General features: G+C 52.9%; 53 protein-coding genes, 2 pseudogenes and 1 riboswitch (2 of these 56 cut by a window edge). Of the genes and pseudogenes, 30 read left to right on the forward strand and 25 right to left on the reverse strand.

All coding sequences use genetic code 11. The annotated features are described in order from the left end of the window. Nucleotides 1-239 carry the end of a urocanate hydratase gene (gene hutU, locus ACH0VJ_RS16690; RefSeq protein ID WP_001115223.1) on the forward strand. Its footprint begins 1,447 nt before the window's first position, so 239 of the gene's 1,686 nt are visible here — the last part of the coding sequence; its start codon lies beyond the left edge, outside the window; the stop codon is at nt 237-239. 1 nt (nt 240) lies between these two features. Next, nucleotides 241-1,761, forward strand: coding sequence for a histidine ammonia-lyase (hutH, locus tag ACH0VJ_RS16695; protein WP_001095246.1), 1,521 nt, complete (start codon nt 241-243; stop codon nt 1,759-1,761). Nucleotides 1,762-1,845: 84 nt separating this feature from the next. Here hutH and ACH0VJ_RS16700 read toward each other — a convergent pair whose 3' ends face one another. Together ACH0VJ_RS16700 and bioA are read right to left on the reverse strand one after the other, a co-directional pair. After that, complete coding sequence (locus ACH0VJ_RS16700; protein ID WP_000767404.1) at nt 1,846-2,322, reverse strand: kinase inhibitor; 477 nt, start codon at nt 2,320-2,322, stop codon at nt 1,846-1,848. A 57-nt stretch (nt 2,323-2,379) separates the two neighbouring features. Beyond that, the gene (gene bioA, locus ACH0VJ_RS16705) at nt 2,380-3,669 is read right to left on the reverse strand and encodes an adenosylmethionine--8-amino-7-oxononanoate transaminase (RefSeq protein WP_000205514.1); all 1,290 of its coding nucleotides are present in this window, start codon (nt 3,667-3,669) and stop codon (nt 2,380-2,382) included. Nucleotides 3,670-3,755: 86 nt separating this feature from the next. Here bioA and bioB point away from each other — a divergent pair, with 86 nt between their 5' ends. The 7 genes from bioB (at nt 3,756) to slrP (ending at nt 12,827) form a co-directional block, all read left to right on the forward strand. Beyond that, nucleotides 3,756-4,796 (forward strand): biotin synthase BioB, encoded by a 1,041-nt coding sequence (gene bioB, locus ACH0VJ_RS16710; RefSeq protein WP_000090727.1) that lies wholly within the window; start codon nt 3,756-3,758, stop codon nt 4,794-4,796. Then, nucleotides 4,793-5,950, forward strand: coding sequence for an 8-amino-7-oxononanoate synthase (gene bioF / locus ACH0VJ_RS16715; protein ID WP_000118941.1), 1,158 nt, complete (start codon nt 4,793-4,795; stop codon nt 5,948-5,950). Before bioB ends, bioF begins: the two co-directional genes overlap by 4 nt. Beyond that, nucleotides 5,934-6,689, forward strand: a complete 756-nt coding sequence (gene bioC, locus ACH0VJ_RS16720) for a malonyl-ACP O-methyltransferase BioC (RefSeq protein WP_000079912.1) — start codon at nt 5,934-5,936, stop codon at nt 6,687-6,689. Before bioF ends, bioC begins: the two co-directional genes overlap by 17 nt. Continuing rightward, nucleotides 6,682-7,368: a dethiobiotin synthase gene (gene bioD / locus ACH0VJ_RS16725; protein WP_000167222.1), complete on the forward strand. Its 687-nt coding sequence runs from the start codon at nt 6,682-6,684 to the stop codon at nt 7,366-7,368. Before bioC ends, bioD begins: the two co-directional genes overlap by 8 nt. Nucleotides 7,369-8,018: 650 nt before the next feature. Continuing rightward, complete coding sequence (gene uvrB, locus ACH0VJ_RS16730) at nt 8,019-10,040, forward strand: excinuclease ABC subunit UvrB (RefSeq protein WP_000042502.1); 2,022 nt, start codon at nt 8,019-8,021, stop codon at nt 10,038-10,040. 308 nt (nt 10,041-10,348) lie between these two features. Then, on the forward strand, nt 10,349-10,522 hold the full coding sequence (locus ACH0VJ_RS16735; RefSeq protein WP_001616936.1) for a hypothetical protein: 174 nt from the start codon (nt 10,349-10,351) through the stop codon (nt 10,520-10,522). A 7-nt stretch (nt 10,523-10,529) separates the two neighbouring features. Further along, entirely contained in the window at nt 10,530-12,827 is a 2,298-nt protein-coding gene (gene slrP / locus ACH0VJ_RS16740) for an SPI-1 type III secretion system effector E3 ubiquitin transferase SlrP (protein ID WP_000482000.1), read from the forward strand. Between the two features lie 91 nt (nt 12,828-12,918). Here the strand turns inward: slrP and yvcK are convergent, their stop codons facing one another. Continuing rightward, a complete protein-coding gene (gene yvcK / locus ACH0VJ_RS16745) occupies nt 12,919-13,827 on the reverse strand; it encodes a uridine diphosphate-N-acetylglucosamine-binding protein YvcK (protein WP_001246033.1) in 909 nt (302 codons plus the stop codon). 264 nt (nt 13,828-14,091) lie between these two features. Next, nucleotides 14,092-14,236: riboswitch (molybdenum cofactor riboswitch) on the forward strand. Between yvcK and moaA the strand changes: the two genes are divergently transcribed. From moaA to ACH0VJ_RS16790, 9 genes are all read left to right on the forward strand, one after another. Continuing rightward, nucleotides 14,224-15,213, forward strand: a complete 990-nt coding sequence (gene moaA / locus ACH0VJ_RS16750) for a GTP 3',8-cyclase MoaA (RefSeq protein WP_000168180.1) — start codon at nt 14,224-14,226, stop codon at nt 15,211-15,213. (Overlaps the previous riboswitch by 13 nt.) Nucleotides 15,214-15,234: 21 nt before the next feature. Beyond that, a complete protein-coding gene (gene moaB, locus ACH0VJ_RS16755; RefSeq protein ID WP_000084604.1) occupies nt 15,235-15,747 on the forward strand; it encodes a molybdenum cofactor biosynthesis protein B in 513 nt (170 codons plus the stop codon). A gap of 2 nt (nt 15,748-15,749) precedes the next feature. After that, on the forward strand, nt 15,750-16,235 hold the full coding sequence (gene moaC, locus ACH0VJ_RS16760; RefSeq protein ID WP_000080894.1) for a cyclic pyranopterin monophosphate synthase MoaC: 486 nt from the start codon (nt 15,750-15,752) through the stop codon (nt 16,233-16,235). Continuing rightward, a complete protein-coding gene (gene moaD, locus ACH0VJ_RS16765; RefSeq protein ID WP_000598596.1) occupies nt 16,228-16,473 on the forward strand; it encodes a molybdopterin synthase sulfur carrier subunit in 246 nt (81 codons plus the stop codon). Before moaC ends, moaD begins: the two co-directional genes overlap by 8 nt. Nucleotide 16,474: 1 nt before the next feature. Beyond that, nucleotides 16,475-16,927, forward strand: coding sequence for a molybdopterin synthase catalytic subunit MoaE (gene moaE / locus ACH0VJ_RS16770; protein WP_001209384.1), 453 nt, complete (start codon nt 16,475-16,477; stop codon nt 16,925-16,927). A gap of 47 nt (nt 16,928-16,974) precedes the next feature. Next, nucleotides 16,975-17,679, forward strand: a complete 705-nt coding sequence (locus ACH0VJ_RS16775) for a Bax inhibitor-1/YccA family protein (protein ID WP_000373611.1) — start codon at nt 16,975-16,977, stop codon at nt 17,677-17,679. Nucleotides 17,680-17,824: 145 nt separating this feature from the next. After that, the gene (locus ACH0VJ_RS16780; protein WP_000529056.1) at nt 17,825-18,532 is read left to right on the forward strand and encodes a Bax inhibitor-1 family protein; all 708 of its coding nucleotides are present in this window, start codon (nt 17,825-17,827) and stop codon (nt 18,530-18,532) included. Nucleotides 18,533-18,555: 23 nt separating this feature from the next. Continuing rightward, nucleotides 18,556-19,164 carry a membrane protein gene (locus ACH0VJ_RS16785; protein ID WP_010988984.1) on the forward strand — a complete coding sequence of 203 codons (609 nt, stop codon included), beginning with the start codon at nt 18,556-18,558 and terminating at the stop codon, nt 19,162-19,164. Between the two features lie 7 nt (nt 19,165-19,171). Next, nucleotides 19,172-19,732 (forward strand): hypothetical protein, encoded by a 561-nt coding sequence (locus tag ACH0VJ_RS16790; protein ID WP_001052196.1) that lies wholly within the window; start codon nt 19,172-19,174, stop codon nt 19,730-19,732. A 2-nt stretch (nt 19,733-19,734) separates the two neighbouring features. Here ACH0VJ_RS16790 and ACH0VJ_RS16795 read toward each other — a convergent pair whose 3' ends face one another. Genes ACH0VJ_RS16795 through ACH0VJ_RS16805 form a run of 3 tightly spaced genes read right to left on the reverse strand, consistent with a single transcriptional unit; the run spans nt 19,735 to nt 22,693 of the window. Beyond that, complete coding sequence (locus ACH0VJ_RS16795; RefSeq protein WP_079833549.1) at nt 19,735-20,697, reverse strand: YbhN family protein; 963 nt, start codon at nt 20,695-20,697, stop codon at nt 19,735-19,737. Then, nucleotides 20,697-21,938, reverse strand: a complete 1,242-nt coding sequence (clsB, locus tag ACH0VJ_RS16800) for a cardiolipin synthase ClsB (protein WP_000649643.1) — start codon at nt 21,936-21,938, stop codon at nt 20,697-20,699. The genes ACH0VJ_RS16795 and clsB overlap by 1 nt, the downstream gene beginning before the upstream one ends. After that, nucleotides 21,935-22,693, reverse strand: coding sequence for an endonuclease/exonuclease/phosphatase family protein (locus ACH0VJ_RS16805; protein WP_000192039.1), 759 nt, complete (start codon nt 22,691-22,693; stop codon nt 21,935-21,937). Before ACH0VJ_RS16805 ends, clsB begins: the two co-directional genes overlap by 4 nt. A gap of 132 nt (nt 22,694-22,825) precedes the next feature. Here ACH0VJ_RS16805 and ACH0VJ_RS16810 point away from each other — a divergent pair, with 132 nt between their 5' ends. Next, complete coding sequence (locus ACH0VJ_RS16810) at nt 22,826-23,236, forward strand: YbhQ family protein (RefSeq protein WP_000871970.1); 411 nt, start codon at nt 22,826-22,828, stop codon at nt 23,234-23,236. Here ACH0VJ_RS16810 and ACH0VJ_RS16815 read toward each other — a convergent pair. The 5 genes from ACH0VJ_RS16815 to cecR all read right to left on the reverse strand — a co-directional run bounded on the left by ACH0VJ_RS16815 (nt 23,198) and on the right by cecR (nt 28,925). After that, entirely contained in the window at nt 23,198-24,304 is a 1,107-nt protein-coding gene (locus ACH0VJ_RS16815; protein WP_000469050.1) for an ABC transporter permease, read from the reverse strand. The two genes, ACH0VJ_RS16810 and ACH0VJ_RS16815, sit on opposite strands and share 39 nt — an antisense overlap. A gap of 99 nt (nt 24,305-24,403) precedes the next feature. Next, entirely contained in the window at nt 24,404-25,534 is a 1,131-nt protein-coding gene (locus ACH0VJ_RS16820) for an ABC transporter permease (RefSeq protein ID WP_000045765.1), read from the reverse strand. Beyond that, complete coding sequence (locus tag ACH0VJ_RS16825) at nt 25,527-27,263, reverse strand: ATP-binding cassette domain-containing protein (protein ID WP_001287616.1); 1,737 nt, start codon at nt 27,261-27,263, stop codon at nt 25,527-25,529. Before ACH0VJ_RS16825 ends, ACH0VJ_RS16820 begins: the two co-directional genes overlap by 8 nt. After that, nucleotides 27,256-28,251: a secretion protein HlyD gene (gene hlyD, locus ACH0VJ_RS16830; protein ID WP_000743431.1), complete on the reverse strand. Its 996-nt coding sequence runs from the start codon at nt 28,249-28,251 to the stop codon at nt 27,256-27,258. Before hlyD ends, ACH0VJ_RS16825 begins: the two co-directional genes overlap by 8 nt. Then, on the reverse strand, nt 28,251-28,925 hold the full coding sequence (gene cecR / locus ACH0VJ_RS16835) for a transcriptional regulator CecR (RefSeq protein ID WP_001025254.1): 675 nt from the start codon (nt 28,923-28,925) through the stop codon (nt 28,251-28,253). Before cecR ends, hlyD begins: the two co-directional genes overlap by 1 nt. A 229-nt stretch (nt 28,926-29,154) precedes the next feature. Here cecR and rhlE point away from each other — a divergent pair, with 229 nt between their 5' ends. From rhlE to ybiB, 3 genes are all read left to right on the forward strand, one after another. Then, complete coding sequence (gene rhlE / locus ACH0VJ_RS16840; protein ID WP_000007059.1) at nt 29,155-30,519, forward strand: ATP-dependent RNA helicase RhlE; 1,365 nt, start codon at nt 29,155-29,157, stop codon at nt 30,517-30,519. A gap of 207 nt (nt 30,520-30,726) precedes the next feature. Further along, nucleotides 30,727-32,871 carry an ATP-dependent DNA helicase DinG gene (dinG, locus tag ACH0VJ_RS16845; protein ID WP_001218630.1) on the forward strand — a complete coding sequence of 715 codons (2,145 nt, stop codon included), beginning with the start codon at nt 30,727-30,729 and terminating at the stop codon, nt 32,869-32,871. Nucleotides 32,872-32,900: 29 nt separating this feature from the next. Next, nucleotides 32,901-33,875 carry a DNA-binding protein YbiB gene (ybiB, locus tag ACH0VJ_RS16850; protein WP_000386494.1) on the forward strand — a complete coding sequence of 325 codons (975 nt, stop codon included), beginning with the start codon at nt 32,901-32,903 and terminating at the stop codon, nt 33,873-33,875. Between the two features lie 155 nt (nt 33,876-34,030). Here ybiB and ybiJ read toward each other — a convergent pair whose 3' ends face one another. Continuing rightward, complete coding sequence (ybiJ, locus tag ACH0VJ_RS16855; protein WP_000849089.1) at nt 34,031-34,291, reverse strand: DUF1471 family protein YbiJ; 261 nt, start codon at nt 34,289-34,291, stop codon at nt 34,031-34,033. A 284-nt stretch (nt 34,292-34,575) separates the two neighbouring features. Continuing rightward, nucleotides 34,576-34,842 carry a DksA/TraR family C4-type zinc finger protein gene (locus ACH0VJ_RS16860; RefSeq protein ID WP_000135445.1) on the reverse strand — a complete coding sequence of 89 codons (267 nt, stop codon included), beginning with the start codon at nt 34,840-34,842 and terminating at the stop codon, nt 34,576-34,578. 204 nt (nt 34,843-35,046) lie between these two features. On the opposite strand from ACH0VJ_RS16860, the gene rlmF reads away from it, so the two are divergent. Beyond that, on the forward strand, nt 35,047-35,973 hold the full coding sequence (gene rlmF, locus ACH0VJ_RS16865; RefSeq protein WP_001275962.1) for a 23S rRNA (adenine(1618)-N(6))-methyltransferase RlmF: 927 nt from the start codon (nt 35,047-35,049) through the stop codon (nt 35,971-35,973). On the opposite strand, the gene ybiO is transcribed toward rlmF, so the two are convergent. From ybiO to rhtA, 6 genes are all read right to left on the reverse strand, one after another. Further along, nucleotides 35,970-38,192, reverse strand: coding sequence for a mechanosensitive channel protein (gene ybiO / locus ACH0VJ_RS16870; RefSeq protein ID WP_001267705.1), 2,223 nt, complete (start codon nt 38,190-38,192; stop codon nt 35,970-35,972). The genes rlmF and ybiO overlap by 4 nt on opposite strands. 118 nt (nt 38,193-38,310) lie before the next feature. Continuing rightward, on the reverse strand, nt 38,311-39,033 hold the full coding sequence (gene glnQ, locus ACH0VJ_RS16875; RefSeq protein ID WP_000569093.1) for a glutamine ABC transporter ATP-binding protein GlnQ: 723 nt from the start codon (nt 39,031-39,033) through the stop codon (nt 38,311-38,313). Then, on the reverse strand, nt 39,030-39,689 hold the full coding sequence (glnP, locus tag ACH0VJ_RS16880) for a glutamine ABC transporter permease GlnP (RefSeq protein ID WP_001159076.1): 660 nt from the start codon (nt 39,687-39,689) through the stop codon (nt 39,030-39,032). Before glnP ends, glnQ begins: the two co-directional genes overlap by 4 nt. Before the next feature lie 145 nt (nt 39,690-39,834). Continuing rightward, nucleotides 39,835-40,581, reverse strand: coding sequence for a glutamine ABC transporter substrate-binding protein GlnH (gene glnH, locus ACH0VJ_RS16885; protein ID WP_000838671.1), 747 nt, complete (start codon nt 40,579-40,581; stop codon nt 39,835-39,837). Between the two features lie 476 nt (nt 40,582-41,057). Next, nucleotides 41,058-41,561: a DNA starvation/stationary phase protection protein Dps gene (gene dps, locus ACH0VJ_RS16890; protein WP_000100805.1), complete on the reverse strand. Its 504-nt coding sequence runs from the start codon at nt 41,559-41,561 to the stop codon at nt 41,058-41,060. 302 nt (nt 41,562-41,863) lie between these two features. Further along, nucleotides 41,864-42,751 carry a threonine/homoserine exporter RhtA gene (gene rhtA, locus ACH0VJ_RS16895; protein ID WP_001119551.1) on the reverse strand — a complete coding sequence of 296 codons (888 nt, stop codon included), beginning with the start codon at nt 42,749-42,751 and terminating at the stop codon, nt 41,864-41,866. Between the two features lie 353 nt (nt 42,752-43,104). Here rhtA and ompX point away from each other — a divergent pair, with 353 nt between their 5' ends. Beyond that, nucleotides 43,105-43,620, forward strand: coding sequence for an outer membrane protein OmpX (gene ompX, locus ACH0VJ_RS16900; RefSeq protein WP_000716763.1), 516 nt, complete (start codon nt 43,105-43,107; stop codon nt 43,618-43,620). 62 nt (nt 43,621-43,682) lie between these two features. Here the strand turns inward: ompX and ACH0VJ_RS16905 are convergent, their stop codons facing one another. Then, nucleotides 43,683-45,263 (reverse strand): phosphoethanolamine transferase, encoded by a 1,581-nt coding sequence (locus ACH0VJ_RS16905; protein WP_001089323.1) that lies wholly within the window; start codon nt 45,261-45,263, stop codon nt 43,683-43,685. Between the two features lie 264 nt (nt 45,264-45,527). Then, nucleotides 45,528-45,656, reverse strand: a complete 129-nt coding sequence (gene mntS / locus ACH0VJ_RS16910) for a manganase accumulation protein MntS (RefSeq protein ID WP_001001755.1) — start codon at nt 45,654-45,656, stop codon at nt 45,528-45,530. Between the two features lie 185 nt (nt 45,657-45,841). Between mntS and mntR the strand changes: the two genes are divergently transcribed. Then, nucleotides 45,842-46,315, forward strand: coding sequence for a manganese-binding transcriptional regulator MntR (mntR, locus tag ACH0VJ_RS16915; RefSeq protein WP_000533542.1), 474 nt, complete (start codon nt 45,842-45,844; stop codon nt 46,313-46,315). Further along, on the forward strand, nt 46,312-47,424 hold the full coding sequence (locus ACH0VJ_RS16920; protein ID WP_001046521.1) for an anion transporter: 1,113 nt from the start codon (nt 46,312-46,314) through the stop codon (nt 47,422-47,424). Before mntR ends, ACH0VJ_RS16920 begins: the two co-directional genes overlap by 4 nt. Nucleotides 47,425-47,467: 43 nt before the next feature. On the opposite strand, the gene ldtB is transcribed toward ACH0VJ_RS16920, so the two are convergent. Further along, a complete protein-coding gene (gene ldtB, locus ACH0VJ_RS16925) occupies nt 47,468-48,388 on the reverse strand; it encodes a L,D-transpeptidase (RefSeq protein ID WP_001056404.1) in 921 nt (306 codons plus the stop codon). 218 nt (nt 48,389-48,606) lie between these two features. Between ldtB and ACH0VJ_RS16930 the strand changes: the two genes are divergently transcribed. Next, a complete protein-coding gene (locus ACH0VJ_RS16930) occupies nt 48,607-50,199 on the forward strand; it encodes an ABC-F family ATPase (RefSeq protein WP_000961481.1) in 1,593 nt (530 codons plus the stop codon). Between the two features lie 547 nt (nt 50,200-50,746). Beyond that, nucleotides 50,747-51,490, forward strand: a complete 744-nt coding sequence (locus ACH0VJ_RS16935; RefSeq protein WP_077907598.1) for a DUF4261 domain-containing protein — start codon at nt 50,747-50,749, stop codon at nt 51,488-51,490. A 28-nt stretch (nt 51,491-51,518) separates the two neighbouring features. On the opposite strand, the pseudogene ACH0VJ_RS16940 reads toward ACH0VJ_RS16935, so the two are convergent. Next, a pseudogene (locus ACH0VJ_RS16940) lies at nt 51,519-52,250 on the reverse strand (Cof-type HAD-IIB family hydrolase); the annotation flags it as partial. Here ACH0VJ_RS16940 and ACH0VJ_RS16945 point away from each other — a divergent pair. Next, nucleotides 52,241-52,324 (forward strand): annotated as a pseudogene (locus ACH0VJ_RS16945) (hypothetical protein); the annotation flags it as partial. The pseudogenes ACH0VJ_RS16940 and ACH0VJ_RS16945 overlap by 10 nt on opposite strands. Before the next feature lie 121 nt (nt 52,325-52,445). Here the strand turns inward: ACH0VJ_RS16945 and ACH0VJ_RS16950 are convergent. Beyond that, nucleotides 52,446-53,711 (reverse strand): DUF1479 domain-containing protein, encoded by a 1,266-nt coding sequence (locus ACH0VJ_RS16950; RefSeq protein WP_000210955.1) that lies wholly within the window; start codon nt 53,709-53,711, stop codon nt 52,446-52,448. A gap of 261 nt (nt 53,712-53,972) precedes the next feature. Here ACH0VJ_RS16950 and ACH0VJ_RS16955 point away from each other — a divergent pair, with 261 nt between their 5' ends. Then, nucleotides 53,973-54,782: a Cof-type HAD-IIB family hydrolase gene (locus ACH0VJ_RS16955; RefSeq protein WP_000217910.1), complete on the forward strand. Its 810-nt coding sequence runs from the start codon at nt 53,973-53,975 to the stop codon at nt 54,780-54,782. 77 nt (nt 54,783-54,859) lie between these two features. Here ACH0VJ_RS16955 and ACH0VJ_RS16960 read toward each other — a convergent pair whose 3' ends face one another. Then, nucleotides 54,860-57,285: the 3' portion of a glycyl radical protein gene (locus ACH0VJ_RS16960; protein ID WP_000192661.1), read on the reverse strand. The gene runs 7 nt beyond the window's last position; 2,426 of the gene's 2,433 nt are visible here — the last part of the coding sequence; its start codon lies beyond the right edge, outside the window — the gene reads right to left on this strand; it ends in the stop codon at nt 54,860-54,862.

The following is a 57,285-nucleotide window of genomic DNA, read 5'->3' on the forward strand; positions in this document are numbered from 1 at the left end:
CATGGGTATCGCTCCATCATGGCGGCGGGGTGGGGATGGGTTTTTCGCAACACGCCGGTATGGTGATTGTCTGTGATGGCACTGACGAGGCCGCCGCGCGTATTCGCCGCGTGTTACACAACGATCCGGCGACGGGCGTCATGCGCCATGCCGATGCCGGATATGATCTCGCGGTGGAATGCGCTGTTGAGCAAGGTCTGAATTTACCGATGGTTGCGGCGACGCAGGGGAAAGGCTGATATGAACACCATGACACTCACTCCGGGGCAGTTAAGCCTCTCTCAACTGTACGATGTCTGGCGTCATCCGGTACAGCTTCGGCTGGACGCCAGCGCCATTGACGGCATTAACGCCAGTGTCGCGTGCGTCAATGATATCGTTGCCGAAGGGCGTACCGCCTACGGCATCAACACCGGTTTCGGTCTGCTGGCGCAGACGCGCATCGCTGATGAAGACTTGCAAAATCTACAGCGATCGTTGGTGCTGTCTCACGCCGCGGGCGTAGGCGACCCACTGGATGACGCGATGGTGCGTCTGATTATGGTATTGAAAATCAATAGCCTGGCGCGCGGGTTTTCCGGGATTCGGTTGAGCGTGATAGAGGCGCTCATCGCTCTGGTGAATGCCGGCGTGTATCCGCTGATTCCGGCAAAAGGCTCGGTTGGCGCGTCGGGCGACTTAGCGCCGCTGGCGCATCTGTCGCTGACGCTGCTTGGCGAAGGAAAAGCGCGCTGGCAGGGTGAATGGCTTCCGGCGCAGACGGCGCTAAAAAAGGCCGGACTGGAGCCTGTCGCGCTGGCGGCCAAAGAGGGGCTGGCGCTGCTTAACGGCACCCAGGTGTCAACGGCCTTCGCGCTGCGCGGTTTGTTTGAGGCACAGGAGTTATTTGCCTCCGCCGTCGTCTGCGGCGCGCTGACCACCGAAGCCGTACTGGGATCGCGCCGTCCTTTTGATGCGCGCATTCATGCCGCGCGCGGACAACAGGGGCAAATTGACGCCGCGCGGTTGTTCCGGCATCTGTTGACCGATACCAGTGCTATTGCTGAATCACATCACCACTGTCATAAAGTTCAGGACCCGTATTCCCTTCGCTGCCAGCCGCAGGTAATGGGCGCTTGTCTGACCCAGTTACGTCAGACGAAAGAGGTACTGCTGGCTGAGGCCAACGCGGTGTCCGATAATCCGCTGGTCTTTGCCGATGCGGGGGAGGTGATCTCCGGCGGTAACTTCCATGCTGAACCGGTTGCCATGGCGGCGGATAATCTGGCGCTGGCGATAGCGGAAATCGGCGCGCTATCGGAGCGGCGCATCGCGCTGATGATGGATAAACATATGTCGCAGTTACCGCCGTTCCTGGTGAAAAATGGCGGCGTTAATTCCGGTTTTATGATTGCCCAGGTCACCGCCGCGGCGCTCGCCAGCGAGAATAAAGCGCTGGCGCACCCGCACAGCGTGGATAGCCTGCCGACCTCGGCGAATCAGGAAGATCATGTCTCAATGGCCCCGGCGGCAGGGCGGCGACTCTGGGAAATGGCGGCGAATACCCGCGGCATCATTGCCGTGGAGTGGCTGGCGGCCTGTCAGGGGATAGATTTACGGGAAGGGTTAACCTCCAGCCCGTTACTGGAACAGGCGCGGCAGACACTGCGCCAGCGGGTAGCGCACTATACGCAGGATCGTTTTTTCGCACCCGATATTGAGTGTGCGACAGCACTGCTGGCGCAAGGCGCGTTACAGCGTCTGGTGCCGGACTTTATGTGAATGCTGCCGGATGGCGAGGCGCTTATTCGGCTTACCCAACCCGTTGGCAGGATAAGACGTTTACGCCGCCATCCGGCACAGCGTTTAACTGAACATCACCGTTATCGAGGCGCTGGCGAGCGAATGGAAATGCACGTTAAAGCCGACCATCGCGCCGCTGGCGTCTTCATCAACGTCAAGACGCTCGACGTCCAGCGCGTGAACCGTAAAGATATAGCGGTGCGTTTCCCCTTTAGGCGGCGCCGCGCCGCCGTAGCCCGCTTTACCGAAATCGGTACGCGTCTGAATGACGCCGTCTGGTACGGCCACCAGGCCTGAGCCGAACCCCTGGGTCAGTACGCGCGTATCCGCCGGGAGGTTCACCACCACCCAGTGCCACCAGCCGGAGCCGGTCGGCGCGTCGGGATCGTAACAGGTCACGACAAAACTTTTGGTGCCCATCGGCACGTCGTCCCAGGCCAGATGCGGAGAAATATTATCGCCATCATAGCCCATACCGTTAAAAACGTGGCGATGAGGAAGTTTATCTCCATCGCGCAAATCGTTGCTGATAAGTTTCATGCGCTCTCCTTTTGACTCACCAGAAGTGTAGCCAGAAGCAGCATCGCTTACCGCTGATTAATGGCTAAAAAATGTTTCATTGTGTACTGCGTCATTGACCGCCTGGGTCAAACGGCGCAGTTGATCCGGACGAATAATATAGGGCGGCATCAGGTAGATTAGCTTGCCGAACGGCCTGATCCAGACGCCTTGCCCGACGAAGAAGCGTTGAAGCGCCGCCATATTGACCGGATGCGTGGTTTCAACCACCCCAATCGCGCCCAACACCCGCACATCCGCCACCCAGGGCGAACTTTGCGCGGGGGCTAACTCAGCGCGTAACTGAGACTCGATAGACGCCACCTGCTGACGCCATTCGCCGCTTTCCAGCAGCGTCAGGCTGGCGCAAGCGACGGCGCAGGCCAGCGGATTCCCCATAAACGTCGGGCCATGCATAAAACACCCCGCCTCGCCGTTGCTAATAGTCTCTGCAACCTGGCGTGTCGTGAGCGTTGCCGAGAGGGTCATGGTGCCGCCGGTTAAGGCTTTGCCGAGACACAAAATATCCGGCGCGATCCCGGCGTGCTCGCAGGCGAACAGTTTGCCGGTACGGCCAAACCCGGTGGCTATTTCATCGGCAATCAGCAGAATGCCTTCGCGATCGCACATGTTACGAATACGCCTGAGCCATTGTGGATGATATATGCGCATCCCGCCCGCGCCCTGAACGATAGGTTCCAGAATCACGGCGGCTATTTCATGGCGATGCGCGGCCATCAGGCGGGCAAATGGCGCGATGTCGCTTTCATCCCATTCGCCATCCATCCGGCTTTGCGGCGCCGGCGCGAACAGATTTTCCGGCAGATAGCCTTTCCACAAGCTGTGCATGGAGTTATCCGGATCGCACACCGACATCGCGCCGAACGTGTCGCCATGATAACCGTGGCGAAACGTCAGAAAACGCTGACGCGATTCGCCCCGCGCCTGCCAGTATTGCAGCGCCATCTTCATGGCCACTTCCACCGACACCGAACCGGAGTCGGCCAGAAAGACACACTCCAGCGGCTCAGGCGTTATCGCGACCAGCTTACGGCACAGATTCACCGCAGGTGTATGGGTTATGCCGCCGAACATGACATGCGACATGGCGTCAATTTGCGCTTTCATCGCCGCGTTCAATTGCGGGTGGTTATAACCATGAATGGCCGCCCACCAGGAGGACATCCCCTCAATCAGGCGTTCGCCCGAGGCGAGAACCAGCTCGCAGCCTTCGGCCCGCTCAACGGGATATACCGGCAGCGGCGAAGTCATGGAAGTGTAAGGATGCCAAATATGGCGTTTATCGAAGGCCAGATCGTCCGTTGTCATAATCGACTTGTAAACCAAATTAAAAAGATTTAGGTTTACGAGTCTACACCATATCAAAAACAAACAACATATTTTGGAGAAGCCCGATGGCTCGCCACCCACGCTGGACACTGTCGCAAGTAACCGAATTATTTGAAAAACCACTGCTGGAATTGCTGTTTGAAGCGCAGCAAATTCATCGCCAGCATTTCGATCCGCAGCAGGTACAGGTTAGTACGCTGCTGTCGATCAAAACCGGCGCCTGCCCGGAGGATTGTAAATACTGCCCGCAGAGCTCGCGCTATAAAACAGGGCTGGAAGCCGAGCGTTTAATGGAGGTAGAGCAGGTACTGGACTCCGCCCGTAAAGCGAAAAACGCCGGTTCGACCCGCTTCTGTATGGGAGCGGCCTGGAAGAATCCGCATGAACGCGATATGCCTTATCTGGAGCAGATTGTACAGGGCGTCAAAGCGATGGGGCTGGAAACCTGTATGACGCTCGGCATGTTGAACGAGAGCCAGGCGCAGCGTCTGGCTAACGCCGGGCTGGATTACTACAACCACAACCTCGATACCTCGCCGGAGTTTTACGGCAATATCATCACTACCCGTACCTATCAGGAGCGCCTCGACACGCTGGAAAAAGTCCGTGAAGCAGGGATTAAAGTGTGCTCCGGCGGCATTGTGGGTCTGGGCGAAACGGTTACCGATCGCGCCGGACTGTTGTTGCAGTTGGCGAACCTGCCAACACCGCCGGAAAGCGTGCCAATCAACATGCTGGTGAAGGTGAAAGGCACGCCGCTTGCGGATAACGATGACGTGGATGCGTTTGATTTTATTCGTACTATCGCCGTGGCGCGCATCATGATGCCGACCTCATACGTGCGTCTTTCCGCAGGGCGTGAACAGATGAACGAGCAGACCCAGGCGATGTGCTTTATGGCCGGGGCGAACTCGATTTTCTATGGCTGCAAATTGTTAACTACGCCAAATCCGGCAGAGGACAAGGATCTGCAGTTATTCCGTAAGCTGGGGCTGAATCCGCAGCAGACCAGGGTGCTGGCGGGCGATAACGAGCAGCAGCAACGTCTGGAGCAGACGCTGATGACGCCTGACACCGATGATTATTACAACGCGGCAGCCTTATGAGTTGGCAACAACGCGTCGACGATGCGCTGACGGCGCGTCGGGCGACGGATACGTTGCGCCGCCGCTATGTGGTATCGCAGGGTGCCGGACGCTGGCTGGTAGCGAACGGGCGACAGTATCTTAACTTTTCCAGCAATGATTACCTCGGCTTAAGTCAACATCCGCAGATTATTCGCGCCTGGCAACAGGCAGCGACGCGTTTTGGCGTCGGCAGCGGCGGGTCGGGTCATATCAGCGGTTATTCCGTGGCGCACCAGGCGTTAGAGGAGGAACTGGCGCAATGGTTAGGATATCCACGCGCGCTGCTGTTTATCTCTGGCTTTGCGGCGAATCAGGCGGTCATTACCGCCTTAATGAAAAAAAATGACCGGATTGTGGCCGACAGGTTGAGTCATGCTTCCCTGCTGGAGGCCGCCAATCTGAGTCCGGCGCAGCTTCGCCGCTTTATCCATAACGATACGCAGCATCTGTCGCGTTTACTGCAATCGCCCTGCGTGGGTCAGCAACTGGTGGTGACAGAAGGTGTATACAGCATGGACGGCGACAGCGCGCCGCTGGCGGAAATCCAGCATATTGCCCGCAGGCATCATGCCTGGCTGTTGGTTGATGATGCGCACGGCATCGGCGTGACTGGCGATGAGGGGCGGGGCACCTGCTGGCAACGGGGGGTGAAGCCTGAGTTGCTGGTGGTGACTTTCGGTAAGGGGTTTGGCGTCAGCGGCGCAGCGGTGCTCTGCTCGGAAAGCGTCGCGGATTATCTGCTGCAATTTGCCCGTCATCTGGTTTACAGCACCAGTATGCCGCCCGCCCAGGCGCAGGCGTTAAGCGCCTCGCTGGCGGTGATCCGTAGCGATGAAGGTGGTGAACGGCGCGAAAAACTCGCCGCTCTGGTTCAGCGCTTTCGGGCCGGCGTTAACGCGTCCCGATTTACGCTACTGAATGCCCATAGCGCCATCCAGCCGTTAATCGTGGGCGATAACAGCCGTGCATTGCGCCTGGCGGAGGCGTTGCGTCAACAAGGATGCTGGGCGACGGCGATTCGCCCGCCGACGGTGCCTGTCGGTACGGCGCGCCTGCGCTTAACGTTAACGCAGGCGCACGAAGCGTGTGATATCGACCGTCTGCTGGAGGTGCTGCATGGCGCAGGTGAATAAGCAGGCTATTGCGGCGGCGTTTGGCCGGGCCGCATCGCAATATGAACAGCACGCCTCTTTGCAGCAACACAGCGCGGATGCGCTGCTGACGCTGTTGACAGGCCGCCAGTTTGCCAGTGTGTTGGACGCAGGCTGCGGCCCCGGACGTATGAGTCGTTACTGGCGAGAGCGGGGGAGCGAAGTGACCGCCCTGGATCTTTCGCTGCCGATGCTGCAACAGGCGCGCGATCGTCAGGCGGCGCATCACTATTTGCTGGCGGATATCGAAGCGATTCCCCATGACGCCGAAGTTTTTGACCTGGCCTGGAGCAACCTGGCGGTCCAGTGGTGTGGCGATTTACGTGATGCGTTGAGCGAGTTGTATCGGGTTGTACGGCCCGGCGGCGTGGTGGCGTTTACCACCTTGTGCCAGGGGTCGTTGCCGGAGCTGCGTCAGGCATGGCAGGCCGTCGATAATCGCGCTCACGCGAATAGCTTTTTACCGGAAGAGGCCATTGACCACGCGCTGCGCGGCTGGCGGGCGTCTCGTCATACTCAGGCGATGACATTGTGGTTTGAGGATGCCCTGAGTGCGATGCGCTCGCTTAAAGGCATTGGCGCCACCCATCTTCATGAAGGGCGGGAGTCGGATGTATTAACCCGCGCCCGGCTTAGACAGATTCAACTGGCATGGCCGCAGTGGCAGGGGAAATATCCGCTGACGTACCATCTTTTTATGGGAGTGATTGAACGTGACTAAACGCTATTTTGTCACCGGTACTGATACTGAAGTCGGTAAAACGGTTGCCAGTTGCGCCTTATTGCAGGCCGCAACGCAGTTAGGTTATCAAACCGTAGGCTATAAGCCCGTCGCTTCCGGCAGCGAAATGACAACCGACGGGCTACGCAATAGCGATGCCCTGGCCTTGCAGCGTAACAGCAGCCTGCCGCAACCTTATTCCGCTATCAATCCTTATACTTTTGCCGAGCCTACCTCTCCCCACATCGTTAGCGCCGACGAAGGCCGGGCGATAGACGCGGCGGTATTATCACGCGGATTGCGAACGCTGGAGGCGCAGGCAGACTGGGTGTTGACAGAAGGGGCGGGCGGCTGGTTTACACCGCTCTCTGCCACGCTGACGTTTGCCGACTGGGTACAGACGGAGCAGCTGCCGGTGATTCTGGTTGTTGGTGTCAAGCTGGGCTGTATTAATCACGCCATGCTGACGGCGCTGGCGGTAGAACAGGCCGGATTACCGCTTGTCGGATGGATAGCCAACGACATACAGCCGCCAGGCGCGCGTCATGGTGAATATCTCGCGACGCTTCGCCGCGTCATACCGGCCCCGCTATTAGGGGAAATCCCGTGGCTGGGCGTTTCTCCATCGCAGGCGGCGACAGGACAGTATCTGGACCTTAGCCCCCTGGAACGCGCCTGACCGCGCTTAAAAACCGCCTTCTTGCAGGATCAGACGATCCTGCTGTTCTTTCGCCAGACCCTCCTGACGTCGCCATGCTAAAAATGTGCAAAATGTGAGCGTCTACGCCTCAATTTTTCCCTTCTCGTTAGCCAATAATCTGCCAAAAATAGCGATAATTTTTTTTTATCGCCCGGCGAAAACGTCAGGGGCTGATTTTGCCAGGCGGCAGGGGATACGGGCTGGAAGCAGTTATCCACTATTCCTGTGGATAACCTTGTGTATTAGAGTTAGAAAACACAACGTAAGCGAGAGGCGACGCGGCCTGCGACTAAATTGGCGCGAAAGACGGCTTGAGAAAATATCCCTTTTCAGACAGCAAGTTATATAAAATCAATGGTTGTAAAGGAAGGAGGATACGTTGACATAAAACTTTCATCATCCGACTTGACAAATGTTAAAAAAGACTCTGGTCTGGGGATAACCAGCACACTGCTGGAATTTTACCCCGCGACTGTCTATGTTTTACCTCTAAATAGCGTGGGGTATCTACCGATAGCCATTATACACTGGAGTGTTACTGTTTTTTCATCCAGTATTTTTTATTGGCAATATTCACCGTCGAGAGTAAAATTACATCCCTGCCCGCTCACTCCTTCAGGTAGCCGCTCATGAGTAAACCGTTCAAACTGAATTCCGCTTTTAAACCTTCTGGCGATCAGCCGGACGCTATACGTCGTCTGGAAGAGGGGCTGGAGGACGGGCTGGCGCATCAGACGTTATTGGGCGTGACCGGCTCCGGGAAGACATTCACCATTGCCAACGTCATTGCGGACTTGCAGCGGCCAACGATGGTGCTTGCGCCCAATAAAACCCTGGCGGCGCAGCTCTACGGCGAAATGAAAGAGTTTTTCCCGGAAAACGCGGTCGAGTATTTCGTCTCCTACTATGACTACTATCAGCCGGAAGCGTATGTGCCAAGTTCGGATACGTTTATCGAAAAAGACGCTTCGGTAAACGAACATATTGAGCAAATGCGGTTGTCGGCAACGAAAGCGTTGCTTGAGCGACGCGATGTCGTGGTGGTGGCTTCTGTGTCCGCGATTTACGGTCTGGGCGATCCGGATCTCTACCTGAAAATGATGCTGCATCTGACGGTGGGAATGCTGATTGACCAGCGCGCGATTTTGCGTCGGCTGGCGGAATTGCAATACACCCGTAACGATCAAGCTTTTCAGCGTGGTACCTTTCGCGTGCGCGGCGAAGTGATCGACATCTTCCCGGCTGAATCTGACGACATCGCGCTACGCGTTGAGCTGTTTGATGAAGAAGTGGAACGCCTGTCGCTGTTCGACCCGTTAACCGGGCAGGTAGAGTCAACGGTGCCACGTTATACTATCTATCCCAAAACGCACTACGTGACGCCGCGCGAGCGTATTCTGCAGGCGATGGAAGAGATAAAAGATGAGCTGGCGGACAGGCGTAAGGTCTTGCTGGCGAATAATAAGCTGCTTGAAGAGCAGCGATTAAGCCAGCGCACGCAGTTCGATTTAGAGATGATGAACGAGCTGGGCTACTGCTCAGGCATTGAAAACTATTCCCGCTTTCTGTCGGGCCGCGGGCCGGGCGAACCGCCGCCAACCTTGTTCGATTATCTGCCCGCCGACGGACTGCTGGTGGTGGATGAGTCTCATGTCACCATCCCGCAGATAGGTGGCATGTACCGCGGCGACCGGGCGCGCAAAGAGACGCTGGTCGAGTATGGCTTCCGTCTGCCTTCGGCGCTGGATAACCGTCCGCTGAAGTTTGAGGAGTTTGAAGCCTTAGCGCCGCAAACTATCTATGTTTCCGCCACGCCCGGCAACTATGAGCTGGAAAAATCTGGTGATGAGGTGGTGGATCAGGTCGTGCGACCGACCGGGCTGCTGGACCCGATTATTGAAGTGCGTCCGGTGGCGACCCAGGTGGACGATCTGCTGTCCGAAATTCGTCAGCGTGCGGCCATTAATGAGCGTGTCCTTGTCACTACGCTTACCAAACGGATGGCGGAAGATTTGACCGAATATCTGGAAGAGCACGGCGAGCGCGTGCGTTACCTGCACTCAGATATTGATACCGTGGAGCGCATGGAAATCATCCGCGATTTGCGTCTGGGCGAGTTTGACGTTCTGGTGGGGATTAACCTGCTGCGCGAAGGGCTGGATATGCCGGAAGTCTCGCTGGTGGCGATTCTGGACGCCGATAAAGAGGGCTTCCTGCGCTCCGAGCGCTCCCTGATTCAGACCATAGGGCGCGCGGCGCGTAACGTTAACGGTAAAGCGATTCTGTATGGCGATAAAATCACGCCGTCGATGGCGAAGGCGATTGGCGAAACCGAGCGACGTCGCGAGAAGCAGCAGAAGTACAACGAAGAGCACGGTATCACTCCGCAGGGGCTGAACAAAAAAGTGGTCGACATCCTGGCGCTGGGGCAGAACATTGCGAAAACCAAAGCGAAGGGGAAAGGCAAGGGCCGTTCTACGGCAAAAGCCGGAATTGTCGAACTGGATATGACGCCGAAAGCGTTGCAGCAGAAAATTCATGAACTGGAAGGGCAAATGATGCAGCACGCGCAAAATCTGGAGTTTGAAGAAGCCGCGCAAATTCGCGACCAGTTGCACCAGTTACGCGAGTTGTTTATCGCGGCGTCCTGACAATGTGTCGATCTCCAGCGAGTCATCGTTACCATGGCTCGCTTTTGAGAATTTCAGTGCAATAGTAAGGGCTAAGTCAGTCAGGAATGAAAAACAGTGACAGGCTTTGACTAACGGGATTGTCGAAAAACTCAAAACATCAATGGGGTAGCTAGTTTAATCACAACTGAAGAAAATTAGCGTTGAGGCTGAACCCAACGCTAATTTTCCCTCTCTCCTCGGCTATGAAAAAAAACGCCCCGTATTATCGGTATAGCTATCCTTATGATCGTCATTTTAATCTTATATGAGTTCGTTGAAAGCGTGTCATGGCAACAGATTACATCATTCTACTTAAAAAAGAGGTGATGGAAGCGCGAGCATCTATAAGTCAAGCGCTGCAAATACTGAATGATTTGTCCGAAATAATGACGACTGTGACCTCTTATTTAAAGTTGAGAATATCCTTATCTGTTACTTTAGGTTACGTTCAGATCAGGTAGGGAAAATATGTTTAATATTACTAATATACAATCTACGGCAAGGCATCAAAGTATTAGCAATGAGGCCTCAACAGAGGTGCCTTTAAAAGAAGAGATATGGAATAAAATAAGTGCCTTTTTCTCTTCAGAACATCAGGTTGAAGCACAAAACTGCATCGCTTATCTTTGTCATCCACCTGAAACCGCCTCGCCAGAAGAGATCAAAAGCAAGTTTGAATGTTTAAGGATGTTAGCTTTCCCGGCGTATGCGGATAATATTCAGTATAGTAGAGGAGGGGCAGACCAATACTGTATTTTGAGTGAAAATAGTCAGGAAATTCTGTCTATAGTTTTTAATACAGAGGGCTATACCGTTGAGGGAGGGGGAAAGTCAGTCACCTATACCCGTGTGACAGAAAGCGAGCAGGCGAGTAGCGCTTCCGGCTCCAAAGATGCTGTGAATTATGAGTTAATCTGGTCTGAGTGGGTAAAAGAGGCGCCAGCGAAAGAGGCAGCAAATCGTGAAGAAGCCGTACAACGGATGCGTGACTGCCTGAAAAATAATAAGACGGAACTTCGTCTGAAAATATTAGGACTTACCACTATACCTGCCTATATTCCTGAGCAGATAACTACTCTGATACTCGATAACAATGAACTGAAAAGTTTGCCGGAAAATTTACAGGGAAATATAAAGACCCTGTATGCCAACAGTAATCAGCTAACCAGTATCCCTGCCACGTTACCGGATACCATACAGGAAATGGAGCTGAGCATTAACCGTATTACTGAATTGCCGGAACGTTTGCCTTCAGCGCTTCAATCGCTGGATCTTTTCCATAATAAAATTAGTTGCTTACCTGAAAATCTACCTGAGGAACTTCGGTACCTGAGCGTTTATGATAACAGCATAAGGACACTGCCAGCACATCTTCCGTCAGGGATTACCCATTTGAATGTGCAGAGTAATTCGTTAACCGCTTTGCCTGAAACATTGCCGCCGGGCCTGAAGACTCTGGAGGCCGGCGAAAATGCCTTAACCAGTCTGCCCGCATCGTTACCACCAGAATTACAGGTCCTGGATGTAAGTAAAAATCAGATTACGGTTCTGCCTGAAACACTACCTCCCACGATAACAACGCTGGATGTTTCCCGTAACGCATTGACTAATCTACCGGAAAACTTCCCGGCGGCATTACAAATAATGCAGGCCTCTCGCAATAACCTGGTCCGTCTCCCGGAGTCGTTACCCCATTTTCGTGGTGAAGGACCTCAACCTACAAGAATAATCGTAGAATATAATCCTTTTTCAGAACGAACAATACAGAATATGCAGCGGCTAATGTCCTCTGTAGATTATCAGGGACCCCGGGTATTGTTTGCCATGGGCGACTTTTCAATTGTTCGGGTAACTCGACCACTGCATCAAGCTGTCCAGGGGTGGCTAACCAATCTCGAGGAGGAAGACGTCAACCAATGGCGGGCGTTTGAGACGGAAGTAAACGCGGCAGCCTTCAGCATGTTTCTGGATCGTCTTAGCGATACGCAGAACACCCGACACCCGGATTTTAAGGAACAAGTCTCCGCCTGGCTAATGCGCCTGGCTGAAGATAGCGCACTAAGAGAAACCGCATTTATTATAGCGATGGGTGCAACGATAAGCTGTGAAGATCGGGTCACACTGGCATACCACCAAATGCAGGAAGCGACGTTGGTTCATGATGCTGAAAGAGGCGCCTTTGATAGCCACTTAGCGGAACTGATTATGGCGGGGCGTGAAATCTTTCGGCTGGAGCAAATAGAATCGCTCGCCAGAGAAAAGGTAAAACGGCTGTTTTTTATTGACGAAGTCGAAGTATTTCTGGGTTTTCAGAATCAGTTACGAGAGTCGCTGTCGCTGACAACAATGACCCAGGATATGCGATTTTATAACGTTTCTGGTATCACTGAGTCTGACCTGGACGAGGCGGAAATAAGGATAAAAATTGCTGAAAATAGGGATTTTCACAAATGGTTTGCGCTGTGGGGGCCGTGGCATAAAGTGCTGGAGCGCATAGCGCCAGAAGAGTGGCGTGAAATGATGGCTAAAAGGGATGAGTGTATTGAAACGGATGAGTATCAGAGCCGGGTCAATGCTGAACTGGAAGATTTAAGAATAGCAGACGACTCTGACGCAGAGCGTACTACTGAGGTACAGATGGATGCAGAGCGTGCTATTGGGATAAAAATAATGGAAGAGATCAATCAGACCCTCTTTACTGAGATCATGGAGAATATATTGCTGAAAAAAGAGGTGAGCTCGCTCATGAGCGCCTACTGGCGATAGCTGAACGCAGTTTATCAGAAGAGGGAGAGAGCCTGTTTACCCTTCGGTGTAAACAGGCTTCTGATAAGCGCAGCGTCGTCGGTAAACGGGCTTAACCCAACGCCTGTAGCGCTTTTTCCAGCGCATTATGTAATAACTGACGATCGTGGCGATAGGGGATATCGCTGGCCTCCAGCACTTCCTGAATCACCAGCCGATCGTTCACCGCACTGACGTCAACTCGCGGCCCAACCACTACTGCGTCAATGACTTTTTTGCCAATATATTGCTCCATCATCGCCAGCTTATCGACCAGCGTTAAACTGGCGGCGGGCAGACTCAGTTCGCGACCCAGATTGCCGATATACACCATTGGCGCTGGGGTGCGCCGCAGCGCCTGCGCCAGTTCATCCAGCAGCAGGCAAGGCATCAGGCTGGTATAAAAACTGCCAGGGCCAATCAGAATCAGATCCGCGTCATTAATGGCCTGTACCGCTTCCCGCGTCGCCGGAACGTTTGGCGTTAACATGATCTCCTGCGGCGGCGTCGCTAACTGATCGATATTCACCTCGCCATAAATCTCATGCCCCTGATCGTCAATCGCCATCAGATCTACCGGTAGCTCCGACATCGGGATCAGCTGCGCGTCCACTTTAAGCAGATTACGAATTAAATTAATCGCTTCCAGAGGCCGCACGCTCAGGTGATCTAACGCCTTTAACATCAAATTTCCGAGGTTATGACCAGAAAGTTCGCCATTACCGCCAAAACGATACTCAAACATAGCGGACGCGACGCTAGGTTCGGTAATTAACTGATTCAGACAGTTGCGCATATCGCCCCAGGCGATCCCGCCTTCCGAGCGGCGAATACGGCCAGTTGACCCCCCGTTATCTGTGGTAGTCACAATGCCGGTCAGGCGCGAACCTAATGAAGAAAGCGAGGAGAGGACGCGTCCTAATCCATGCCCTCCGCCGAGGGCAACGACACGATCAAGGTCAGCCAGCGTACGATTGCGCATAAAAATTCCTGAAGTCAAATAAGCAGCGCTACAGTAGCGCAAGTCGCGGGTTTTCAGCAATTAGCCGACCGGCTAAAAGACAATTAATTATTCCCGACTACCCCTTTATAGCGAGGGCGTTACCACGGCTAAATGATATATATCAATGTAAAAGTGTGATTTTCACGTATTCTGTCGCTAAATAGCACGATCATATCGCTATGTATATGTTTATATAGCGAAAGCGTGATGGCGAAATTGTCATTTACACGCTAGTATCGGCGTAACCACAGTAAACACTCTAGCCTCTGCACCTGGGTCATTTTTGATACGGTGCTTTGGCCGTGACAACGTTTAACGTTTGCCACCAGGGCGCAGGAAGAAATGACTCCGCCTCCCGTATTTGGAAAGGTGTACATGGCTTCACAACTTACCGATGCTTTCGCGCGTAAGTTTTACTACTTGCGTTTGTCGATTACCGATGTGTGTAACTTTCGTTGCACCTACTGTCTGCCGGATGGCTACAAACCTGGCGGCGTCACTAACAACGGTTTCCTTACCGTCGATGAAATTCGTCGCGTTACGCGCGCTTTTGCCAGTCTTGGCACGGAGAAGGTGCGTCTTACCGGCGGCGAGCCTTCATTACGCCGCGATTTTACCGACATCATTGCCGCCGTGGGTGAAAATGATGCTATTCGCCAGATCGCGGTGACCACTAACGGTTATCGACTGGCGCGCGATGCCGCGAACTGGCGCGAAGCGGGGCTGACGGGCGTCAATGTTAGCGTGGATAGTCTGGATGCGCGTCAGTTCCATGCGATTACCGGTCAGGACAAATTCCGCCAGGTGATGGCGGGCATCGATGCCGCCTTTGACGCCGGTTTCGAAAAGGTGAAAGTCAACACCGTGCTGATGCGCGACGTGAATCACCATCAGTTGGATACCTTCCTTGCCTGGATTCAGCCTCGCCCCATTCAGCTACGCTTCATTGAACTTATGGAGACGGGCGAGGGGAGCGATCTCTTCCGCAAACATCATATTTCGGGTCAGGTATTACGCGACGAGCTGATTAAGCGCGGTTGGATCCACCAGCTCCGCCAGCGCAGCGATGGCCCGGCGCAGGTTTTTTGTCATCCCGATTACGCCGGTGAGATCGGCCTCATTATGCCGTATGAAAAAGATTTCTGCGCCACCTGTAACCGCCTGCGTGTTTCGTCCGTCGGTAAGCTGCATTTATGTCTGTTTGGCGACGGCGGCGTGAGTTTACGCGACCTGTTACAGGATGACGCGCAGCAATACGCGCTTGAGGAACGTATTTCCGACGCGTTGCGGGAGAAAAAGCAGACCCACTTTCTTCACCAGAGCAATACTGGTATTACGCAAAATTTATCTTACATTGGCGGTTAATCCTTAATAAGGAGATTTCAGATGAGTCAGGTCAGCGCTGAATTTATCCCGACCCGCATCGCTATTCTTACTGTTTCCAGCCGACGCGGCGAAGAAGACGACACCTCCGGTCATTATCTGCGTGATTCGGCGCAGGAGGCCGGGCATGAAGTGGTGGCGAAAGCCATCGTTAAAGAGAACCGTTACGCGATTCGCGCCCAGGTTTCCGCCTGGATCGCCAGTGATGAGGTGCAGGTCGTATTGATAACTGGTGGGACCGGTTTGACCGAAGGCGATCAGGCGCCGGAAGCGCTGTTGCCGCTGTTCGATCGTGAAGTGGAAGGATTTGGCGAAGTGTTTCGCATGCTCTCGTTTGAAGAGATCGGCACCGCAACTCTGCAGTCGCGCGCGGTAGCTGGCGTGGCGAATAACACCTTGATTTTCGCCATGCCGGGCTCCACAAAAGCGTGCAGAACCGCATGGGAGAATATCATTGCGCCGCAGCTGGATGCCCGTACACGCCCATGTAATTTTCACCCTCATTTAAAGAAATAACGATGTCGCAATTAACCCATATAAACGCCGCAGGCGAAGCGCACATGGTGGACGTTTCCGCGAAAGCGGAAACCGTTCGTGAAGCGCGTGCGGAAGCATTCGTTACCATGCGTAGTGAAACGCTGGCGATGATTGTTGATGGCAAACACCACAAGGGCGATGTTTTCGCCACCGCCCGAATTGCCGGTATTCAGGCCGCCAAACGCACCTGGGAGCTGATCCCGCTGTGCCACCCGCTACTGCTAAGTAAAGTGGAGATTCAGCTTCAGGCCGAGCCGGAGCATAACCGCGTGCGTATTGAGTCTCTGTGCCGTCTGACCGGTAAAACCGGCGTCGAAATGGAAGCGTTAACCGCGGCGTCCGTCGCGGCGTTAACCATCTACGACATGTGCAAAGCGGTACAAAAAGATATGGTAATTGGTCCGGTGCGCCTGCTGGCGAAAAGCGGCGGCAAATCGGGGGATTTTAAGGTGGATGCGCATGATTAAAGTGCTTTTCTTCGCCCAGGTTCGCGAGCTTACAGGAACTGACGCGCTGGATCTTCCAGCAGATTTTTCCACCGTTGAGTCGCTGCGACAGCATCTGGCGACAAAGAGCGATCGTTGGGCGCTGGCGCTGGAAGACGGTAAGCTGTTGGCGGCGGTCAACCAGACGCTGGTAAGTTTTGACCATCCGCTGACGGCGGGCGATGAAGTGGCGTTTTTCCCGCCAGTCACGGGGGGCTAACATGCGTGAAACGCGAATTGTAGTCGGCCCTGCGCCGTTTAGCGTCGGGGAGGAATATTCCTGGCTGGCGGCGCGCGACGAAGACGGCGCGGTCGTCACCTTTACCGGAAAAGTGCGCAATCATAACCTGGGCGATAGCGTTAAGGCGCTGACGCTGGAGCATTATCCCGGCATGACTGAGAAAGCTCTGGCGGAGATCGTCGCGAAGGCGCGTTCCCGCTGGCCGCTGGGGCGGGTCACGGTGATTCATCGCGTTGGCGAATTATGGCCGGGCGATGAGATTGTGTTTGTCGGCGTCACCAGCGCGCACCGCAGTAGCGCGTTCGACGCTGGCCAGTTCATTATGGATTATCTGAAAACCCGTGCGCCGTTCTGGAAGCGTGAAGCCACGCCGGAAGGCGATCGCTGGGTCGAAGCGCGCGACAGCGACCAGCAGTTGGCGAAACGTTGGTAGCAGAATGTGATACGCTTTAGGGTATCATTTCCACACAGGAGTTCATCATGGACAGATTTCCACGATCTGATTCAATAGTGCAGGCACGGTCCGGCCTGCAGACCTATATGGCGCAAGTGTATGGCTGGATGACGGTCGGACTGTTACTGACCGCGTTTATCGCGTGGTATGCGGCTAATACGCCAGCCGTCATGATGTTTGTCTTTTCCAGTAAGATCACCTTCTTTGGCTTAATTATTGCCCAGCTTGCGCTGGTGTTTGTTCTGTCGGGACTGGTGCATAAACTTAGCGCCGGAATGGCGACGACGCTGTTTATGCTCTATTCGGCGCTAACCGGATTGACGTTATCCAGTATTTTTATCGTTTACACCTACTCCTCTATCGCCAGCACGTTTGTGGTGACGGGGGGAATGTTTGGCGCCATGAGCCTGTACGGGTACACCACTAAACGCGATCTTAGCGGTTTCGGCAATATGCTGTTTATGGCGCTTATTGGTATCGTTCTGGCGTCGCTGGTCAATTTCTGGCTGAAGAGTGAAGCGCTGATGTGGGCGGTAACCTATATCGGGGTGGTGGTGTTTGTCGGTCTGACCGCCTATGACACGCAGAAACTGAAAAATATCGGCGAGCAAATAGATACCCGCGATAGCGCTAATCTGCGTAAATATTCGATTCTCGGCGCGTTAACGCTGTACCTGGACTTTATCAACCTGTTCCTGATGTTACTGCGTATTTTTGGTAATCGCCGCTAATTATAGCGATCTCTTAAAATCCTGGCCCTGCGCCAGGATTTTTTTAGGACTATATTTAGGGCGAAACAGCATAAATATCTTAGAAATATTTTCCTGCGCTTGCCATTCTTATCACCGTGATCATGTGAAGAGTGATAAATGACAAGTGGGACCTCTGGCTGCAATACGTATACGACAAATAGCATTTATTCCCGCGACAATGTTATCCCTTACCTATTGGTATACTGCGTTGGGACTATGGTGTACCGCCGGCATTATATGGTTAACGTTGTATACTCATTTTTTGATAACTCACGTTCAACCTGTTGTTGTTTTGTGGATATCAGCACTTTTGCTTGGCCTGGGGTATGGGGCCGTTACCTGTCTTTCCCGCTTTGGCACTGTTGCCGTAACGTTGATATATATTGCCATCATTACGCTTACCGGCGTGTCATTAGCTTACCTTTTCTCAGGTGGCGCGACCATTTTCGTGATTGTTGGAATCATGTTTAGTCTTAATGCTTTATTTATTTTCTACCTGAATATCAGTTCTGGTCTATTCAGGCCGTTAATTTTTATGGCGGTAAGCGGGATCATCGCTGCGATAGTTGTCAATAGCCTGGTGGCCAGTAGCACTCTGGTCTGGATAGTCAGTGTGCTGACGGTATTGGTATGGACATTGATCACAGCACTAGAAAAATCGACACTGCATGGTTATGCCCGCATATTATACCACAGCGAGTTTTCATCCCTGTCTCGTTGCGCTTTATTTGGCGCGCTGACGCTTTACCTTGGCATTATTAATGCTGTGGTTACGCTGTGTCGTTATATCATTTTGATGATTCTGGAAATACTATTATCTTTCAGGCCGTAGGCGTTGCAGGTTTTTTATTCAGGTTGGTGATGATGGGTATAATGAGTAAATTATGTGGCAAACAATTTTGGTTAGCGTTTTGTGAAGCTAAAGACGTCACTCGCGCCATTAAAAATGGCGGCGAGGATTTTAATAAGAAATGCCCGCCAGCGCTGATTTCTCATTTCATTACCGGATTGTCATGGGAACATTCATTACCCAATCCTGCGCCTGTTTGCGCGTTTAGTTTTATGCTTCTTGTGGGAGGTGTGTGCAGTGCGCATTTTGTTTTTGATAAGTTTATCCTGTATTGGCCACTAAATATAATTATTTATTTTGGCAGTGCTATAGGTATTATGCTATGTGTTATGGCTGAGGTATGGCTTATTGCCAAAGGTTTTATCCTGGGGTTGCGCCTCTGCGTTTTACTGTTTTTATTAAATATTATGCTCTGCGGTACTGGATTATTTGACGTGTTGTGCCATCAAAATAGCGAACTAAAGAGTGATCTGGTTATCGCGATTATTATGGTTGTGCTTTGCCGCTGGGTGATGAATGGCGAAACGTTTACGATGATGATTCGTTTCTGCCTGGGGCGTCGATTAGTGCGAGTCGCATTACAAAAATATCTCACCTCACAGACAAGGAAATGATAAGCCCATGAACCTGATGACGTGGCTAACAGGAAAAACACTGGCGGAGCTGGTGAAAAAAGGGCAGTTGATCCCGCCAGAAATTAAGTTACCTGTGTATCCGGCCAGCCACTACAAAAAAAACTGGTATGAACAAGGTATTCCTCACGGAGGTGTTATTGGGCTTACGGCGATCATGATGACGATGACATGGATCGTCAGTATAAACATGGTTATTGCGCAGTTTGAGCTGCACAATAAAAAGCATCTGGAGCTGGTCTTCTTCCTGGCCGTGGGCTATATCGCTTTTCTTACCCCGTCAAATCAGCTCCTGCTTAAAGGAAGAATGAGCGGGGTCATTATTTACCGCTATGCGTTATTGCTGGCCATTATTTCCGTTACGTTGGCAACGTTCTGTACCCTGTCATCAGTATTCATGGGCGAGTTTCACGAAGTGCTCCTGCTGCTGTTTAGCTGGTCATTGCTGCTTTTTTCCCGCTTACAGATGAATACGTCTTTTTTCTCAGCATATGTTTATTTTTACCGGATAAAACGCGTTGTGCTGGAAAGCGAAAACGCGTCTGCTTAAATTTATTTCGCCATCGCCCGCTCGTTTTTCGCCCGCAGCTTCTTCGCCCGGCTCTCCAGGATCAGGTAGCACACCAGCGCCAGCAGCAGGGGAATAAAATAGTAAAGCACGCGGTACGCGAGCAGGGTGGCGATAATCGTGCCTTGCGACGTATGTTCGCCCGCCAGCAACGCAAGGAATACGGCCTCCAGCACGCCGATGCCTGCCGGAATATGCACGATGACGCCCGCGATACTGCTCACCAGCAGTACGCCCAGCACAAAGAAATAGTTCACATCCTGACCCATCAGCAGCCAGATGATGGCGCCCATCGCCATCCAGTTCGCGCTGGAGATCGCCATCTGCGCCAGCGCGAATTTCCATGACGGCAGCACCAGTTTCTGTCCTTTAATCGTCATATGCCGCCGCTTCGCAAAGGCGCAAAACCACAGATAGACCGCGATAATCAACAATAAAACGATACCGAGAATACGTAGCGTGCCTTCATCGATATACCAGTGGTCGGGAAGCTGGACAATGCCGAAGGTAAAAATGATGCCGCCAAGCAGAATATAGCCCAGCCAGTTAGTGGTAATGCTGAGTGAGAAAATACGCGTGATAGTACTGCCGGGCAACCCGAGGCGAGAGTACAGTCGGTAACGCATCCCGATCCCGCCGACCCAGGTGCTGAGCGTCAGGTTAAAGGCATAGCAGACGAACGATACCAACATCACCTGTCGCTTCGCCAGTTTATGGCCGCAATAAAGCCGTCCAAGCAGGTCGTAGCAGCCGTACAGAAGATAGCTAACGATCACCAGTCCTACAGCGCTTAAAAGCGCCGTGCGGTTATAGTCGCGGATGACGGTCCAGACATCGCCCCAGTCGACCTTTTTAGCATAAACCACCAGCAGAACGACGACCGCAATAAAAAACAGCCAGGTCAGCACTTTTTTAGCCAACCGCCAGCGCGGATGCGATTTAGCCATTAGGGCTTCACTCCTGTATTTTCTGGATCAACGCGATCCTGGGTTTCCATTTCCGGCTGGGCAGGCGGGGGAACCTGCGCCAGATGCGGGGTATGCGCAGGTAGCCAGCCGACCAGCGCCGGGAAATGACGTAAAAAGTGGAACGCCAGCACGCTTTTGGTCAGGTTCCACCAGGTGCGTTTCGGCAGCATAGACTCATCGACCTGCTTACAATCATTCACGATGATGCCTTGTAAATTATTGCGCAGGGTCTGGTTAAAGGTACGATCGTGAATGATCAGGTTAGCTTCAAGGTTAAGCGACAGGCTGAGCGGATCGAGATTACTCGACCCTACCGTGGCCCAGTGATCGTCCATCAGCGCCACTTTGCCATGCAGCGGACGGCGTCGGTATTCATAAACCTGCACACCGCCCTTCACCAGATAGTTATAGAGCAACCGCGCGCCGACTTTGACTATCGGCATGTCTGGTTCCCCCTGGACAATCAGTTTTACGCTCACGCCACGGCGGGCGGCTTTACGCATTGCGTGGAGCAAGCGATAGCCGGGGAAAAAATAGGCGTTAGCGATAATCACCTCACGCTTTGCCTGGGTCAGCATTTTCAGATAATGACGTTCGATATCGTCGCGGTGCTCTTCGTTATCTCGCCAGACAAACAGCGCCTGCGCTTCGCCGGGGTGGCGGTTTTCTTCGGCCTGATGATGGCGCTTCCACCAGCGGCGCGCGGGGCTTTGCCCCGGCAGATTCTCGACTTCGAATTGCAGGATATCGGCCACTACAGGCCCTTCGACCCGTACCGCGTAGTCTTGTTTCGCCTGCGGGCCGTAATCCGACATATGTTCGGCGGAGTAGTTAATGCCGCCGACAAAGGCAATACGATCATCAATCACCACAATTTTGCGGTGCATTCGGCGGAAGATATTGGTTCGCAACCCCAGTAGACGCGGGCGGGGGTCGTAATAGCGAAAAATCACGCCTGCTGAGGTCAATTCGCCGACAAACGCGTCGCTGAGATCGGGAGAGCCGTAGCCGTCGAGTAATACTTCGGCTTTTACGCCGCGCTGTGCGGCTTTTAGCAGAGCTGCATGGAGTTTTTTACCCACCTCATCTTCAAACAAGATAAAGGTTTCCAGAATGATTTTTTGCTGTGCCTGAGCGATGGCTTCAAACACGGCAGGATAGAACTGGTCGCCGTTTTCCAGTAGCTGAATTTGATTACCTTCACGCCAGCCGCATTTCATAGATGGATCTCCGCGCTAAGGGGGGCATGGTCTGATAAATGTCGCCAGTTCCGCAGCGGCAGCGCCGTAGGAGAACTGGCGTTCGCATTCTTGACGTAAATACGATCGAGTCGCAGCAGCGGCATACTCACCGGGAATGTGCGCGCCGGTCGGCCATGGGCACGGGTGAATATCTCCTCCAGCCCGGCCGCGTTTAACGGCGGGCCGGCCTTTTGCCGCCAGTCATTAAAGTCTCCGGCCACCAGCACCGGTTCTGATTCCGGCAAGGCATTCACCCATCCCGCCAGCATGGTTAACTGCGCCTGGCGGTGGCTCTCCCGCAGGCCGAGATGTACGCACATGACGTGGATAGGGCGGTTGAGCATGGGCGGCGTAATGCGGCAATAGAGCACGCCGCGTTTTTCGCTACCGCCGACCGAGACGTCGCGATTTTCATAATGTTCAATGGGATAGCGAGAAAGAACCGCGTTACCGTGGTGGCCTTCTGGATAGACCGCATTGCGGCCATAGGCGAAATCGCTCCACATGGTGTCGGCCAAAAATTCATAGTGGGTAGTGTCCGGCCAGTTTTCGATATGCAGCGGATGTACTTCATGCGCGCCCATTACTTCTTGCAGACAGACGATATCGGCGCCGACCGTTCTGACGGCGTCGCGCAGCTCCGGCAGGATGAAGCGTTTATTAAAGGCGGTAAAACCTTTGTGCGTATTAATTGTGAGCACTTTGAATGAAAAATTTCGCGTGTGTTGAGTCATTTTCTTCCTGTCCGCGTCACTATCCTGATTGAAATAGTGTAGTCGTCGTCACAAAAAGATGCGGTCTTACGGAATTTTCCGTAAAGTTCGGTACTCTGAATAATGAGAGAAAAATGCTTCAGGAGAAAAGCCATGAAGTGGCAACAACGCGTTCGTGTCGCAACCGGCCTCGGTTGTTGGCAGATTATGTTGCATTTACTGGTAGTGGCGATGCTGGTAATAGGCTGGATGAGCGGCACATTAGTGCGCGTCGGCCTGGGATTATGCGTGCTTTACGGCGTGACGGTACTGCTGATGCTGGCGTTGCAGCGCCATCATGAGCAGCGCTGGCGCGATGTGGCGGATGTGCTGGAAGAGCTGACTACCACCTGGTACTTCGGCACCGCGCTGATTGTCCTCTGGCTGCTATCCCGCGTCTTGCAAAACAATGTTTTACTGGCGCTGGCGGGGCTGGCTATCCTGGCCGGGCCCGCCGTGGTCTCGCTACTGGCGAAAGATAAAAAGCTACATCACTTTGCGTCTAAACATCGCATACGCCGCTGAACCCGTGGTGGCCGCTATCACCAGTAGCGGCCACAAACTTCCCCAGACAATCCCCAGACTCGCGTCCTTAAGATAAATTTGCTTAGTAATATCAGTAAAGTGGCGGATAGGATTTATCCACGTCAGGTTTTGCAGCCAGACCGGCATATTTTCCACCGGCGAGACATAACCCGAGAGCAAAATCGCCGGCATCATAAAGACAAAGACGCCGATAAACGCCTGCTGTTGCGTGGCGCAAAGCGATGATATCAGCAAGCCAAAGCCTACCAGCGACAGCCCGTAAATCACCATCGTGAAATAAAACAGCGCTAACGAACCGGCGAAGGGAATTTGGTATGCCCAAATGCCGATAGCCAGCACGATCGTGGCCTGGAAGGTCGCGACAATCAGCGCCGGCACCGCTTTACCAACGAAAATCTGCCAGGTGGTGAGCGGAGAGACCAGCAGCTGATCCAGAGTGCCTTGTTCACGCTCGCGGGCGACGGACAGCGAAGTGACGATCATCACGCCGATAGTGGTGATCATGGCGATCAGCGAGGGCACCACAAACCACTTGTAGTCCAGATTCGGGTTATACCAGTTGCGTACCACCAGTTCGCTATTGTTGGGCTTTGGCTTGCCGTCCATCAATGTCTGCTGATACTCCTTGACGATCTGTTGCAGATAATTGGCGGCGATTTGCGCGCTGTTGGAGTTACGTCCATCAAGAATGAGTTGCATCGGCGCTGGCTGGAAGGTATCCAGATTCCGCGAGAAATCCGCCGGGAAGCGTACCAGCAGCAGCGCTTTTTGCGTATCGATAGTCGGCTGGATCTCCTGCGGACTGTTCAGCAATAGCACATGGGTAAACGCTTTCGCGCGGGCAAAGCGCTGGGTAAGTTCTACCGAATGTTTGCCGTTATCTTCGTTATAGATGGCGATAGTCGCGTTAGTGACTTCAAGCGTCGCGGCGAACGGAAACAGGATGACCTGAATCAGCACCGGCAGAATCAGGATCGCGCGCGTTTGCGGTTCGCGTAAAAGCGATTGCAGTTCTTTGCGAATTAACGTCCATAAGCGATGAAACATAGAACCTTCCTCATGTCGGGTGGCGCTACGCTAACCCGACCTACATGGCCCGTAGGCCCGGTAAGCATAGCGCCACCGGGCAAAATACGAGCGCCAGAGTTAATCCAGCCGTCGTTTGGTTTTTAGCCACGTCAGGCCAATAAACATCACCGCCGAGGCGATTAAAAACAGTACGTTAACGCCTAACACGACCGGAATATTGCCGGCCAGAAACAGACTTTGCAGGGTGCTAACAAAATAGCGCGCCGGAATAATATAGGTCACCGCGCGGATCACCGCAGGCATACTGTCTATCTGGAAGATAAACCCGGACAGCATAATCGAGGGTAAAAAGGCGGCGTTCAGCGCCACCTGCGCGGCGTTAAACTGGTTGCGAGTGATGGTGGAAATCAACAGCCCCATCCCCAGCGTACTCAGTAAAAACAGACTGGTGATGATAAACAGAATCACCAGCGAACCGCGATACGGCACGCCGAGAATAAACACCGATACCAGCATACAGAGCAGCATCGCCAGCATACCGAGAAAGTAATAGGGAATAAGCTTACACAGCAGCAGTTCAACACGCGTCACTTCGGTTGAGAGCAGCGCCTCCATCGTGCCGCGCTCCCATTCGCGGGCAACGACCAGCGAGGTGAGGATTGCGCCAATTACCGTCATGATAATGGTCACCGCCCCGGGAATGATAAAATGCTGACTGATCGCCGCCGGGTTAAACCAGTAGCGCGTCTGGACGTCGATGAGCGGTTCAAAGGTGTCGCCGCGATCTTCCGCCCGCTGCTGTTGCCAGATTTGCCAGATGCCTTCCACATAACCCTGAACGAAGTTGGCGGTGTTTGGCTCGCTGCCGTCGGTAATCACCTGAATTGGCGCGCTGTCACCGTCGCGCGCCATTTGCTGCGCGAAATCCACCGGAATCACCACCAGTCCGCGAATGCGTCCGGCCTGCATTTTTTCAATTAATTCATGGCGATTATCGCTAATGGTCGCGTCGATATAGGGTGAACCGGTCATCGCATGAGTGAAATCCAGCGCCTCCTGGCTTTGCTGTTCAAGCAGAATCCCCACCCGCAGCTTGCTGGAGTCAAGGTTAATGCCGTAACCAAAAATAAACAGCAACAGCAGCGGGATCACCACCGCAATCAGCCAGCTACTGGGATCGCGCACGATCTGGCGCGTCTCTTTGACGCACAACGCACGCACGCGGCGCCAGGAGAGAGACTTACTCATGCGTATGCTCCTTATCCCAGTCATTGATGAGAGTGATAAAGGCTTGCTCCATCGTCGGATCGGCCTGTTGCTCATCGGCGGCCTGCGCTTTGAGATCGTCCGGCGTACCGCTGGCGATAAGCTTCCCGCGATAAACCAGTCCGATGCGATCGCAATATTCCGCCTCATCCATAAAGTGGGTCGTCACCATTACCGTGACCCCTTTTTCCACCATGCTATTAATATGCAGCCAAAATTCACGGCGGGTGAGGGGATCAACCCCGGACGTTGGTTCATCAAGGAATAAAATATCCGGTTCGTGCATCAGCGAGCAGGCCAGCGCCAGTCGCTGTTTAAAGCCCAGCGGTAGCGCATCGGTGGGATGTGACGCGATGCTTTTCAGACCAAACGCTTCACTCATGCGCTGAATTTTTTCATTTTGCGCGCGGCCCCGCAAACCGTAGACGCCGGAGAAAAAACGCAGGTTCTGCTCAACCGTCAGGTTGCCGTAAAGCGAAAATTTTTGCGCCATATAGCCCAGATGCTGACGGGCTTTGCCGGAGCTGACTTTCAGGTCCATATCCAGCACCAGCGCCTTGCCGGACGTCGGCACCAGCAGGCCGCACATCATTTTAAAGGTGGTTGATTTACCCGCGCCGTTCGGGCCGAGCAGGCCAAAAATCTCGCCGCGCTGTACGACGAAATTAACATGGTCCGTAGCCGCGAAATCGCCAAATTTTTTCGTCAGTTCCTGCGCTTCAATCACCGTTTCGCCGGCAGTGCCTTCAACCGTATGCAGGATTGAACCCAGCGGAGACTCCGAGGTTCCCGCTCCGCCAAGCAGATCGATAAACGCATCTTCGAAGCGCGGCGCGGTCTCATTGAGGGTGATTTCCGGCATCCCTTCGGCCTGGCGAATATCTGCTGCGGTCGCCTCTTTTTTCAGGATCAGGCGTACCGAACGTCCCTGAATCATGCCGTCGCTCACCTGCGGCAGTCTGAGCGCTCTCTGTAGCAACTTACGGTTGTTTTCCTGTGGACTACTCATCAGAAAGCTACGACCGGCCATCGTTTGCGTCAGCGCTTTAGGTTCGCCCTGATAGAGCAGCTCGCCTTCATTCATCAGCAGCACATCGCGGCACTGTTCGGCTTCATCCAGATAGGAGGTACTCCATAAAATCAGCATCCCGTCGCCCGCCAGTTCGTGGACCATTTGCCACAACTCGCGCCGTGAAATCGGGTCAACGCCAACGCCCGGTTCATCCAACAGCAGCACTTTCGGTTCGCCGACCAGCGTACAGGCCAGCCCCAGTTTTTGCTTCATCCCGCCGGACAATTTCCCCGCCAGACGGCCAGTGAAAGGGCCGAGGGCGGTAAACTCCAACAAACGGGCAAAGGTCTTTTCCCGTATCTCGCCGGTAACGCTGCGTAAATCGGCATAGAGATTAAGGTTCTCCATGACGGTAAGATCTTCATACAGACCAAATTTCTGCGGCATATAGCCCAGAACCGCGTGCAGCTCGCTGTCGTTTTGTATCGGGTCGAAGCCCAATACGGACGCGCTGCCGCCATCGGCTTTGAGCAGGCCTGCCAGCATACGCATTAGCGTGGTTTTTCCTGCGCCGTCCGGCCCTACCAGCCCGGTGACATAACCGGAATGAATGGTACAGTCGAGCGGCGCGACGGCGGGTTTATCCATTCCCGCAAAGCGCTTCGTCAGACCGTGCAGCGTAATAACGGCCTCACTCATGCCGTGCCTCGTCATTAAATTTCACCGTGACTGGCATCCCCTGGCGTAACGCATCGTCCGCATCGGTGACGATAATGCGCAGGCGATAGACGAGATCGGTACGCAGATCCGGCGTTTCGACGGTTTTCGGCGTAAATTCCGCGGTGGGCGAAACGAAACCAATCTTGCCGTGGTAAGGTTTGTCAGGACGACCGTCGGTATACAACAGAATGTCGCGCCCCGGTTGCGTCTGACTGAGGTTGCGTTCATCGACATAGGCGCGCACCCAGACGGGGCGGGTCAGCGAGAGCGTTAATACCGTGCTGCCGGCGTTCAGCATACTGCCAGGCTCGACCGCGCGGGTGAGCAAGGTTCCGTTGGCAGGCGCGATAAGCGTGGTGTCCTGCAAATCAAGCTGCGCCTGCGCCAGTTGGGCCTTTGCCTGTTCCAGGCTGGCTTTCGCCTGGGCGATATCCTGTTCACGATTACCGGTACGGTACTGGCTCAGTTTATCCTGCGCGGACTTCAGCGTCGCCTGCGCCTGATCGCGCGATGAGCGGGCGTTTTCCAGATCGTTAGCGGAAATGGTGCGGCTTTTCCACAATCCTTGCTGACGGTTATAAAAGTTTTGCGCGTAGTCATAGGCGGCTTGCGCCTGTCTGACGGCGGCGGCGGCCTGGGCTATCTCTTCATCGCGATAGCCTGCCAGCATCAAATCATATTGCGCCTGCGCGACCGACACGCCAGCTTTCGCCTGCATTAGCGCGTTTTCGTATGGCGCGTGATCCAGTTCGCCGAGCACCTGTCCGGCTTTGATGGCATCGCCTTCATCAACATTCAGCGACGCCAGCCTGCCGCCGACGCGAAAGCTGATATTGACGGTACGGATATCGACATTACCGTATAGCGTCAGCCCATCGTCCTGCCGACTTTGATACCACCAGGTTCCACCGGCAATCACAGCGACGATCGCTGCGATTGCCAGTCCGATAACGACAGGTTTTTTCATCAGTCCAGACTCCTTTGCGTTAAACCGTGCAGAATAAGATCGATGTGGCAGGTTACCGTCTGGTAAATCAGCTCCGCTTTTTCTTCATCAAACTGCGGCCAGCCGGTACGTAACAGAATAGTTTCTTTGCCGAGACGGAACGCCAGCACTTCGCCCAGTAAGGCATGGGTATGCAAAATCATGCGCGTATCATTGGCGTCGCAGCCGGTATAAGCGGCAACCAATCTTGTCAGATGGGTATGCAACGGATCGATAACCTGTTCATGAACCAATTGATAGGCCGACGTGGGAGAGAGCTGCTCGCGTGAAATAAATTTGCTCAGGTTAACGGTGTCTTCCTGCGTCAGCAGCATAATCATGTTCTTGCAGGCGAGCAGAATGAGCTCGCGTATGGCGTCCCGGTCAGGGGCAGGCTGGCTAAACAGACGTTCCGCTTTTTCAGCATGGGGGCGAAATTTTTCGCCAAGAAAATCGGCAATCCACTGGGCGCAGGCGAGGTATAAATCCTCTTTTGAGCCGAAATAGTAAGTAATGGCGGCAATATTTTGCCCCGCCAGCGCGGCGATATCGCGCGTGGTGGCATGGAGGCCATACTCGCCAAACTGCGCCAGCGCGGCGGCAATGAGCTGACTTTTCGCCTGCTCGCCCTTGGTGGTCGTGGTGGGAATATTCATCACACGCCCTAATTTTTAATCAATCGATTGATTAAGACTATGACTCATAATGGCACTTGTCCAGTGTGGTCGATTAATTTGTCTTTGCTACCTTCCGGGATAATTTATGCGCCGCATCACAAAAACTGCTACACTCCGCCCCTTCATGACATTGTGGTTTTTGTCATTCCAAATTTGAGCATCTCCCTGAAAACTACACCGGCAACGGTCGGGGCGGTCCGGAGTAGTTATGTCTTTTGATTCCCTGGGATTAAACCCTGATATCCTGCGCGCTATTGCCGAGCAGGGTTACCGTGAACCTACCCCTATTCAGCAACAGGCGATTCCCGCCGTGCTGGAAGGCCGCGATCTGATGGCCAGCGCTCAGACCGGAACCGGTAAAACGGCGGGTTTTACCCTGCCATTGTTGCAGCATCTGATTACCCATCAGCCGCATGCTAAAGGTCGTCGCCCGGTGCGTGCGTTGATCCTCACGCCAACCCGCGAGCTGGCGGCGCAAATTGGCGAAAACGTCAGAGATTACAGTAAATATCTCAATATTCGCTCGCTGGTGGTATTTGGCGGCGTAAGCATCAATCCGCAGATGATGAAACTGCGCGGCGGCGTGGATGTGCTGGTGGCGACGCCGGGACGTCTGCTCGACCTGGAACATCAAAATGCCGTGAAGCTGGATCAGATTGAGATTCTGGTACTGGATGAAGCCGACCGTATGCTGGATATGGGCTTCATTCACGACATTCGTCGCGTGCTGGCGAAACTGCCGGCGAAGCGTCAGAATCTGCTGTTCTCCGCCACGTTCTCCGACGACATCAAAGCGCTTGCCGAAAAGCTGTTGCGCAACCCGCTGGAAATCGAAGTGGCGCGCCGCAACACGGCCTCAGAGCAGGTAACGCAGCACGTGCACTTTGTCGATAAAAAACGTAAGCGCGAACTGCTGTCGCAGATGATTGGCCAGGGCAACTGGCAGCAGGTGTTGGTCTTCACCCGCACCAAGCATGGCGCGAACCATCTGGCGGAACAGCTTAATAAAGACGGTATTCGCAGCGCGGCGATCCACGGTAATAAATCGCAGGGCGCACGTACCCGCGCGCTGGCCGATTTTAAATCCGGCGATATTCGCGTGCTGGTGGCGACGGATATTGCGGCGCGTGGTCTGGATATTGAAGAACTGCCGCACGTGGTCAACTATGAACTGCCGAACGTGCCGGAAGATTATGTACACCGTATTGGCCGTACCGGTCGCGCGGCGGCAACTGGCGAGGCGCTGTCGCTGGTCTGTGTTGACGAGCATAAATTGTTGCGTGATATCGAAAAGTTGCTGAAAAAAGAGATCCCACGCATTACGACGCCGGGCTATGAGCCCGACCCGTCGATTAAAGCGGAGCCGATTCAGAATGGCCGTCAGCAGCGCGGCGGCGGCGGCGGTCGTGGACGCGGACAAAATCAGGGGGGAGCGGGGCGCAGTCAGCAGCCGCGACGTCAGGATAGTGGGGCAGCGAAGGCGAAACCCAAACCGCGCACAGGCGAGGGGAAACCCGCTGGCGACAAAGCACGTCCGCCGCGTCGCCCGCGCAGAATCACGCCTGCCCAGTAAATTTTATCCGGCAACATGCCCGGTAGCGCGACGCTTACCGGGCCTACGGACTATGCAAATACGTAGGCCCGATAAGGTGCTTGCACCGTCATCCGGCAAAATACACATCGCGTTGCGAGCCGCCTTCCAGAACCGGTAAAAAAGGTACTTCCCGCCCCTGAAATGTGACACAATAGTGGCTGTTTATACAGTACTTCAGGTTTTCTCATGGCATTGACCGCTGCGCTGAAAGCGCAAATCGCCGCCTGGTATAAGGCGCTTCAGGACCAGATTCCCGACTTTATTCCCCGTGCGCCGCAGCGGCAGATGATTGCTGACGTCGCCAGAACGCTGGCCGGGGAAGAAGGGAGACATCTGGCTATTGAAGCGCCGACCGGCGTCGGGAAAACCCTCTCCTATCTTATTCCCGGTATCGCCATTGCCCGGGAAGAGCAAAAAACACTGGTGGTCAGTACCGCTAACGTGGCGTTACAGGATCAGATCTTTAGCAAAGATTTGCCGCTGCTACGAAAAATCATCCCCGATCTGCGCTTTACCGCCGCCTTTGGCCGCGGGCGTTACGTGTGTCCGCGAAACCTGGCGGCGCTCGCCAGTAGCGAGCCTACGCAGCAGGATCTGCTCGCCTTTCTTGATGACGAACTGACGCCTAACAACCAGGAAGAGCAAAAGCGCTGCGCCAGGCTGAAAGGGGATCTTGACGGTTACAAATGGGATGGTCTGCGGGATCATACCGACATTGCTATTGACGACGATCTGTGGCGGCGATTAAGTACCGATAAAGCCAGTTGTCTGAACCGCAACTGTCACTATTACCGCGAATGTCCATTCTTTGTCGCCCGACGTGAAATACAGGAAGCGGAAGTCGTGGTGGCGAATCACGCGCTGGTAATGGCGGCGATGGAAAGTGAAGCCGTACTGCCGGAACCAAAGCATCTGCTGTTGGTACTGGATGAAGGTCATCATCTGCCCGATGTCGCTCGCGATGCGCTGGAGATGAGCGCGGAAATTACCGCCTCCTGGTATCGCTTGCAACTGGACCTGTTCAGCAAACTGGTGGCGACCTGCATGGAGCAATTTCGCCCTAAGACCACGCCGCCGTTAGCGAATCCTGAGCGACTTAACGCCCATTGCGAGGAGGTGTACGAACTGATCGCCTCGCTCAATGCCATTCTTAATCTGTATATGCCCGCAGCGCAGGAGGCGGAGCACCGTTTTGCAATGGGCGAGTTGCCTGATGAGGTCATGGAAATCTGCCAGCGACTGGCGAAGCTGACCGAGACGCTGCGTGGGCTGGCGGAGTCCTTTCTCAACGATCTCAGCGAAAAAACCGGGTCGCACGATATTGTGCGTTTGCATCGGGTGATTTTACAGATGAACCGGGCGCTGGGAATGTTCGAGGCGCAAAGTAAATTATGGCGGCTGGCTTCGATGGCGCAGTCTTCAGGCGCGCCGGTGTCCAAATGGGCGACGCGTGAAATACGCGAAGGGCAACTCCACGTCTGGTTCCATTGTGTCGGTATCCGCGTCAGCGATCAGCTGGAAAGATTGTTATGGCGCAGCGTACCGCACATTATTGTCACCTCGGCGACACTGCGCTCGCTCAATAGCTTTTCGCGCCTGCAGGAAATGAGCGGCTTAAAAGAAAAAGCCGGCGACCGCTTTGTGGCGCTGGATTCGCCGTTTAATCATGTGGAACAGGGGAAACTGGTGATTCCTCAAATGCGCTACGAACCCACCATTGATAACGAAGAGCAGCATATTGCCGAAATGGCAGCCTATTTTCGTGAGCAACTGGAGAGCAAAAAACATCATGGTATGCTGGTACTGTTTGCCAGCGGGCGGGCGATGCAGCGTTTTCTGGAGCATGTCGCTGATGTGCGCTTACTCCTCCTGGTCCAGGGTGACCAGCCGCGTTACCGGCTGGTAGAGCTGCACCGTAAACGGGTGGAGAGCGGCGAACGTAGCGTGCTGGTTGGGCTTCAGTCTTTTGCCGAAGGGCTGGATCTTAAAGGCGAGCTGCTGACGCAAGTCCATATCCATAAAATTGCCTTTCCGCCGATCGACAGCCCGGTCGTGATCACCGAAGGCGAATGGCTAAAAAGCCTGAATCGTTATCCGTTTGAGGTACAAAGTTTACCAAGCGCGTCTTTTAATTTAATTCAGCAGGTAGGGCGATTGATCCGTAGCCATGCCTGTCGGGGAGAAGTGGTCATTTATGATAAGCGGTTGTTGACCAAAAACTACGGACAGCGTTTACTGAATGCCTTACCTGTTTTTCCGATAGAGCAGCCTGCCGTGCCAGACGTTATAGTAAAACCAAAAGCAAAACCTGCACGCCGCCGACGGCGTTAATGCTGTGAGCACACTTCAAGGAGCTTTCAATGGATTATCGCAAGATCATCAAAGAGATCGGGCGAGGTAAAAATCACGCCCGCGATCTGGATCTGGATACCGCGCGCGGTTTGTATACCCGAATGCTGAATGGCGACGTCCCCGACCTGGAAATGGGCAGTATATTGATGGCGCTGCGTATTAAAGGCGAAGGCGAAGCCGAAATGCTGGGCTTTTATGAGGCCATGCAGAATCATACCATCAAACTGACACCGCCCGCAGATAGGCCGTTGCCGGTCGTTATTCCCAGCTATAACGGCGCGCGTAAACAGGCGAATTTAACGCCGTTGCTGGCTATCCTGCTGCATAAATTGGGCTTCCCAGTCGTAGTACACGGCGTCAGTGAAGATCCGACCCGCGTACTGACGGAAACTATATTTGAGCTGATGGGGATTATCCCCACCCTACACGGTGGACAAGCGCAGGCCAAACTGGACGGGCGCCAGCCGGTGTTTATCCCGGTGAGCGCGCTCTGCCCGCCGCTGGAAAAACAGCTGGCGATGCGCTGGCGGATGGGCGTGCGTAACAGCGCGCATTCACTGGCCAAGCTGGCGACGCCATTTGCTGAGGATGCCGCGCTGCGTTTATCAAGCGTTTCTCATCCTGAATATGTTCCGCGTGTGGCGACCTTTTTTAGCCGCATTGGCGGGCGGGCTTTGCTGATGCATGGTACCGAAGGCGAAGTCTATGCCAACCCGCAACGCTGTCCGCAAATCAGCCTGATTGATAGCCGCGGCGTGCAGGTACTGCATGAGCGCCAGAGCGACACGTACGACGAGCCGCTTTCACTGCCTGCGACTAAAGATCCTGAAATCACCGCGCGCTGGATTGAGCGCTGCCTTGCCGGCCACGAGCCGGTGCCGCAATCATTAAAAACGCAAATGGCCTGTTGTCTGGTTGCGACGGGAGAGGCGGCGACGTTAGAAGACGGGCTTGCGCGCGTCGAACAGGCTTTTAGCGAATAAAAAAAGCCCGTCCAGTGACGGACGGGCAAATAAGGGTAACAAACAGGGTTAATGAGGGTTGGAGCAGTGGGTCTGTTGGCAAACAGACGAGGGTAATACCCGTCAGAATTCAAACAACAGCGATGTTACAGCCTGAAATCTGGCGGGCAGGTAAATTATTTATAAATCACCGCAGTGCCGCTCATTTTGTCATTACCTACGGCGGAGGTGATGTTATAAGCGCTTGCGCCAGCAGCGGCGGCTTTTTCAGCCAGTTTAGCTTCCAGGCCATCCAGCGTGGTGGCGCCATCGGCAGACACTACGCCGATTTTATGCAGGTTTTGCGTCTGAGACGCGCTAACCGGTTCTGCGGCAAAAGCGCCAAAAGAAAGGGTGGAAAGCGCGATGGCTGCAACAGCATATTTAATGGTTTTCATGATTAATCTCTCGCAGGTTATTCTGTTTATGGGACGATGTTCCGTCGATGTGATGAGTATCACGGTTTTTTGCGAAAGATAAAATCGAATAGAATTGACTGCCTTGCTCAAAATTTTTGAATGACAAATAACCTATTGATTATTAATTAATTCAACGGTTGAATTTACCTTTCTTGTCATCTGGCTTTACAGAGTCGAGGTTAACGGCACATTCTGCGACGCAGAACGCTAAAAAGCATGAGCGTAAAGGAATGGATAATACTGGCGGTTTCGGTAAAGAAAAGTCAGCGTAACTGGCTGTCTTTTGAACCTCTATGATTATATCCTGAAAATGTTGCGTTATGTAAATCTTTCTCCTGTTGGCAGGCTATGCATAACCGAACGCCCGGCACGGCTTTACGCCGCGCTTCAGGGATAGGATCGCCGCAAGATTCGCATTCATCGCGACTTTCGCCGTGGGGAAGTTCGCCGCGAGCGCGGGCAACGGCATCTTCAATGGTATTGTTGATTTGTTCATTCACTGCGTCGTCATTTGCCCAGCAGGATGCCATCACGCTCTCCTGATTTTAGGGTACCTGAGGTTAAGTGTAGCGCCGTCAGGCGAAAAAATCGCATCGCGCGGCCTTTTCAGACCATGAGCAGAGCCAATGTCATTCAGAGAGCCGATCAAACGAGCGAGGCAGGGAATTCGCGGTGGTATATTTACCCCGTGGCGTTATACGGGTATCTTACGCCGCTGCTAAAAGGAGAATGCCATGTCCGCCCAGAAACCGGGGTTACACCCGCGCAACCGCCATCAACACCGTTATGATCTCGCCGCACTGTGTCAGACCACGCCGGAATTGACGTCCTTTCTTATCCGCACGCCCGCCGGTGAACAGAGCGTTGATTTTGCTAATCCGCAAGCGGTAAAAGCGCTCAATAAGGCATTGCTGGCGCATTTTTATGCCGTCACACACTGGGACATTCCGCCAGGGTTTTTATGTCCGCCGGTGCCTGGTCGTGCGGATTATATCCATCATCTGGCGGATCTGCTTGGCGAAACGACAGGGAGTATTCCGGCGCAGGCAACTATTCTGGACGTGGGCGTGGGCGCCAATTGTATTTATCCGCTTATCGGCGTCCATGAATATGGCTGGCGATTTACCGGTAGTGAAGTCAGCGACGCAGCGATGTCCAGCGCGCAGGCTATCATTCAGGCTAATACGGGGTTAAGCCGCGCCATTCGTCTGCGTCGGCAAAAAGATCCGGCGGCCATTTTTACCGGTATCATTCATAAAAATGAATTTTATGACGCAACGCTTTGTAACCCGCCTTTTCACGACTCCGCCGCCGCAGCCCGCGCGGGCAGCGAGCGTAAGCGCCGCAATTTGGGGCAGAATAAAGATGATGCGCTGAACTTTGGCGGTCAACAGCAGGAGCTATGGTGCGAAGGCGGCGAAGTCGCCTTTATTAAAAAAATGATTGCTGAAAGCCAATCCTTCCGCCGTCAGGTGTTGTGGTTTACGACGTTGGTGTCGCGCGGCGAGAATTTACCGCCGCTTTACCGGGCGTTGACGGAGGCTGGCGCGGTGAAAGTGGTGAAAAAAGAGATGGCCCAGGGGCAAAAGCAAAGCCGCTTTATTGCCTGGACCTTTATGGATGACGACCAGCGTCGCCGTTTTATCACCCGTAAACGCTAAATCGTCGGTTCGCGCGGCGGCAGCGAATCAGGCGACGGGCCGCCGACGGGGGCGGGCAGAACCTGATACGTTTGCACCGGCGCGCGCACATTAGCCAGATCAAAATGCTTTTTCACCTGGCTATCAAGGGCAAAACGCACCGTCCACTGCTTGAGCGGTAGCGTGGTGAACGACACGCGTAAAGTAAACGCCGTGTTCGTTAAACTGACAATACCGGCGAACGTGGGTTCGCCGATAATCAGCCCGCGAATATCCTCCGTCTCCATCAGCGCCGTTACCGCGTCTTTCAGCGCCTGATTCGCTTTATCCGCATCCTCATGGCGATCCACGTCATAGTTGGCGACAACAGAGCCGATACCGCGCACAAAGTTGGCGAAAGTGGTGATCGAGGACCACGGGATAATATGGTATGCCCCGGTATCCTGCCGCACGCCGACGGAACGAATCGACATTCTTTCGACCGTCCCCGTCAGCGGGCCTATGGTGACTAAGTCGCCGGTATTCATCCCGTTTTCAAACTGAATAAAGACGCCGGTGATAATATCTTTCACCAGGGTTTGCGAACCGAAAGAGATAGCCAGACCTAACGCGCCCGCGCCAGCCAGCAATGGCGCGATATTGACGCCGATTTCCGATAACACGATCATGATGGTTATGGTACTGATAATCACTGCCAGCGCATTGCGGAACAGCGTCAGCAGCGTGCGCGTGCGGGCGCTGGGTAGCGGGCGGCCATGAATATCGGAGGCCAGACGATTCTCAATCAGACTGGCGAGGATCGTCCATCCCACGGCGGAGAAGAATAAGATTAACGCGATACGGATGAGGATATCGACCATCTTTTCCCCCGCGCCATAATGTAGCCAGTGCCAGAAATCGAATAGCCCCCAGGCGTTGAGCAACAGCATAACGGCGACGCAGACGGTCAAAAAGCGTGCGACTTTTAGCGCCGAGGAGAGCCAGCCGTTAAGCCGCTTTTGTAATTCCGGGTAATTGCGCTGCGTATGGGGCGACAGGGTGATGGTTTTCGCTATCCAGCGGGTAAACATACCGGAGATAAACGCCGCGATGCCAATAATCGCCAGACTGCGCACGGTCGCGCCCATCATAAACTTCAGGCTATTGCCTGGGTCGAATAACGAGAAGAAAAACAGCACGATAAAGTAAGCGCTGGCCAGCCAGTGCCACACCAGCGCAAAGGCGCGGATAAACAGGCTAAAAAAGGCTAATGATCGTTCCGCCAGACTTAATAAATGTTGCGTAATCTCCGCTTTGTTTTTAAAGATCAGGTACAGCGCCCAGATGGTGATGCAGAGCATGATCGCCACATTAGCCATCGCGCCAACCTGAACATTCACCTGGTTGGAAATAATCGGAACGGCAACAATTAGCCCGTAGCCAATCAAACTGCTAAGGGAACTCATACGGCGATTCCAGTAACGCGCTGTCGCATCCTGAATCGCGAATGGGCGTAATTCCGGTACATTAGGGCAAAAAATAAGCCGCAGAATCGCTTTAAAGAACTCTATCAGCGCGAAGGCATTCAGGAACAGGCTTTGCTGAAAAGCGATAGTTCGACTTCCCGCATGGAAATTATCACTGAGCATCTGACCGATAAATAAGGTGAGCGCCAGTAGCAGCAGGTCGATAATAAACGCGCCGACGATCATCGCCGGGAGCTGTAACCAGTTGCTGCGTTCACGGTTTTTCTTGCGCGCCCACAGGCCCATTTTTCGATATAACGGCAGGGCGCAAAGCCGTATCACGCTATAAAAACCAAATACCGCGACGGCCAGAAATAAAAAGTGGGTTAACGCGTTGGTGAAGGTTTGCGAGTTAAACGGTTTGTGCGGCGCATCGGTGATGTTGCGATAAAGCTGGGCGAAACGGGTAGCGAAAGCATCGCCGTACTGACGGGTAACGGTGGTGACGTTCTCCAGTACCGTTTTCTCATCTTTGGCCGCAGGCGGCGCAAGCGCTGGCGCCGGCTCGGTCGGCGGCGTGGTTGAGGCTTCGCGGAGTTGCGCTATCAATTCGTTACGTGAAGCCTCGTTCTCCAGTACGTCAGCCAGGGCCGCATAGGCCGCTTTTTTTTGTTCAGGACTGGGCTCTGGCGCTGCTTGCTGGCTGGTTGATGTCCCCGTGGTCACGCCGGGTATGGCGACCGCATGGGCAGGCGCGCCCAGTAGACAAAAAAGGATGAACAGGGTCCACCGCATGACTCCTCCAGTGAGAAAAGAGACGCAAAACACTAAGTATAGATGGCGCAGGGGAGGGAAAATGAAATGGGACTATTCCATGATGCCCTTCCTGCCGCAGGGCAGGAAGGGCGATATTTCAGGAGACGTGCTGTAAAAATTCCTGTAAACGTGGGCTTGGCGGGTTTTCGATCAACGCCTGCGGACTGCCATCTTCGGCAATACGGCCTTTATCGATAAAAATCAGCCGTGAGGCGACTTTTTCGGCAAAGCCGATTTCGTGAGTGACAATGACCATGGTCATGCCTTCTTCCGCCAGATCCTGCATGACTTTCAGCACTTCATGGCGCAGTTCAGGGTCCAGAGCGGAGGTTGGCTCGTCAAAGAGCATCATTTTCGGCTTCACTGCCAGCGCTCGGGCAATGGCGACGCGCTGTTGTTGACCGCCGGAAAGCTCGGAGGGGTAGTGGTGCGCCCGTTCCGCCAGTCCAACTTTCGCTAATAGTGCTTTCGCCTGTTTTTCCGCTTCTTCTTTCTTTACGCCGCGTACGCGCAGAGGACCGAACATTACGTTTTCGAGCGCGGTCAGATGCGGGAACAGATAAAACTGTTGAAACACCATGCCGGCTTCCTGGCGAATCAGCCGTTCGTCTACTTTAGGATCGTTGACTTTCAGACCATCGACAATCAGATCACCGGAGGTGATCTCTTCCAGTTTATTGATACAGCGTAATAACGTGGATTTACCCGAACCGGAAGGGCCGATAATCACAACCACTTCGCCCTGACGGATGTTTAAATCAATGTTATGCAGCACCTGGGTGGGGCCAAAGTGCTTGGAGACGTTTTTAAATTCAATCACAGGATTTTCATCCTTCTTTCAAGACGACGCAAAATAAAGCTCAGCACCAGCGTAATGATCAAATAGAAGACGGCCACGGCGCTCCAGATTTCCAGGGCGCGAAAGTTACCGGCAATAATTTCCTGGCCCTGACGGGTCAGCTCGGCTACGCCGATAACAATAAACAACGAGGTGTCTTTGATGCTAATGATCCACTGGTTGCCCAGCGGCGGCAGCATACGGCGCAGAGCAAGCGGTAAAATAACATGGCGGATGGTTTCCCGGCGAGAAAGGCCCAGCGCCAGACCCGCTTCGCGAAAACCTTTGTGAATGGATAATACTGCGCCACGAGTAATTTCCGCGATATAAGCGCCGGAGTTAATCATAATTGTCACGACCGCTGCGCTGAATGGATCAATACGCAAATCATTAAATGCCATCGGCAGGGCAAAGTAGATAAACATGACCTGGACAACGATGGGCGTGCCGCGAATAATTTCAATGAAAACCAGGGCGATGTGGTTGGCGAACCAGCCGCCAAACGTACGGGCAAAACCTGCCGCCAGTCCAATAACCAGGCCGCCAGCCAGACCGAGGACCGAGATCCACAGAGTCATTTTAGCGCCCTCAAGCAAAAGCGGAATGGCGGGCCAGATGGCGCTCCAGTCAAACTGCATATGTCGTTCCTGTTACCGTGGTGTAAATAGTCAAATGCTCTATCCGGCGCGGAAATGGCGTGAAAGTGTCTTATCCGTCACGGAAAAGAGCTGTAGGCCCGGTGAGCGTCCTCACTACCGGGCCACAAGCCAACATCAGGTCGTTTTATTTAGGTTCTGTACCGAACCATTTTTTGTAGATTTCGTTATAGGTGCCATTCTCACGCAGCGTTTTCAGCGCGCCGTTGACTTTCTCGCGCAGTTCATCGCTGCCTTTCGGGAAGGCAACTCCGTATTGCTGTGCTTCCAGCGATTCGCCTACCGCCTTGAACTGGCCGTTGCCTGCGGTTTTGATAAAGTACAGGATGTTCGGCGTATCGTGCAGAACAGCGTCTGCGCGGTTGGTGCCTAATTCCATGTACGCGTTATCAATGTTCGGGAACTGACGCAGGTCTTTGGTTTTGATATTCGCTTTCGCGTAATCCACCGACCCGGTTCCGCTCTTCACGGCAACGACTTTGCCATCGAGGTCTTTAACGCTTTTAATGTCGTTATTGTTGGCTTTCACCATCACGAGCAGACCGCTTTTGTAATAGCCATCGGAAAAGTCGATCGCTTTTTTACGTTCGTCCGTAATCGTAATACCCGCCAGCGCCAGATCGATATTTTTGGTTTGTAATGCCGGAATAATGCCGCTGAAATCCATCGGTTTCAGGGTGTAGTCCAGCTTCAGTTCTTTCGCGATAGCGTCCCACAGATCAACATCAAAACCGACGTATTTGTCGCCCTGTTTAAATTCAAACGGAACGAACGCCGTATCGGTTGCCACAACGAGTTTCTTATCCGCGGCGTGCGAAGACACCGCAAAAGCCAGGGTAAGTGCAGCCAGTGAAACTTTTAATAGAGACTTCATAGCATTTCCTTTTCTATCCACGGGGCGATCCCCTGCGAGAACATGTAGCGTAATGAAAAAATCATGCCAATTATGTAACTCATTGTTTTAACAGAAGCGTCACTCATTCCTGTGCACAATAAGTCGGGCAAAACCAGTATACCGCACCGTTTTGGGGCACTGATTTAGTGCATGAATAACAAAGTAGAGATACAGGGTCTATTTAGCGTAAAAATTGTTGTTAAAACAATCTTTAATTAACGATTGTGTGATGTAATTATTACAAATAATTCACTTTTATCGGAGGGGAGTACAAGACGTGTGCACTAATTAAGTGCAAAACCCCTGTGCCAGGCAGGGGTATAGGGATGACTTATATACCTGTGTACATCAAGTTGCAGGTGCGTTCGCTTCAGTGACCGACGGAAGTCAGGCTTCTGCGGATTCGCTGCGTTTGTACCTTCCTGCAACTCGAAGTATTCAGGGTAGAGATAGATTTATTCGATGTTGGATTCGATAAACCACAGGAATTTATCGAGGTCGCGTGATGCGGCGGTAAAGATATCGGCAGTGTCTTCATCTTTGGCTTCACCGATAGCTTTGCGAACATCATTAGCGACAACAGCGTAGCGATCGGCCAGTTCTTTTAAGTGATCCTGCACGTTATGGATGTCGAGCGGATAGCTTTTCAGTGGAGTTTTGCTGTTGATAACTTGCGTGGTGCCTAACGCCACACCGCCAAGCTGTACGGCGCGCTCGGCCATAGTATCCAGATGATCGGTCAGTGCGGTACGGAAGCCATCCAGCATCTCATGAACGGCAATAAAGTTAGCACCGCGCATGTTCCAGTGGGCCTGTTTCGTGATCAGCGACAGGTCAATGAACTGGATCACCTGACGATTAAGCAACTCAACCGTCGCTTTTTTATCGCTCTCTGATACATCGTTACGGGTATAAAGCAGATTAGACGCTTTTGTTTTTACCAGTTTAGCGGTACTCATAATCTCATATCCTCTTGATGTTTGTGTCCCAGGTAATTAACGAAAATAAGTATAGCACCGGTTTTTAACTTTGCTTTTTTGAATTTACCTATCACTTTAATAGTACAGACAAGATTTAATATTTATTATGATTAAAAATCAATTAGTTAGATGAGTTTGCTGTTTGGTGGGTAATAATTCTCATTTTAATGTAAAAAATGAGAAAAAATATGACAAAAAATGACGAAGTAATAGCGCAATAATAAAAGGTGAATAACGAGGTGATATTCTGCATGATTATGCACATCATGCAGAATAAGAAACTATTTTACGTCAACTTGTTTAATTTGCGGTTCGCGTCGAATCGTTAGGGTAGATCCCATTGAAGCGGCAATGATGGCGCACAGGGCCAGGATTTGTATGCCCGTAAGCGTTTCGCCCAGAAAAATCATCCCGGAAACGGCGGCCAGCGCGGGTTCCATGCTCATCAGCGTACCGAAGGTGCGGGTTGGCAGGCGCGTCAGCGCAATCATTTCCAGTGAATAAGGCAGCGCCGTAGAAAGCACAGCGACCGCTAACCCTAAGGGAAGAATCGACCAGTGCCATAGCGCATCGCCAGCCTGAACTGCGCCAATCGGCACGAAAATGATGGCGGCAATCAGCGAGCCTACCGCCACCGTGGCCGGACCATGTTCCGCGCCTGCTCGCTGGCCGGTAAGAATATAGACAGCCCAACAGGCACCAGCGCCGAGCGCTAACGCGGCCCCGGTAAGATCGACGTGAGACATATCTTGTCCTAATGGCAGCAGGAACCAGAGTCCAAGCACAGCCAGTACGACCCAAATAAAATCTACCGGACGCCGGGATGAAAACAGCGCGACCGCCAGAGGGCCGGTAAATTCCAGCGCGACCGCAATACCCAACGGCACCGTCTGAATCGACAGATAGAATAGATAGTTCATCCCGCCCAGCGACAGACCATAAAACAGTAAAGGCAGCCGCTGCTCTTTGGCAAAATGCAAACGCCAGGGTTTGAAAAAGGCGATAAGGATAAGCGTTCCCAACGCCAGACGAAGCGCCGTTACACCCGGCGCGCCGACAAGAGGAAATAACGATTTTGCCAGTGAAGCGCCACTCTGAATAGAGGACATGGCAATGAGCAAAACCAAAATGGGCAACCAGACTGGTAGTTTACGTGTTGACCCCGGCATCCTTTCTCCTGTCAAAAAATGTCAGTACGAGTAAAGGTGGCAGTGTAATGGAAATTCCCCGGAGCGGTTGAGGATTCGTTGAAAAAAAATTTCCAGGATTCCATAAAATGAACTTAAATTGATGGATAAATAGACTGTTAGTTTAGGAATAATCTGGATGAATGTATCGCGCCACACGCGCATTATTGGTGCAATCAGCCGGAAAAGTGATGTTAATTGAATAAGATAGCGCGATATGGAAACGTTCTGTTACATGAAAGGCGCCCTTAGACACCGTGAATCGCAAAGAGTTTCCCATTAATTTTTGATATATTTAAAACTTAGGACTTACTTGAAGCACATTTGAGGTGGTTATGAAAAAAATTGCATGTCTTTCAGCACTGGCCGCTGTTCTGGCTTTTTCCGCAGGTACTGCAGTAGCTGCTACTTCTACCGTTACCGGTGGTTACGCTCAGAGCGACGCGCAGGGCGTAGCGAATAAAATGAGCGGTTTCAACCTGAAGTATCGTTACGAGCAGGACGACAACCCGCTGGGCGTAATCGGTTCCTTCACCTACACCGAAAAAGATCGTACTAACGGTGCGGGCGATTACAACAAAGGTCAGTACTACGGCATCACTGCCGGCCCGGCTTACCGTCTGAACGATTGGGCGAGCATCTACGGTGTAGTCGGTGTGGGTTACGGTAAATTCCAGACGACCGATTACCCAACCTACAAGCATGACACCAGCGATTATGGCTTCTCCTATGGCGCTGGTCTGCAATTCAACCCGATGGAAAATGTTGCTCTGGACTTCTCTTACGAGCAGAGCCGTATTCGTAGCGTTGACGTTGGCACCTGGATTGCTGGCGTAGGTTACCGCTTCTAATCACGTCGGTGAAAATGAAAAATCCGCCTTTCGGGGCGGATTTTTTTTGCCTGAAACGTGCATTATTTTAGTGAAAAAATATCGCTGCCCAGATGGTTATAGTCCACTTTCTGTAATTTGAAATTGGTGATATAAACGGGCCCGGTTTTCTGTTCCGAAATAAATCGATAGCGATTTTTGATCTCTTTAGCGCTAATTCCTGTCCATTGCGAGAAAAAACTCAGGAAATCGTTCGCGGAACGGCGAGCTTTAATGATCCGATGCGCTTTACTGTCGCTGGATAGCACCATAAACGGCACCTGGAAGTTTTGCTGGAATTTGTCGTCATGCGCCAGGTACTGTACCGCTTTGCCGCGTTCTTTAAACGCCAGCCCGTGATCGGAGAAATAGACGAGCGAAAAACTGTCGCCGCTATGACGAAGCTGAGTATAGAGCTGACGGAGCAAATTGTCGGTTTGCGTCATGGTGTATAAATAACAAGACGTCTCTTTCGACTGGACAAACGTCGCGTATTTTCCCTGAGTACGGTCGCAGGCCTGGGGATGCGATCCCATTAAATGCAACACAATCAACTGCGGTTGCGTGCGTTCTGTCGCCAATACCTGCGCCGTCATGGTTAACAGCGCGTCGTCGCGAGTATTTTTATCCGCTTCAAAATCGCCGTTTTTCAGGAAATGCGCTTCATCGGCGCGTTTGGCGATACTGGCGATGGCCGTGTCGTATTCGCCGATTTGCCCCTGATTGGAAAACCACCATGTCTGAAAACCGGCGCGGTTAGCCAGCGTGACGAAATTATCCTGATACTGTGGTTTGTTAACCACCACGCGATTGAGCGTTAAACCGAGCGATTTTTGCGTTGAGCCGCTGGCGGCGATGTAATCCATAAAGAAGTCGCCATTCACATGGCTGGCGAAGGGGGTATTATCCCAGTGGCCGCCGAAAGCGCCCATGGCATCCCGTCGCGCGCTTTCACCAATCACCACGACATAGATGTGATATCTGGGTTTCACCGCAGTAACCGTCCAGCTATCTTTTATGCCGGATAGCTGCGCCATACGGTGCTGCTCTTCAATGACTTCGTTGTTATTGACGATAACGTCTTTGGCGAAGCGAAAAACCGGATAGCCGGTATCAATAACCTTAAAAACGCCGCCCCAGGCCAGATTTTGTATCGGCGCGACGAAAAATGCCGCGACGCTGATCAGCAGGCACAGGCTGTCGAGGCTATTCCAGCGCGGCCTGACCTCTTCTTTTCGGCGGCGAAGCGCAATAATACCCAGCGCAAAAATAAAAAGTCCGGTCAGGTAGCTATACCACGGGAAGATGGTCAGGATTTCGCTCGACTCTTCCATATTGGTGGAGTGCAGCGCCAGCAGCGTATTAAAGTTCGGCGCGCCGTAAGCCTGGCCAAAGGGAAAATAGCAAGCGGCTACCAGCGAACAGATGCCGAGCAGCGCTTTTTGTCCGCGGGGCAGGTAGCGCCAGAGCAGCAGCAACAGGCAGGTAAACGCCGCGGTATAAAGCAGGCTAAAGGGGTAGCCGAGCGCGAGGTTAATCAGCAGCGACTGTAAAAAGTAGAGGCCCGCCCATGGGCTTACCGCCCGACGACGGGCGAGAAGTGAATCGATAAGGGTTGAATTCATATGCCACTATTGCAAAAACGCCATGTGCTAACCCTGGCGCGAAGGGTCATTACCTGCCTGATTATGCGTAAAAAAGGTATTGGGTTCGCAACGGCGAGTCGCAAAATATTCAGGGCTGCCAGAAGATAGAGCGTGCGGGTAAGAAGGTCAACCGCCGGAAAGAAAATGTTTTGCGAAGAGAATAGCAAAATCACAAAAAAACAGGGGAAATGGGCGCCATTTCCGTTGAGGATGCAAAATAAAGCGGCGTACCGCACCGCCGCGTTATTTCGTGGAAGGGTTATCCTGTTCCGGTTTGCCGTTGATCATATCGCACAACATAGAGAGCAGCATTAACCGGACTTTAAAGGGAGAGTGACTGAACACGCGTATACACCTCTTAAATTCGTTCATAAAAACCTCCTGATGTTTCTATCCCATCGATCCGTGAGGGATGTCTGCATTACATACAGATATAGCACAGGCTATGTTTTATAGCTATTGCTAAAACGTTAATTTTTTGTGCCCGGACAACTCTGGTTTACAATGAGCGCTCTGTCAGCTGACGCGTTAACGCGTCACAGAAACGAGGAAGCAAAATGGGTCGTCGCGCAGGTACGCCAACAACAAAAAAAGTGACGCAATTGGTGAACGTAGAAGAACACGTTGAAGGATTTCGTCAGGTCAGAGAGGCGCATCGCCGTGAGTTGATAGACGACTACGTTGAGCTGATTTCCGATTTAATTATTGAGGTAGGGGAAGCGCGTCAGGTGGATATGGCGGCGCGGCTCGGCGTCTCCCAGCCAACTGTGGCCAAAATGCTTAAACGCCTGGCATCGTTAGGATTTATTCAAATGATCCCCTGGCGCGGCGTTTTTCTGACACCGGAAGGGGAGAAGCTGGCGCAGGAAAGCCGCGAGCGGCATCAAATTGTCGAAAATTTTTTACTGGTATTAGGCGTAAGCCCGGAAATCGCGCGTCGTGATGCGGAAGGGATGGAACACCATGTCAGCCAGGAGACATTGGATGCCTTTTTGGCCTTCACGCAACAGCATGGAACATCTGCAGAATGAATCTGGCCTTTTTACGGGCGCTGCGGCGTGACCGTTTTTTTCAGTTGTTGATCATTGTGGGGATGGCGTTAAGCCTGTTTGTTCCTTTTGCGCCTCGCGCCTGGCCTGGCGCGATTGACTGGCACACCATTATTACCCTCAGTGGGTTAATGTTGCTCACTAAAGGCGTTGAGCTGAGCGGCTATTTTGATGTGCTGGGACGCAAGATGACGCGCCGATTTCATACCGAGCGGCAACTGGCGATGTTCCTGGTGCTGGCTGCGGCGGCACTGTCGACCTTTCTGACAAACGATGTCGCGCTGTTTATCGTTGTGCCGCTGACGATAACATTAAAAAAACTGTGCGCGATTCCGGTCAACCGATTGATTATTTTTGAAGCGTTGGCGGTTAACGCCGGTTCGCTGCTGACGCCTGTCGGTAATCCGCAAAATATTCTGTTGTGGGGACGCTCCGGCTTAACCTTTGCTGAATTTAGCGGGCAAATGGCGCCGCTTGCCGTCATGATGATGCTGACATTACTGCTCCTGTGCTGGTTTTGTTTTCCGGGTAGGGCGTTACAGTATCATACCGGTACGCGTTCGCCGCAGTGGCAGCCCCGTCTGGTGTGGAGTTGCCTGGCATTATATGTCGTTTTTCTTACCGCGCTGGAGCTCAGGCAAGAGTTATGGGGACTGGTGTTGGTGGCGGCTGGGTTTATTGTGCTGGCGCGCAGGGTGATAGTCAGCGTGGACTGGACGCTGCTGCTGGTATTTATGGCGATGTTTATTGATGTCCATCTGCTAACGCAATTGCCGGCGTTGCAGGGCGTTTTCAACCAGGTTGGCGCACTGTCTCACCTGGGGCTTTGGCTAACCGCTATCGGCCTGTCGCAGGTTATCAGTAATGTGCCCAGTACCATTCTCCTGCTGAACTATGTACCGGCCTCGACGTTGCTGGCGTGGGCGGTGAATATCGGCGGGTTTGGTCTGCTGCCGGGGTCGCTGGCAAATCTTATTGCTTTACGGATGGCGAACGATCGCCGAATCTGGTGGCGATTTCATTTCTATTCGCTGCCGATGCTGGCATGGGCGGCGCTGGTGGGATATGGATTATTGCAACTGATGCCGTAAGAGAAGCCCGATAGTGTCTATCGGGCTTCGCAGGCAGAGTCTGTCAGTTCAGACGAACCGGCATCCCGGAACGATCCTGAACTGCCTGTTGTACGACGGTCTGATCAACGTCAGGCTCGTTGGTGACGGCCAGGATACTCTTATTAAGCGTGATCGGCACCGCTTCCTTACCTTCAAACTGCGCTTCCGTCGTTGACAGCGGGTTATGCACCTCAATGTAACGGCTACCGTCCGGCTCGGTGGTGGCTTTTACCGGTTCATCGATAAACTGCACGCGGGTACCGACCGGCACATTTTCAAACAGGAATTTGATATCGTCGTTGCGCAGACGCACGCAGCCGTGGCTCACGCGAAGCCCGATGCCGAAGTTGGCGTTGGTGCCGTGAATAGCATACAGGCGACCGATGTACAGCGCGTACAGACCCATCGGGTTATCCGGGCCCGCAGGCACGACGGCAGGCAGCGGCTCGCCGGCGGCGCGATATTCAGCGTGCATTTTTGCCGTAGGCGTCCAGGTCGGACCGGCTTTTTTACGTTCAACTTTGGTCGTCCAGTTGATAGGCGTGTCTTTACCTAACTGACCGATCCCAATCGGCAGGACGATAACGGTGTTTGTGCCTTTCGGGTAGTAATAGAGGCGCATTTCCGCGCTATTGATGATAATGCCTTCGTGTACGGTATCCGGCAGGATCAGCTGCTGCGGAATATTCAGCACGGTACCGCCCTTCGGCAGGAAGGTATCCACGCCAGGGTTGGCTTCCAGCATGTTGGAGAGCCCCATCTGGTACTCCGCGGCAAAATACTCCAGCGGCTGGGTATTGCCCTCCGGAACGGTGATGACCTGATTTTGCCCAATTAAACGGCTACCATCGGTAGGCAGCGGGTAAGTGACTGCTGAGGCTGTTTTACAAAAACCAACTACAGCGAAAGCCGCCGCGAAAAGCGTTGTTAATTTCATATTCATGTTATGCGAGATTCTGTGCCAAGCAGGCTAGTAGGTTGAGAATTCTGTCATGTTGGGAGCGCATTATAGGTGCATTCCAGTAAACAGGGAATTCAGATGTGTACGAAATCACGTTTTTTTCCCTTACGGTTCAGTGTAGCCCTTTGTACAGGGCGCGATCTTATTTCAGACTTGTGGCATAATAAGCGGTTTGTCACATCTTTTTTCAGGATAAGCCTGTGTTAGTTTCCAGCAACGTTACCATGCAGTTCGGCAGTAAGCCGCTGTTCGAAAACATTTCCGTCAAATTTGGCGGCGGCAACCGTTACGGCCTGATTGGCGCCAACGGTAGCGGAAAGTCCACTTTTATGAAAATCCTCGGCGGCGACCTGGAGCCGACGCTGGGCAATGTTTCCCTCGATCCGAATGAGCGCATCGGTAAGCTGCGTCAGGACCAGTTCGCTTTTGAAACATTCACCGTACTTGATACTGTCATTATGGGGCATGGCGAACTGTGGGAAGTCAAGCAGGAGCGCGACCGTATCTACGCTTTGCCGGAAATGAGCGAAGAAGACGGCTATAAAGTCGCCGATCTGGAAGTAAAATACGGCGAGATGGACGGTTATTCCGCTGAGGCGCGCGCGGGCGAACTGCTGTTGGGGGTGGGCATCCCGCTGGAGCAGCATTACGGTCTGATGAGTGAAGTCGCGCCAGGCTGGAAATTGCGTGTGCTGCTGGCGCAAGCGTTATTCTCTAACCCGGACATCCTGTTGCTCGACGAACCGACCAACAACCTGGATATTGATACTATCCGTTGGCTGGAGCAGGTGCTGAACGAGCGCGATAGCACGATGATTATCATTTCGCACGACCGTCACTTTCTGAACATGGTTTGTACGCATATGGCGGATCTGGATTACGGCGACTTGCGCGTCTATCCGGGTAACTATGATGAGTATATGACGGCGGCGACTCAGGCGCGTGAACGTCTGTTGGCCGATAATGCGAAGAAAAAAGCGCAAATTGCCGAGCTGCAATCTTTTGTTAGCCGTTTTAGCGCCAATGCCTCTAAATCGCGTCAGGCAACGTCGCGCGCGCGGCAGATCGATAAAATCAAGCTGGAAGAGGTGAAAGCCTCCAGCCGTCAGAACCCGTTCATCCGTTTTGAGCAGGATAAAAAACTGTTCCGTAACGCTCTGGAAGTGGAAGCGCTGACGAAAGGTTTTGATAACGGTCCGCTGTTTAAAAATGTCAATTTGCTGCTCGAAGTCGGCGAGAAGCTGGCGGTACTCGGCACCAATGGCGTGGGTAAATCTACGCTGCTGAAGACGCTGGTTGGCGATCTGGACACCGATCACGGCACCGTTAAATGGTCGGAAAACGCGCGTATTGGTTACTACGCGCAGGACCACGAATATGAATTCGAAAATGACCTGACGGTGTTTGAATGGATGAGTCAGTGGAAACAGGAAGGCGACGACGAGCAGGCAGTGCGCAGTATTCTGGGCCGCCTGTTATTTAGCCAGGATGATATCAAAAAGCCTGCGAAAGTCCTCTCCGGTGGCGAGAAGGGCCGTATGCTGTTCGGCAAACTGATGATGCAAAAGCCGAATATCCTGATCATGGACGAACCGACTAACCACCTGGATATGGAGTCGATCGAATCGCTGAATATGGCGCTGGAACTGTATCAGGGCACGCTGATCTTTGTTTCGCACGACCGTGAGTTCGTCAGCTCGCTGGCAACCCGCGTCATTGAAATTACGCCGGAGCGCGTGGTGGACTTCAGCGGCAACTACGACGATTATTTGCGTAGTAAAGGGATCGAGTAAGTTATTGTCTGTAACCCCGATAGCGTCGGGGTTACAGAATGTTAACAAGGTAATTTTTATTTTTTCCGAATGCAATGTGAAAATTATATATACTCTTAGAGCCTATCCCATTAGGGCTATTTTACTTGCCATTTTGGACCTGGGCAGTGCTCAAAATCCTCACGTACTACGTTTACGCTCCGGTTTTTGCGCGCTGTCCGTGTCCAAACTGGCTGCGCCAATAACGCCTGGTGGGATAGGCTCTTAATATTCTATTTTAAAATTAAATGAAAGAAGAGGATCTATCATAAAAATTGCGAATATATTTTGTGGTAAACATATTGTAATGTTATTTTCTTTATAAGAATTCAAGTGCTATTTTATATTCCTTTATTGTTCAACAAAAGGAATAAATATGAGCATTTTGGAACGCTTTTTTGGCCGTAAAGAAAAAAACTCATCTAATATACAAGGTGTTTTAGTAGCGAATGCTGAAATTGATAACCCACTAAGTTTAGTTGTTGTATTTGATACTCTCCCGGAAAATAATTCAAAAGAACTCACCCGCTTGTTGCGTAATTATCATTCCAGTATGAAACAGGCAACGTGTGAACTTGTCCCTGAACTGGATTTTTTTGGTTTAGCAGGATGGGGTAAGCATGTAATATCGATGGTTGGATTTAAAACGCCTTACCCTCAGGAATCAATCGAACAATGCGTCGCGCCAGCTCATTATCCCCAGGAAGTAAAAGAGCAAGTACGGGCAACCAGTGCAAATATTATTTTATATTATAAGGGGTATGATACTTCACCTTTAGAGCAATATGTTGCGTTGGCTGTGGTTGCAGGTGCATTAAGTAGCATGGGGGCTGTCGCTGTATTAAATGAATCGGGTCACACTTCATTACCTGCGGGGGTATTTAAGTCTCAGGAGTTGGGTAAGCATAGTCTGGAAATGTTGCGTGAAGGTTTCCCGCTGACCTCTCTATTTTGTGGATTTGTGAAATATGAAGTTGAGGATATCGAAGGCGTATGGATGCGTACCTATGGTGCTGATTGCTTTGGGCTACCAGATTTCGCAGCACACGCACAAGGTCATCACGAAGGGCAAAAATATTCTGATATTTTCAATAATGTTCTGCGTTACCTGCTTGAAAGTGGAGCAGAAATGGCTGCCGGGCATACCATGCAAGTCGGTAAAACGACATTTATGAAACTGCGCGATCCCCTTGACGATGAATATTACTTACAGGGGCCTGGAACCACATTAGTGGTTGAACTGATTGAAGAAGATGAGTGTAATGCTCATTGAGAAATCGGGGCAATTGCCCCGACTCTCGTTAAAGTGTAAACGGCACTTTATTTTCCAGCACCGCCTGAATCACATTCAGTGCGCCTTCATGCTTATTATTATCGGTAGCGTAACGGGCGATTTATTTAATGTTTTCTGCGGCATTGTCCATCGCAAATGAATAATGCGCCATTTTAAGCATCTCTGCGCCATTGCCGCTGTCGCCAATCGCTACCACATTTTGTGGCGACAGATCCCAGCGTTTCAGTAACCGCGAAATACCGTTTGCTTTATTATGCAGGCCGGGAATAATCAGAACGATAAAGCCAAAACCACTTGTGACGGGCTTCATAATGCCATCGAGCGTAACGTGTAGTTTGTCGATCACTAACGGGATTTATTCATTCGGTAGGTTGAGCGAAAACTTGAACAGTACGTCATCAATCTCCTGATAATCTTTTACAGGTTTCAGGCGATGGTAGTGTTTTGCCATCAGGGTAACGAGTGCTTCTGGCGCATTTTCGCTGACATATGCACTTTGCAGACCGCAGGCGACAAAATTAAGTTGCTTATATTTCAGCAACTCGCCAATAACAATCCGCGATTCATGTCAGGTCAGTTCGCCGTGGAACAGTTGCTTGCCATGTTCATACACCAGCGTGCCGTTTTCCGCGACAAAAGAGATCTCATCCTTTAGCTCAGGAAAGAACGAAATAAGCTGGTAATACTGATTACCGCTGGCGACAACGAACTCAATGCCGCGCTTTTTCAGTTCCTGAAATTACGCCGGAGCGCGTGGTGGACTTCAGCGGCAACTACGACGATTATTTGCGTAGTAAAGGGATTGAAAGCTAAACACTGACGCCCGGTGGCGCTGTGCTTACCGGGCCTACGTATCCTGGCGCGTAGGTTCGGTAAGACGGGTGCGCCCAGGCAAAGGGCACACCGCAGTTGAGCGGGCAGGGCTGTACGACCGTCAAACGTCCATACCTAATGCCCGTTTACCGTGAATATTCAGATCGCGCAGCGTGAAGCGCCCTTCCCAGGTGGTTTCATAGTCCTCGCGCGGGAAATCGCCCGGTGATGCGCCTGTCTCCAGCGTAGCTTTCACCTTACGCGCATAGGCCAGATTCTTCTCACACATTGGCGCGGCAGGAATGTACATCACATTGCCCCAGCCCTGCTGATTTTCGACGGGGGCGACGGAGTGGATGACATCGCAATGCCACCACACGGAATCCCCGGCTTCCAGTGGCGGAATGCTGGTTAACGCCGCCATCAGTAAAGGATGCCACTGTTCAGAAATCGGCAGCACCCGGCCCGGCGCGACGCCGCATAATTCATCTTCCGGGACATCATCCAGCAGCGGGCGCAGCAGAATATACGCCATCGCCTCCGGGATAGGGACGACATGAAGCAACCCCTGACCGGGCAGCATATCGGAGAGCGCGGTCCAGCCCTGGAAGGTGCGAAATACCGAGCATTTGGTGGTGTTATCCACCGTATACTCTTCAACTTCGGTACGGTGTGCCGCATTCCACGGATCGTACTGCTCGACGTTGCCGTTAAACACGCTGGCAAATACCCGCTGATAGGCTGGCAGCAGCCAGCGCTCCAGCGCGCCGGAGTCGGTATGCGCCCCCAGTCCTTTGGATGTGGTGCCCGGCGGGCGGCGACGGATGCGATCCGGGTAAATGATGCTGATATCCGGATTAAACCATCGCTTGCCGTCGTGCTCTACCTGCCATAGACGGTTGAGGAACGACTGCGCCAGCGCCATCTCTTCACTTTGGCGGGCCTGCATTTGCGCCTGCGACCAGTAGACAGGATAGATTTCAGGCCGGGAGGCGCTCAGCGTACCGAAAAAATTATCCCCCGGTCCTTTATACACCTCGTCAAAATGGTTCTTGTCCAGATAGTCGAGCATCGACTGGTCCCATGCCAACGCCTGTTCGCGTGGAAAATGACCTTTAATCACCGCGCACCCGCGGCGCTTAACCTCGGCGCGGGTGGCATCGCTAATGTTGCCCATCGCCAGTTCGCTAAAAGGGATAATTGGCCATACCGGCTGCCCCTGCGCCTTCAGATCGTTAATTTCCGCCACCCGGGCTGCTATGGTGGCGCTCAAACGGTCGAACACCGCCTGTACGTCGCCGATTTGCGCGCGTAGCGCCTGCTTCATCTGACGAATGGCCGCTTTTGGGTCGGCGGGCAGCGTTTCGTGGGTAAAAGGAGTTGTCATATCAACCTCATCATCTTTCGTTCGAAAGTAAAATTAGTTACATGTGATACTTTAAGTTAAAATAAGGTTAATGCAAGTTTAAAATATTGCAGGGGCGCACAAAGAGGGAAGCGAGAGGAAAACGTAAGGTGGCCAGGACGTCTTAATGTCTTATGCGGCTATTCCTTTCGTTCAGCTACTTTTCATTCGAAATAAATTTGTGGTTCTGCTCACATTGTTATTAAAATGTTTCTGGTCGCAGTTACAGCCAGGAGCTTAAGTATGACCGTTAACGTTGTCGTTACCGATATGGACGGCACTTTTCTCGACGATGCCAAGCAGTACGATCGTGTACGCTTCATGGCGCAATACCAGGAACTGAAAAAACGTAATATCGAATTTGTGGTCGCCAGCGGTAATCAGTACTACCAGTTGATCTCCTTCTTCCCCGAGCTGAAAGACGAAATTTCCTTTGTCGCAGAAAATGGCGCGCTGGTGTATGAACATGGCAAGCAGTTGTTTCACGGGGAGTTAACCCGGCATGAATCGCGGATTGTGATTGGCGAACTGCTGAAGGATAAGCAGCTTAACTTCGTCGCCTGCGGTCTGAAAAGCGCTTATGTCAGCAAAAACGCTCCCGAGACTTTCGTGGCGCTGATGGCCAAACATTATCACCGCCTGCAGCCGGTAAACGATTATCACGACATTGACGATATCCTGTTTAAGTTCTCCCTGAATTTGCCCGATGAACAAATTCCGCTGGTTATCGACAAACTGCACGTATCTCTGGATGGCATCATGAAGCCCGTCACCAGCGGCTTCGGTTTTATCGACCTGATTATCCCGGGACTGCATAAAGCGAATGGCATCAGTCGTCTGTTAAAGCGCTGGAACAGGTCGCCACAGAATGTCGTCGCCATTGGCGACAGCGGTAATGATGCGGAAATGTTGAAAATGGCGCATTACTCTTTTGCCATGGGCAATGCCGCAGACAATATCAAAGCGCTTTCACGTTATCACACTGATGATAATAACCATCAAGGCGCGCTCAACGTCATTCAGGCCGTGCTTGACGGCACCGATCCCTTCTGATTAACAGGCCTGCGTAGGCCTGTTAAACGTAGCGCCATCAGGCAGTTCGGACATATTGCCGATGGCGCCAGGGTAAATTACAGCATATGTTCGGTACGGGCGATGATATCGTCCTGCGCATCCGGCGACAGCGCGGTGAAGAAGGCGGAGTAGCCTGCCACACGCACGACCAGATCGCGGTACTGGTCTGGATGTTTTTTCGCATCCAACAGCGTTTCGCGTGACACGATGTTGTACTGAATATGCCAGCCTTTATGCACCTCAAAGAACGTCCGTAGCAGAACCATCAGTTTCTGTTTGTCGGATTCGTTTTCCAGCGTCGTTGGGTTCAGTTTCTGGTTGAGCAGCACGCCGCCGAGAATGGAACCGGTAGGTAATTTGCCTACGGAACCAATCACCGCCGTCGGGCCGAGATGATCCGTACCTGATGCAGGGCTTGCGCCTTCCGCCAGCGGCGTATGCGCTTTGCGGCCATCCGGGGTAGCCATAGTCGCGGCGCCAAATGGCACGTTTGCTGAGATAGAGGACGTACCGGCGTAATAGTTGCCGCCGACAGGGCCACGACCGTAGCGCGGGTTATGATATTGCTTCAGCTCATCAATATAGGTCTGATAAGCGCGCGCCAGCAGGGTATCGACACTGTCATCGTCGTTGCCGTACTTCGGCGCGCCGTTAATCAGACGCTGGCGCAACTGCTCGTGAGTCAGGCCGTCGAAGTCATCGGCCAGCGCGGCGGCAAGCTGCTGTTGACCGATAACGCCCTGTTCGAAGACCAGTTTTTTCACGGCGGCGAGGCTGTTGCCCAGGTTGGCGATACCGACCTGAAGACCGGATACCCAGTCATATTTCGCGCCGCCTTGCTTGATACTCTTCGCTCGCTCAATACAGTCATCTACTAGCGCTGAGCAGAGAATATCGTGGACGTTCTCTTCCAGCATGGTGTCGACCACATACTCAATTTCGATCGATTTGCGCGTGTAGTAGCGAATTTGGGTATCCCAGGCGGCCATCACTTCGTCAAAATTGTTAAAGTTGCCTGCGGAGAGCGCCTTTTCCTGCGGCAGAAATACCTTGCCGCTGGTGGCGTCGCGACCGCCTTCCAGCGCCGCCAGCATGACGCGGGCGAAGTTAATAAAGCTCATGCCGGTGCAGCGATAACCCCATTTCCCGCCGACGGCGGTTTCGATACAGCCGATCGCCGCGTAATCGTAAGCGTCCTGCGGTTCGATCCCCAACTTGATAAATTCCGGGATGACGATTTCATCATTGTTAAACGCCGGCATCCCAAAGCCGCAGCGGATGACCTGGACGCAGGCGTCAAGGAAATCGTTACTCATTCCGGCGTGATAACGCACACTGAGGTTGGGCTGGGTAGAACGCAAACGTCCGCAGGACTCCAGAATGGCGTAAGACAGCGGATTCACTGCGTCCATTGGCTGACCGTTGATGAGATTCTGACCGCCAATGGTGACGTTTTGATACAGCGGGCTGCCTGCGGAAGCTTTAGAGTGCGAACCGGAGCGGATCTTGTTTACTTCCAGCAGTTTCAGCCAGCAGCTGTGCAGCAGTTCAATGGCGTGCTCACGATCCAGAGTCTGGTTTAGTTCGACATCGCGACGATAATAGGGGTAAAGATACTGGTCCATACGACCAAATGACACCGAGTGACCGTTAGACTCAATTTGTAGAATCAGTTGGATGAAGTAGCACAATTGCAGTGCTTGCCAGAAGGTCTGCGGCGGTTGGTGGGCGATCACCTCGCAGTTTTCGGCGATGGTAAGTAGCTCTTTACGACGGCTTTCACGGGACTCTTCGCCCGCCATCTGGCGCGCCAGCGCGGCAAAGCGCGTGATGTGCTGGCTTACCGCGTCCAGCACAATATCAATCGCCTTCAGGAACTGCTCGCCATGCAGATCTTCCAGCACGGTCAGGTTGATGCGTGAGCGGCGCTCGGCGACTTTATCGCGCAGGCCATCAAGCCCTTTTTCCAGCAGCAGCGGGAAGTTCACCGCCAGGTGCGCATCGCCGGAGGTCATATTGCCTTCGGCTTTGATAATGCCAGTCGCCAGAAGCCCTTTTTGTTCATCGGTAAACATGCCGTAGCAGCGATCCTGGACGGTTTGACCGCGCCACCACGGACAGACGTCGTGCAGAATACGCTTGTTTTCTTCACTGACGGAAAAACCTGCGCCGGGCCGGTCTGCCAGGTCGTCGATCTCTTTTTCAATCCACGAGACGGTATATTCCGGGAAAATCGGCGCGGCGCGGACTTCACTTGCCTGGTTGCCGACGATCAATTCATCGTGTTTTATCCAGATAGTGCGTTCCGCCAGGTGATGGGCCAGCGCCAGCGCGCGGCGTACCGGAATCGGTTTATCCAGATGCTGCTGATACATTTCGGTATAATGCTGCGCGCGCTCGGTACAGACCGGCGGTTTCACGATATGTACCAGCGCGGTTTTGTGCGCCTTAATGCGGTCACTGAGCGTGTCCAGTTTCAGTT

Source organism: Salmonella sp. 2020_1459, from assembly GCF_043847915.1.
GTDB lineage: Bacteria > Pseudomonadota > Gammaproteobacteria > Enterobacterales > Enterobacteriaceae > Salmonella > Salmonella enterica.

Coding starts and splice junctions, on each gene's coding strand:
- hutH (WP_001095246.1), top strand. CDS start 241: ATGAACACCATGACACTCACTCCGGGGCAGTTAAGCCTCTCTCAACTG.
- ACH0VJ_RS16700 (WP_000767404.1), bottom strand. CDS start 2,322: ATGAAACTTATCAGCAACGATTTGCGCGATGGAGATAAACTTCCTCAT.
- bioA (WP_000205514.1), bottom strand. CDS start 3,669: ATGACAACGGACGATCTGGCCTTCGATAAACGCCATATTTGGCATCCT.
- bioB (WP_000090727.1), top strand. CDS start 3,756: ATGGCTCGCCACCCACGCTGGACACTGTCGCAAGTAACCGAATTATTT.
- bioF (WP_000118941.1), top strand. CDS start 4,793: ATGAGTTGGCAACAACGCGTCGACGATGCGCTGACGGCGCGTCGGGCG.
- bioC (WP_000079912.1), top strand. CDS start 5,934: ATGGCGCAGGTGAATAAGCAGGCTATTGCGGCGGCGTTTGGCCGGGCC.
- uvrB (WP_000042502.1), top strand. CDS start 8,019: ATGAGTAAACCGTTCAAACTGAATTCCGCTTTTAAACCTTCTGGCGAT.
- ACH0VJ_RS16735 (WP_001616936.1), top strand. CDS start 10,349: ATGGCAACAGATTACATCATTCTACTTAAAAAAGAGGTGATGGAAGCG.
- slrP (WP_000482000.1), top strand. CDS start 10,530: ATGTTTAATATTACTAATATACAATCTACGGCAAGGCATCAAAGTATT.
- yvcK (WP_001246033.1), bottom strand. CDS start 13,827: ATGCGCAATCGTACGCTGGCTGACCTTGATCGTGTCGTTGCCCTCGGC.
- moaA (WP_000168180.1), top strand. CDS start 14,224: ATGGCTTCACAACTTACCGATGCTTTCGCGCGTAAGTTTTACTACTTG.
- moaB (WP_000084604.1), top strand. CDS start 15,235: ATGAGTCAGGTCAGCGCTGAATTTATCCCGACCCGCATCGCTATTCTT.
- moaC (WP_000080894.1), top strand. CDS start 15,750: ATGTCGCAATTAACCCATATAAACGCCGCAGGCGAAGCGCACATGGTG.
- moaD (WP_000598596.1), top strand. CDS start 16,228: ATGATTAAAGTGCTTTTCTTCGCCCAGGTTCGCGAGCTTACAGGAACT.
- moaE (WP_001209384.1), top strand. CDS start 16,475: ATGCGTGAAACGCGAATTGTAGTCGGCCCTGCGCCGTTTAGCGTCGGG.
- ACH0VJ_RS16775 (WP_000373611.1), top strand. CDS start 16,975: ATGGACAGATTTCCACGATCTGATTCAATAGTGCAGGCACGGTCCGGC.
- ACH0VJ_RS16790 (WP_001052196.1), top strand. CDS start 19,172: ATGAACCTGATGACGTGGCTAACAGGAAAAACACTGGCGGAGCTGGTG.
- ACH0VJ_RS16795 (WP_079833549.1), bottom strand. CDS start 20,697: ATGGCTAAATCGCATCCGCGCTGGCGGTTGGCTAAAAAAGTGCTGACC.
- clsB (WP_000649643.1), bottom strand. CDS start 21,938: ATGAAATGCGGCTGGCGTGAAGGTAATCAAATTCAGCTACTGGAAAAC.
- ACH0VJ_RS16805 (WP_000192039.1), bottom strand. CDS start 22,693: ATGACTCAACACACGCGAAATTTTTCATTCAAAGTGCTCACAATTAAT.
- ACH0VJ_RS16810 (WP_000871970.1), top strand. CDS start 22,826: ATGAAGTGGCAACAACGCGTTCGTGTCGCAACCGGCCTCGGTTGTTGG.
- ACH0VJ_RS16815 (WP_000469050.1), bottom strand. CDS start 24,304: ATGTTTCATCGCTTATGGACGTTAATTCGCAAAGAACTGCAATCGCTT.
- ACH0VJ_RS16820 (WP_000045765.1), bottom strand. CDS start 25,534: ATGAGTAAGTCTCTCTCCTGGCGCCGCGTGCGTGCGTTGTGCGTCAAA.
- ACH0VJ_RS16825 (WP_001287616.1), bottom strand. CDS start 27,263: ATGAGTGAGGCCGTTATTACGCTGCACGGTCTGACGAAGCGCTTTGCG.
- hlyD (WP_000743431.1), bottom strand. CDS start 28,251: ATGAAAAAACCTGTCGTTATCGGACTGGCAATCGCAGCGATCGTCGCT.
- cecR (WP_001025254.1), bottom strand. CDS start 28,925: ATGAATATTCCCACCACGACCACCAAGGGCGAGCAGGCGAAAAGTCAG.
- rhlE (WP_000007059.1), top strand. CDS start 29,155: ATGTCTTTTGATTCCCTGGGATTAAACCCTGATATCCTGCGCGCTATT.
- dinG (WP_001218630.1), top strand. CDS start 30,727: ATGGCATTGACCGCTGCGCTGAAAGCGCAAATCGCCGCCTGGTATAAG.
- ybiB (WP_000386494.1), top strand. CDS start 32,901: ATGGATTATCGCAAGATCATCAAAGAGATCGGGCGAGGTAAAAATCAC.
- ybiJ (WP_000849089.1), bottom strand. CDS start 34,291: ATGAAAACCATTAAATATGCTGTTGCAGCCATCGCGCTTTCCACCCTT.
- ACH0VJ_RS16860 (WP_000135445.1), bottom strand. CDS start 34,842: ATGGCATCCTGCTGGGCAAATGACGACGCAGTGAATGAACAAATCAAC.
- rlmF (WP_001275962.1), top strand. CDS start 35,047: ATGTCCGCCCAGAAACCGGGGTTACACCCGCGCAACCGCCATCAACAC.
- ybiO (WP_001267705.1), bottom strand. CDS start 38,192: ATGCGGTGGACCCTGTTCATCCTTTTTTGTCTACTGGGCGCGCCTGCC.
- glnP (WP_001159076.1), bottom strand. CDS start 39,689: ATGCAGTTTGACTGGAGCGCCATCTGGCCCGCCATTCCGCTTTTGCTT.
- glnH (WP_000838671.1), bottom strand. CDS start 40,581: ATGAAGTCTCTATTAAAAGTTTCACTGGCTGCACTTACCCTGGCTTTT.
- dps (WP_000100805.1), bottom strand. CDS start 41,561: ATGAGTACCGCTAAACTGGTAAAAACAAAAGCGTCTAATCTGCTTTAT.
- rhtA (WP_001119551.1), bottom strand. CDS start 42,751: ATGCCGGGGTCAACACGTAAACTACCAGTCTGGTTGCCCATTTTGGTT.
- ompX (WP_000716763.1), top strand. CDS start 43,105: ATGAAAAAAATTGCATGTCTTTCAGCACTGGCCGCTGTTCTGGCTTTT.
- ACH0VJ_RS16905 (WP_001089323.1), bottom strand. CDS start 45,263: ATGAATTCAACCCTTATCGATTCACTTCTCGCCCGTCGTCGGGCGGTA.
- mntS (WP_001001755.1), bottom strand. CDS start 45,656: ATGAACGAATTTAAGAGGTGTATACGCGTGTTCAGTCACTCTCCCTTT.
- mntR (WP_000533542.1), top strand. CDS start 45,842: ATGGGTCGTCGCGCAGGTACGCCAACAACAAAAAAAGTGACGCAATTG.
- ACH0VJ_RS16920 (WP_001046521.1), top strand. CDS start 46,312: ATGAATCTGGCCTTTTTACGGGCGCTGCGGCGTGACCGTTTTTTTCAG.
- ldtB (WP_001056404.1), bottom strand. CDS start 48,388: ATGAATATGAAATTAACAACGCTTTTCGCGGCGGCTTTCGCTGTAGTT.
- ACH0VJ_RS16950 (WP_000210955.1), bottom strand. CDS start 53,711: ATGACAACTCCTTTTACCCACGAAACGCTGCCCGCCGACCCAAAAGCG.
- ACH0VJ_RS16955 (WP_000217910.1), top strand. CDS start 53,973: ATGACCGTTAACGTTGTCGTTACCGATATGGACGGCACTTTTCTCGAC.